This window comes from Paeniglutamicibacter sulfureus, from assembly GCF_039535115.1.
In the GTDB taxonomy this organism is placed as follows: Bacteria; Actinomycetota; Actinomycetes; order Actinomycetales; family Micrococcaceae; genus Paeniglutamicibacter; species Paeniglutamicibacter sulfureus.
Genome location: NZ_BAAAWO010000001.1, coordinates 4,401,239 through 4,458,909, shown reverse-complemented (window position 1 = coordinate 4,458,909; position 57,671 = coordinate 4,401,239). Strand labels below are relative to the sequence as shown.

Genomic DNA, 57,671 nt, shown 5'->3' with positions numbered 1-57,671 from the left:
AAACCAGCAGGCCGTCCTGGATGAGCCGCTGGGTGGACTCGCGCAGCGAGCCCCGGCTCACCCCGAGTTGCTTGGCCGCCTGGGCTTCCTGGATGGGGGTTCCGGGCATGAGCAGGCCCTCGTAAATGGCGTTGCGCAATTGGTTGGTTATCAAGTCGATCGTCGAGGATCGCTGCACCCGAACCATGCTTGTCGCCGAGGGCTGTTGACCCATGTCCACGGGTGCTCCGTTCTTCCTTCGCCGGTGTTGCCGCGTCGGCTCCCCCAGCCTCTTGGCCCAACCGGCAGACCCAATCGTAACTTAATCGTGATTTATGCCTGCAGGTGCCGGATTCACGGCGAAACAAGCCCTCCTGCCGCCTGGTTCCCTGACATCAGCCGGGATTCGAGCGCACCTCTTGCACGCTGCCAGCTTTTGTCAACAATCCAACGCCCCGAACATCGGATTGTCAATCGATTCTTTTCTGGCTAACGTGATCAACACCATACTGAGCGTCACCACCACCCACCACGATCGGGTCGGGTCTGCCTCACACGGGTGCCGCAACCCCTTCACAGGATCCGGCGCACGGGGCGGCTTGGCCATCGCACCCCGAAAGAGGTTTCTCATGAAGCGCAGCATCACTCGCAGGCCGTTGCTGGCCACAGGCGTTGTCCTAGCCTCCCTGTCACTGGCCCTCAGCGGCTGTGCCGGATCAACCACCACCGAACAACCCGGAGGCTCCGCCGCCGCCCCCGCGGGCGAAGGCAAATTGCAGGCACTGAAGGACAAGGGCTCCATCACCGTCGCCATCGCCGGCGAAGCCCCGTACTCATACGAGGAGAACGGCGAGCCCACCGGCGCCACGATCGCCCTGGCCAAGAAGATCTTCGGAGACATGGGAATCAAGGAAGTCAACACCGTCTTGGTCGACTGGAACGGCTTGATTCCCGGCCTGACTGCCAACCGCTCCGATGCCGTCAGCGCGGGGATGTCCATTCTCCCGGAGCGTTGCGCCAACGCCGACTTCTCCGACCCCGAGATCATGTACACCACTGCCCTGATGACCCAAAAGGGCAACCCGAAGGGCCTGAGCGACCTCGACTCCGTCAAGGAGAAGATGGATGCCGGGGAAGACATCAAGCTCGCGGTGCTGGCTGGCGGCATCGAGGCCGGCTACGCCGATTCCCTGGGCCTTGAAGTGCAGTCGGTTCCGGATGCGCAGACGGGCATGGACACCGTGGACAACGGCCGTGCCGATGCGTTCGCGATGACCGCGATCTCGCTGAACTTCATGGCCGATGAGAACCCGGACGCCAATGTCGAGGTCACGGAGGCCTTCGTGCAGGAGATCGACGGGGTTCCGCAGATCGGCGCGGGAGCCACCGTCTTCGCCCAAGGTGACGACGAGCTGCGCGAGGCCTACAACGAGGGCCTGGCCAAGATCACCGAGTCCGAGGAAACCTACCTTGCCGTCGTGGGCGAATACGGCTTCACGGCCGAGAACCTTCCGCCCAAGGACCTGACCACCGAAGAGCTCTGCGAAGGCACACCGGCCCCGTAGCCGCACCGTGAGCGGTGGCGCCGGCAGCGATGCCGGTGCCACCGACGGGATCCGCCCGCGCCATGCGGCGATGGCGGAACGACTGCCCGTCTCCGGCCGGAGACACCGACGAGATCGATGACCCAAAGGAGTCCATCACCTGTGGACGAAAAATTTGCGGCGCTAGGGGAGGCCATGCCGCGGCTGCTGGACGGCATTCTGGTCACTGTCCAGCTCACCGTCCTGGGCGGGTTGGCGGCCTTCGCCCTGTCCGTGGCGCTGGGCCTCGCTGCCACCCATCCATCGAAAGCCGCGCGCATCCCCGCGCGCATCGTCATTGAGTTCTTCCGCGGCACCTCGCTGGTGGTGCAGCTGTTCTGGCTGTTCTACGTGCTTCCCTTGCTCGGCATGGACCTGCACCCGCTGCTGGTCGGCGTGATCGGACTGGGCCTGAACTACGGCGCCTACGGGGCAGAAGTCGTTCGCGGTTCCATCAATTCGGTCTCCACGGGCCAGTGGGAAGCCACCACGGCGCTGAGCATGGGCGCCGCGCAGCGGATGTACCGCGTGATCTTCCCCCAGGCCTGGGCCCTGATGATCCCGTCCCTGAACAACCTGCTCATCCACCTGATGAAGGGAACGGCAATCGTCAGCTTCATCACGATTGCCGACTTCACCTACCACCTCGACCAGCTCAAGCGCGTCACCGATACCGTGTTTGCCTACGGCGTGGTCGGGCTGCTGAGCTACTTCGTCATCGCACTGGTCCTGACCTTCCTGATGAACACCCTGGAACGCCGCGCGAAGCGCAAGCTCGGCCAGGGCATCACGGTCAAGTCCATACTGAGTCCGGCACCCACTGTCGGCAGTCCGGCGGGAGGAGCCATATGATTGCCGTCAACACCGCCCTGGAATGGCACTGGGACAGCACCTGGGAGGTGCTTCCGACGCTGCTCATGGCGTTCCTCAAGGTCACCTTGCTGGTCACGGTCCTCAGCACGCTGATTGCCGCAGTCCTTGGCCTGTTCATAGCAATGGCCATGCGGATGGCCCCGCGGCCGGTCGCCTCCACCATCAAGTGGATCGCCAACTTCATTCGGATGACGCCCATCGTGGTCCAGCTGCTGTTCGCCTACTACGCGTTCCTGTCGCTGGAGGGGGTGACGATCGGCATCATCGTCTTCGGCATCCACTATTCCACCTATATGTCGGAGGTCTACCGTGCCGGGATCGACTCGGTGCCCAAGGGCCAGTGGGAGGCCACCACCGCGCTGTCGATGTCCTCGCGACGCACCTGGACCGCCGTCGTCATTCCGCAGGCGCTGCGCGCCACCATCCCGGCCCTGGGCAACTACGCGGTTTCGATGTTCAAGGACACCCCGTTCCTGCTGGTCATCGGCGTGGTCGAACTCGTGAACGCCGGGTTGATCTTCGGCGGCAACGCCTTCCGCTACGTCGAACCGCTCACCCTGGTGGGAATCATCTTCCTCCTGGCCAGCTACCCGACCTCACTCCTGATTGGCAGATTGGAAAAGCGCCTTGCCTTCAACACCTGATTCCGCAACCAGCCCGGCGGCCGCCGGTTCCGCACCGTCGGCACCCGTGATCGAGTTCCGCGACGTCGAGAAGTCCTACGGCAGCAACGTGGTGCTGCACGAGCTGAACTTTTCCGTCGCCAAGGGCGACCGCGTCACCCTGATCGGCCCCTCCGGGTCCGGCAAGACCACCATCCTGCGCCTGGTCATGACGTTGGAGGAGGCCACCGACGGCTACATCTTCATCGACGGCGAACCGCTGACCCATGAGGAGCGCGGCGGCAAGCGGGTGGCCCGCAGCAAGAAGGACCAGAAGCGGATCCGCCAGCGGATCGGCATGGTCTTCCAGCAGTTCAACCTCTTCCCGAACATGTCGGTGCTGGAGAACATCATCGAGGCCCCGGTCCACGTGCTGGGCCAGTCCAAGGCCGAGGCCACGGCCCGGGCCAAGGAGCTGCTGGAGAAGGTCGGCCTGGCCGACAAGGCCGAGCAGCATCCGACCTCGCTTTCCGGCGGGCAGCAGCAGCGCGTGGCCATCGCCCGGGCCCTGGCCCTGGACCCGGAAATCCTGCTGCTGGACGAGGTCACCAGCGCGCTGGACCCAGAGATCGTCGGCGAGGTGCTGGGCATCCTGCGCAACATCGCCGAGACCACCAACATCACGATGCTGATCGTCACCCACGAGATGCAATTTGCCCGCGACGTCTCCAACCGCGTGCTGATGTTCGACGGCGGCAAGATCGTCGAGGAGGCCCCGCCGGCGGTCATGTTCAGCGACCCGAAGCACCAGCGCACCAAGGACTTCCTGCATGCCGTGCTCGGCGGCGAAGAGGGCACCATCGGCACCCACTAGGGGGGGGTGTGCCCACGGAAGTACCCCCGGGCAATGCGCCCCACAAGGCAAGGGATCGTTCGGCGGGCATTCGCCGGACGATCCCTTGCCTCTGATGGGACGGCCTCCCATCAGGCAGCCCTGCCGACCCCGCACCCCGAACCCCTTGTCAGTGGTCCGCGCCACCCCCTATCGTTGTCAACAATCTACCAACTGTGTTAAGGGGTCACGATGGAACATGTGGGCGTCGCACCTATGCTCTTCACCACCGAGGAGTATGCCGCGCGGCTGGCCGCGGCGAGGGTGCGCATGCAGGAGCAGGGCCTGAGCGCCCTGCTGGTCACCGATCCGGCAAACATCTACTATCTGACCGGCTACAACGCGTGGTCTTTCTACACCCCGCAACTGGTCTTCGTCCCCATGGAAGGGGACATGATCCTGTTCTCCCGGGAAATGGACGCCAACGGGGCCTTCCGGACCAGCTGGCTGCCGCCGGAAAACATCGTGGGCTATCCCGAGCGCTACGTTCACCGCCCGCACCTGCACCCCTTCGACTGGGTGGCCTATGCCCTGCGCGCCCGCTACCTGATCGCCCCCGCAGCCAAGGGCTGCGTTGGCCTGGAAATGGACGCACACTTCTTCTCCCCCAAGGGCTATCGCTCGCTGGTCAACGCCCTGCCGGAATGGACACTGGTGGACTGCTTTGAGTTGGTGAACTGGGTCCGGGCCGTCAAGTCCCCGGCGGAGATCCAGCTGATGCGCCAGGCCGCGGTGTTCACCAACCTGGCAATGCAAGCCGCCCATGACGCCATCGACGTCGGCGCCCGCCAGTGCGACATCGCCGCCGCCATCAGCCAGGCACAGCTGACGGGCACCGCGGAGGCCGGCGGCGACTACCCGGCGATCGTTCCGATGCTCCCCACCGGTCAATCCGCCGACACCCCGCACCTGACCTGGAGCGACGAACCGCTGAAGCCGAATGAGGCGATGATCGTGGAGCTGGCCGGCGCCTACCACCGCTACCACGTGCCGATGGCCCGCACCTTCATGCCCGGCAAGCCCTCCCCCCAGCTGGCGCACCTGGCCCGGGCCACCGACCACGCGCTGGCTGCGGTGCTGGAGGCCGTGGCACCGGGCACCCCCGTGCAGGAACTCTCTCAGGTCTTCAACCGGACCCTGTTTGAATACGGCTATGAGAAGGCCTCGCGCATCGGCTACTCGATCGGCGTGGGCTACCCGCCGGACTGGGGCGAGCGCACCATCTCCCTGCGCAGCGAGGAGTTGACGGTACTGCAGGAGAACATGACGTTCCACCTGATGTGCGGCATGTGGATGGAGGGCTACGGCTACGAGGTCTCGGAGGCGATCCGGGTCACCGACACCGGAGTGGAGACCTTCACCGCCTTCCCGCGCGGGCTGGTGCCCGCCGGCGATGCCCGCCTAACAGCGGCCGAGTCCAGCACCCTGCTGGGCAACCCCGGCGAGCGGGCGGTTTCAAGCGGTCCCGGACTGGCGGGGCTCCCGCAGCCGCTCACCGAACCGCGCCGCCCGGCCACTCCGCGCTTTGGCTTCACCACCCCGACGGAGGAACCCATGACCGGGCCGATCGGCATCGTTGCGCGCAACGCCGAGCGGGCCGACAGGGACCCCGTCTGGCCGGTCGCCCCGGAGCCGGAGGCCGAGCCCGAAGCGGAGAACGGCGATGCTTCCCCGGGGCAGACGCCCTAAGCACCCCGGGTGCTTGCCGGCGACGAATCAGGAGGCCGCGTCGTCCCGGCGGCCTTTCGCGGCTGCGGGGCCCACGAGGTGGTCTACGGCGCTGTCCATGTGGTCGGCGAGCGCCCGGTGCAGTTCCGGCACGTCGGCGTCGAGGATCGCCTGGGCAATGCGCCGGTGCCCGGCGATGCGCTCCGCGACGGGGTATTCGGATTTTTCCAGGGCAGAGAGGCACATCCGGGTCTCCGTCACCAGCGTGCCGTGGATGCGGCTGAGCCGCGGGCTGTCGGCCAGCCGGACCATGGCCTCGTGGAAGGAGATGTCGCTTCGGCTCAGTGCGGCGGGGTCGGTCCCATGGGCCTCCATCTCTGCCACGATCCCGAGCAGTTCCTTACCGACCTGCCCGTTCGTGTGGTCGACCTCGATGATCTTCAGCGCGGCACCACGCTCGACCGCGGTTCGCGCCCGATAGATGTCGGTGATGTCGGCCTGCGTGAACTGCGCGACGAACAGGCCGCGGTTGCGGATGCTCACCAGCAGCCCCTCCTGGGTCAGGCGCTGCATGGCCTCCCGCAACGGGCCGCGGCTGACACCCAGGCGCCCGGCGAGGTCGGCTTCGGCCAACTGTGCGCCCGGTCCGAACTCGCCGTTCTCGATCGCCATGCGGATCTGGCGCGCAATGATGGCCGGCGTGGATTCCTGTTTCAGCGGTTCGATGCTCGATGCGGTCATGCCGGTGATTCCTCGCTTGGGCCGAATTGACTAGCCGAATTGTCTAGATGCAGACAATCCTACAACCGGTAGACGCCATCGCCGGGGCCACCACGATCGGCCCGGGGCTATGCCTCGCTGACTGCCTTCTTCAGCAATTCCACCAGTCGCTGCTGGTCCTCGGCGGTCAGCTTGGTCACCGCGTAGGAGCTCGGCCAGAAATTGCCCTCGTCGAGGTTCGCGTCTTCCTGGAAGCCGATCGTTGCGTACCGCACCTTGAACTTGGCGGCGCTCTGGAAGAACACCACGACCTTGCCCTCGGCATTGGTGTACGCCGGCATGCCGTACCAGGTCTTTGCCCCCAGGGACGTGTGCTCCTTGACCAACCCGTGCAGGGTTTCGGCCAACTCCTTGTCGGAGCCGGTCATCTCGCCGATGGCCGCGAGGCACGCCGCCTCCAGGTCGGCACTTTTCTTGGAAGCCTTTTCCTCGGCCACCGCTGCCTTCATGGCAGCCTTTTCCTCTTTGCTGAAGGTCGCGCTCATGGTGATTTCCTTTCATTGACCTGCTTTACCGGACCCACTCTAGGCGGAACCACGGATGGGCGCTTCTTGATTCCTGCTCGACTTGGTGGGCGTCGCGGGGATGCGCTCGGGGAATCTTGCAGCGGTTCGCAGGCAGCGTCGTGGTTGTTCCCGGCCCACCTCGGAGAAAAGTGCGCCCGGCAACGGGACGGCCCTGGACCCTTGGCGCTCGCGGTTCCCGGCTTCTCCCGGTCCGTCCATGCTCCCCGCACATTGTCTTCCCACCGCCAGGGTGGTGGGGTTGGCCGGTTCTGTGCGATCAATAATCCAAGGGGGAACTCTCCTCGAGTCTGCGACACCGCCCCGCGGCGGGCGGCACCCCCATCGCCTCCCCGCTGGCGGCCCCCATCGGGCCTGCCGGTTTCCGCGGGCCAAACAAGTGGCCAACGGCAGAGGGGGCCACCGGAGCACAAGGTTCCGGTAACCCCCTCGTTCATGTCCATCGTGCTAGCTGGCGTCGACGACGTTCCAGCTGCGGTCCTCGCGGTTCCAGGCCACCGAGGCGTCGCGCAACTTGCGCAGGGACTTCAGGACATCGCGGTTGATGGCCGGGTGCCCGTTTTCATTCGTGTAGACCCACTCCTCGCCGAAGGCCTCCGCAATGCGGGGCACCAGGGCTTCCTGGTGGACGGTCTTTTCTTTGTGGATCGCGTCAAGGATCCACTGGGCAATTTCTGGTGCATTGGTCATCTGTTCAGGGTACCGGCGCGCAGGACGGAGCACACAACGCGCGCCGGTTGGAACGCCTCGGGTTCAGGCACTGCCCACCCATTCAACCTCGCCGTCGGCGAAGAACTGTTCCTTCCAAACAGGCACGTGGGCCTTGACGGTCTCCACCAGGTCGCGGCAGGCGTCGAAGGCCGCCCCGCGGTGGGCAGCAGCTGCGGCCGCCACCAGGGCGGCGTCCCCGATGTGCAGCTCCCCAACCCGGTGGGCCGCCCACAGCCGGGTCCCGGGGTGCCGGGAGGCGACCTCGTCCACCAGCTCGACCATCCGCGCCGGGGCGCTGGGGTGGGCGCTGTAGGTCAGTTTCAGCACCTCGCGGCCTCCGTCGTGGTTGCGCACGATGCCGCCGAAGGTAACCACGGCGCCGGTGTGCTCTGACTCCACCGCGTCCCAGGCGGTGTCCGCGTCGATGGGGGTGTCGCTGATGCCCGCGAAGACCGCTTCGCCGGGTGATTGGGGCCCGTTAGTGGGCATGGCGTCCCTCCAGCTGGTCGCAGATGTGCGTGAGCAAGGGAGTGAGCACCGTGAGCCCGTCCATGACCCCGGAGGGGGAACCCGGCAGGTTCACGATGAAGGTCTCCCCCGACACCCCCGCATGCCCGCGGCTCAGCGCGGACATCGGGGTCTTTTCCCGCCCGGCTGCGCGCAGCGCCTCCATGATGCCGGGGACCATCCGGTCCAGCAGCGGTTCGGTTTCCTCCGGCGTCCTGTCATCGGCGCTGAGCCCGGTGCCGCCTGAAGTGATGATGACGCTCGGCTTGGACAGCAGCAGTCCCTGCAGCGCCGCACCGACGGACGGGCCGTCCGGCACGACGATGGCCGGGATGACATCGAAGTTCTGTTCCTGGAGCCAGTCGGCAATGACCGGGGCGCTGGCATCCTCGTAGATGCCCATGGCCGCACGGGTGGATGAAATGAGGATGGCCGCCTTGCGAGGGGCGCCCAGTGGTTCACAGGCACTCATGCGCGCAGTTCTCCTTCGGGGTTGGGAAGTTGTTGGGGAGCAATGTCCCAGGATCCGGACTTGCCGCCGGACTTGGCCAGCACGCGCATGTCGGTGATGCTCGCGTGCTTGTCGACGGCCTTGATCATGTCATACAGGGCCAGGGCCGCGGTGCTCACTGCGGTCAACGCCTCCATTTCGACACCGGTCACGCCGCGGGTCTTCACCGTGGCAACGATCCGCACGGAGTCTTCGGCGTCCAGGTCGAAGTCGATGACCACCTTGGAGATCGGCAGCGGGTGGCACAGCGGGATGAGCTCGGAGGTTTTCTTGGCCCCCATGATCCCGGCAATGCGGGCCACGGCGAGCGCGTCGCCCTTGGGCATCCCGGCACCGGAGATCAGTCCCAGGACCTCGCCGGTGGTGTGCACAAAGGCCTCGGCGGTGGCCTGGCGGCTGGTTTCTGCCTTGTCGCTGACATCGACCATGTGGGCGGTGCCGTCGGCGCGAACGTGAGAGAGCTTCCCGCCGGAAGGTTCGGCGTTCGGTTCGGGTGTGGTGTCGCTTCTCATGAGCCGTCTCCAATGATCATGATGTCCGCGCGGCTTCCCGCGGGCAGGGTGGTGGTCTCCTCGTCGAGGAGGATGAAGGCGTTGCTGGCAGCCAGGGCAGCCAGGAGGTGGGAGGAGGCCCCGCCAACGGGCGCGACTGTGCCGTGGGCATAGCTGCCGCGGCGCACCTGCAGCTTGCCGGGAACCGAGTCCAGGTCCTCGGTGAGCGTGGCGGTGGCCAAGACGCGCTCGGGCAGGCCCAAGGCCATGGCCAGGACCGGGCGGATGAACATCTCAAAACTGACATAGGCGCTGACCGGGTTTCCCGGCAGCGCAATGAAGGCCACCGGTGAGCACCCGGGCAGGGCGAGGGTTCCGGAGCCCTGGGGCCCTCCGGGCTGCATGGCCACGGAGCCGAAGTCGATGCCATGGGTGCTGAGCACCGCCTTGACCACGTCGAAGGCGCCCTTGGAGATCCCCCCGCTGCTGAGCACCAGGTGGTAGTTCCTGTCGCCGGCCATCAGCGCCGCCCGCAGGGACGTGGTGAACTGTTCGGGCGAGTCATCGAGTACGCCCGCGACGGCCACCTGGCAGCCGGCGCCCGTCAGCGCTGCGTGCAGCAAGGTGGTGTTGGCGTCGTGGATCTGCCCCGGGCCCAGCTCCCCGCCGGGGGCGACCAGTTCGTCCCCGGTGGACAGCAACAGCACCCTCGGCCGGGATTGGACCTGCACCTCGGCCAGGCCGAGCCCGGCCACGATGCCCAATGCCGTGGGGCCAAGCCGTGTCCCTGCCTCCAACACCAACGCACCTTCGGCGATGTCGCTGCCGCGGGCACGCACGTAGTTGCCCACCGGACTGGAATCCGGCAGCACCACGGTGAATCCGTCTGCAACTTCGGCGACCGTGGGAAAGCGATCGGGGTTTGCCGCCTCGACGGGGATGACGGTGTTGGCCCCTTCCGGCATCGGGGCACCTGTCATGATGGGCGCGGCGGTGCCGCGCACCAGGGCAGCGGCAGCCTGGCCGGCGGCGATCGGGGCGACCACCCGCAAGGCACCAGAGCCCAGGTCCCCGGTGTGCACCGCATAACCGTCCATCTGGGAGTTGTCCCAGGGCGGCAACGCACGCGGGGCCAGCAGGTCGTGGGCCAGCGTGCGGCCCAACGCCTGGACCAGCTCCGACGGTTCGCTGCCCGCATCCCGCAGCACGGGAGCCAACAAATCCTCTATGGCTTCCAGGTGCTCGCGGACGCTGCGGCGAAATGGTGGTCTCATGCCTTCCATCCTAGGTCGCAGTGGCGGTGCCGCATTCCTAGTCACCGAATTCCTTCATCAGTGCAGCCACGTTTTCCTACGCGCCTCACGTTCGGTGGGGCCGTCGCTGTCCCACCATTGTCGGCACTTCGACCGTTGCCAAACGTGTGCCCATCTGCGCCGTGGTTCAGCAATCCCTGTTCATTCGACGATCCGAAAATTCCTGCGCTCCGAGCGCCACCACGAAGGTCGCCCTCCCTGGAGCAGGCTGGTGGCCACGCGGACCACGCTGCCTTCGCAAAAGCATACCGAGGCAGCGGGCAGGGTGGAGCCGTGGCCACCCGTGCTGCCACGGCTGAATCGCTCGCCCGGGGAACCGCCGCCACGGCTTCGGCAGGGCCTGAACGTATCGGGGCCCGACTGGCAATCCAATCGTCACTGTGGGCAAGGCAGACCCCCGGGAAGGTTCTTCCCGGGGGTCTGTTGACTGGGGCCGGTGGAATGATGGGTTTTGGTTGGAGGCGCTGAAGCGGGTTGCCTATTACAACCGCGCCACCAACCGCTCCGCCGTCCGCAGGGCCAGCGCAGCCAGCGTCAATGTCGGGTTGGCCGTGCCGGCGGTGGGGAACACCGATGAACCGACCACCCACAGGTTCGGCACGTCATGGCTGCGGCCTTCCGCATCCACCACCGAGGTGGCCGGGTTTTCACCCATCGCCGTCGTTCCCATGATGTGCCCGGCACCGAATGGGACGTCGGAGTGGTTGCGCTCGGTGGCCTCCAGCTCTGCGAACAGGTTTTCATGTACGGCGGCCGCGTCGGCCATGCCGGCGCGGACAGACGCGCCGACGGCGAAGGTGATGCGGGGACGAGGCAATCCGATGTCGTCGAGGTTGTTGAAGTCCGGCACGATGCGGTTGCCCGGGTCGGGCAGCTGCTCGACCGAGCTGGCAAACCGGATCTCGCGCTGGACGTGCTCATTCCAGCGCCGCGCCAGTGCGTTGCCGCCTTCGCGCAGGCGTGGGAACGGAGCGGGGGCGGTGAACTCGAACGTCGGATCACCGATGGGGAACCGCCATCCGTCGTTGCCGATCTCGACGCGGAAGGCACTGCGCGCGTCCGCATCGGGACGCTCGCGGGTGCTGTCTATCCCGGCCGTCGAGCCCGGGCCGCGCTGGGGATACACCGGATCGCGAGACAAGGCCCACGACAGCTGGATCGGGTGGTCCATCAGGTTGCGACCCACTTGATCCGAGGAGTTCGCCACTCCCCGCCCATTGTCGCTGGACAGCAGCAGCTTCGGCGTCTCGATGCCGTGCGCGGCCAGCACCACGGCCTTGGCCAGCACCGTGTGATCGGTCCGGTCGGGTGTGCGGTATCGCACCCCGGTCGCGCGGCCACCGCTCACCAGCACGTCGAACACCACGGCGTTGGCCACCAACCGTGCACCGTTCTCCCGGGCACGCTCCAGGTGGATGAGCGCGTCATACTTGGCGCCGATGGGACAAATGGGGATGCAGTTGCTGTTCCCCTCGCAGCGCGGACGGTCATTGAAGGAGGATTCGGAGTTGCGTGCCTGAGGGGTGGACCGAACCTGCAGACCGATCCCGGCAGCGGCTTGGCCGATCACCCGGTCCAGAAAGCTGGTCGGTATCGCCTCCATGGGGTACCCCGCGCTGCGCGGTGACCCCAGGTCCTCGTTCGAGTCTCCTGAAACGCCCATTTCGCGCTCCGCCCTGACATACCACGGCTCGAGATCGTTGTAGGTGATCGGCCAGTCCGCGCCGACCCCGAACCGGGTCCGCATCTCGAAGTCCCTGGGCAACAGCCGCGGCGTGCTGCCCAGCCAGTGCCAGGTGGTGCCACCCACGATCCGCTCATAGGTGGAGCCGAAGGCATCGGGTCCGTCCTGGATGAAGTAGCCGGTGCCGGGAACCCCGATCTCCAGGCTGGTCGGATGTGGCGCCCACGGCACGTTCGGGTACGGGCTTTCGGGGACCTTGGCCGGGGCGGCCCGAAAGACCTCGACCGCTTGGTCGCGATCCACCGGTGGTCCGGCTTCGAGCATGATGACGCCGACACCCGCGCGAGTGAGCGCATCGGCGACCAGGGCTCCGGCCACGCCGGAACCCACGATGACCACATCGGTGGTGAGAGTATCGCTCATGGCACATCATCCCATTTCGAAAAGCCGATTTTCGTGCTCGCCGGCTCGGCGAACGGCAGCGTTTCCCAGGCCAGGGCCTCCAGGTAGTCAGCGGTCCGGCCATTGACCAGGCCCGAATACCAATGGACAAGGATCTGCCGGGCTGTCTCCGCCACGGCATCGTCATTCAGGACGCCGCTGCGACGTACTTCGTCGAAGGTCCTGGGTCGACGCTTCACGCGCACCGTGCCGTTGACCAGCACGCGGAGCGTCTGCGCGTGTGCCGGATCATTGTTCAGGGCCCGCAGGTACTGCTGACCCACCTCGTCGCGCAGACTGAATTCATTGTCGGTCAAGATGTCCGAGAGCTCCATGAACTCATCGAGCGTGACCGCCCGCGTCGTGGTTGCTGCCCTGACCGGTGGCGCCGTGAGGCCGCCTGCGGCAACTGCGCCCGCGACGGCGGCAAGCCCGACCAGCACCCCGCGCCGAGTCGGGAGGCTTGCCGGGTCTCGTTCACTCTGCGTGAGAGCTCCCGACTGAGGATCCTGTAGTGCCATGCTCTTCTGCCCCCCCGAAATCAAGTGATGTGGGTTCGATGCGGCTGGGCCCCTATGGGGATAGGACGGCATTGCCGTGGACTCTTCATGATTCTCCCGAAACCGACCCGACGGCAATCCCTAGATTTGGGGGGATGCACACCACTCAGTCGCACAGAATATAGGGACCCGGCCAGCCCGATGGAAAGCTTCACGTGGGTGGGTATGGCACGCCATTCCCTGGGGGCGATGGATCCTTGCGGCGTCAACCAACCACACCGGGTGAATGCCGGCGGCAGCACTGTCGCGCTGTCCGCCCAGAGCCAAGCCACAAATGGTCAAAAGGCCTCCCCCGTGGACTACCCTCGATATATGGCGACGAACCCAGAAACACCGCGCAGCACCGTCAGCCTGCCCATGCCCACCATCCTGACACCGGCACCCGCAGACTCCCCCGGGCTCAGCGACAAGTTCGGCCGACAGGCCACCGACCTGCGCATCTCCCTGATCGACAAGTGCAACCTCCGCTGCACCTACTGCATGCCCGCCGACGGGCTGGCCTGGCTGCCCAAGTCCAAGCTGCTGACGTTGGAGGAAATCTCCCGGATCGTGCGCATCGGCGTGCGTGACCTGGGAGTGCGCGAACTGCGCCTCACCGGCGGCGAACCCCTGGTGCGCGTGGACCTGCCCCAGATCATCGCCACGGTGCGCAGCGAGCACCCGGACCTTCCCATCTCCCTGACCACCAACGGGGTGGGACTGGCCAAGAAGGCAGCCGCGCTCAAAGAGGCCGGACTGACCCGCATCAACGTTTCCCTCGACACCCTGCATGCCGAGACCTTCGCCAAGCTCACCCGGCGCGACCACATCGACTCGGTGTTCGCCGGGATCGACGCGGCCCTGGCCGCCGACCTGGCGCCGGTGAAGATCAATGCGGTGTTGATGCGCGGGATCAACGACGAGCAGGCACCCGAGCTGCTGGCCTGGGCCCTGGAGCGCGGCCTGGAGCTGCGCTTCATCGAGCAGATGCCGCTGGACGCGGACCACGTGTGGCGCAAGGACAACATGGTTACCGCCGCGGATTTGCGCGCCTACCTGGAAACCCGCTTCCGCCTCTCCCCCGATACCAAGCCGCGCGACGGTGCCCCGGCCGAACGCTTCCTGGTCTCCACCCCGCAGGACCCCGACACCATCCTGGGTGCGGTGGGCATCATCGCCTCGGTGTCCGAGCCGTTCTGCTCCGACTGCAAACGCACCCGCATCACTGCCGAGGGCAAGGTCATGAGCTGCCTGTTCTCCCGGGAGGAAACCGACCTGTCCGCGCTGCTGCGTGACGGCTCGGACGATCGGGCCATTGCCGAACGCTGGCGGGCAGCGATGTGGGGCAAGCCGCGGGCCCACGGCATGGACCACACCGGACTGGGCTCCAAGGACTTTGTACAATCGGACCGCTCCATGAGCGCCATCGGAGGATAATTGCGCATTCGATACTTTGCCGCCGCGGCCCAGGCCGCCGGCACGACCGAGGAACGAATCGACCTGCTTCAGCTTCCCGGCGCCACGCTGGGCACGGTGCTCGAGCACCTGGCAACCAACGCCCCGGCAGCTGCCCCGGTCCCCGATGGGCCGCTGCTGCGCCGCACCACTTCGCTGGCCACGGTGCTGGGGCGCTGCAGCTTCCTGGTCAACGGCGTGAGCGAACAGGACAAGGACCGCGTGCTGCGCCCCGGCGACGAGCTGGACGTGCTGCCGCCCTTCGCCGGCGGATAAGGGGCCTTCGGCCTCCGATTGTCGGGTGCCTCTCTTACTGGCGGTGACAAGGGTGCCATCAGTTGCCGCCGTTCGCTGCGAAGGGAGCGGCGTGGCGGATCCCCGGGAATTCTTGCCCGAGCGTCCTGCCTGGCACCATACCTGGGTTGGTAGATGGTTTGGTGCACCTGGAGATCGGCTCGAGAGCTACCGCACACCCACCAAAGGGAATATGATGAGGCCCGGACGGGGTGTGTAGTCAGGGCGAGAGCCCTAACCCAAAATTAATTTTTTTGGGGGGATTCATTTGACGCACACCCCGTCCGTCCAACTGGTCTACTACATTGCCGCAACTGTCCCGCATCAGAGATAGGTGTACGCCGGCCGCGCTGCCGCGAGATCCCTCAACCGGTTGGCCGAGTAGAGATCCAGTGCCTCGCGCAGGCAGTCCAGATGATCTTCGCCGGGTTGCCCGACGTATGCTCCGTCGCCACCATCCAGGGCCCAATAACGTGTGTGCGCAAAGCCCATGAAGCCGGCTTTTCGCGTCCGGACAGGACGGTCCGAGATCCAGTCGCCAAAGTTCCCCTTCAGCGGCCCGCCCACCGGATCGCCGCCAATAATGCCGTGGAAGGGGAAGTACAAGTTCGTCCAGCGAGTCAGTGCGAAGAGGGCACCATGGTTCGGGACCAGAAACCCTCCCCTGAAGGACCCGTCCATCGAGCGGTCTGAAAGGGCATAGCTGATGCGGGGTTGCCCGATCGCTGTGAATTCTGCCTGCGGTGGGCAGCTGGGAAGTATCCGGTTTTTCTTCATGGACGAAAAAGCTTCATTGCTGCCCGCCATGAGGAGATGCGCGTGGGTCAGCGGCGAGCCCATCGTCACCAGATCGGTCACAAGCCATGGCTGGCTGTTCAGCCTGTGTTCCTGCCACGCCGCATACTGGAGGTCCCGAGCCGCAGGGGTTTCCGCCGCTTCGGGGTCCCTTGGCATCAAGGCCGACTCCACGGCACCCAGCGCGCCAAAGCTCGCGTGGTCTGGATTGGCGTGCTGTTGACGGAGGCGGTTCCAAGCGAAAGTGAGCATGTCGTAGGCGATGGCGCTGCCGAGGCTGTGCGCCGCCACGACGATCCGCTGGTATTCGCCCGATTCATGCATTCCTTCGAGCAGTCGAACACCGGCTTCGCGGATTTCCTGCCGGCGGGCGATATTGTCCGGCTTGGGCTCGAAGTATCTTGCGGCATCACCCAAATGCCCGGTGAGGAGCTTCGTGCCGCGTTGCTTCAGGAGCTTCCAGACCAGTCCAAGCAACGCGATGACCACTGCAATCAGTCCGCCACCAGCCAGCATCCCGCCGGAGCTCGCGGGCTTGAACGCGGCGTAGCCGGTGGCCCCAACGAAGGCCAGCAAGACTACGACCAGCAGTATTCGGACAATGCGTACGTGGGGCCTGAGGGACGCTGGCATGTCCGAGCTCTTGCGCAACAACAAGTTCTTCATCCACCCCATAACTTGCCCAGTGGTGCTGTCGCGGACAAGGTGTGCCCAGTAGAGCTCATAGACATCAGTCGTCGGCCGTCCCTCGCCGGGTGCACCGGGAGGTGAGGCTGCCGCCTTGATCGTGACCTTTCGCGTTTCGAAGGAATCCGACAGGTTATCGGGCTTCACCCAGCGCAGCGTCTGGCTCGAGTCGGTGCCGAATACCGCCTGCACAAATTCCATGAGTGTCTGTCCGGGTTGCTGCTCGCCAATGCCGTGAACGACGATCAGGGCCTGCTTGGGCGAGTTGCGCCGGCGCCGGATGGCCTGGACGATCACGCTGAGCCTGTTCAAGGCCGCCTGCCAGAAGGCCAGACTCGTCCGGACGCCCATGGACTCGAGGATGTTCCCCACCGTCACCCTCACGACGCTCCTTCCGTCATCCGTGGCGGGGCCGGGCGCGGGGCGTACGCGGATCGTCAGACTCGTTCCGCTGGTCTCGCACTCGGCAGTCAGCGTGAATACACCCTCGCCGACGGTCGCGTGGGTCACCATGTGCTGGGCCAAAGACCCTCCCGGAGCGGGAACCGTAGCCAATGCACCCTTCCTGAAGGGCAGTATCACCCCGGCTCCGATCCACTTCCCAAGCATCTCGGGACGAAAGAGCAGGGCGCCGAGCTCGGCGGAGTCCATGCGAACGTTGGTCGAAACGCGCATCCTCAGTCCAGATGATGGAACTGCAGCCAGGTGGTTCACGATGCCCCCAAATACCGACGGACCTGCCGAAACTCCAGCATAGAACCGACCAGGCTTCGGACCAAGGCTTTCAGTTTTGCTGGCGCTCCCGGCCGCACAAGTACCCGGCGGTGTTTTCTTAGTCATTGGGAGCCCAATACACCGCTTCCGGTCAATGGCGATTCTTCGCTCGGTCGGCAGCTCAGCGCCCGCGGCGCCCCGCCCACAGCCCGTGCAGCAGCGGCAGCGTCGAAAGCCACATCAGCACGGCGCCCAGCACCGCATCGTCCGCGTGCAGCACCGCGCCGGCGAGCAGCACGGCGGCGAAAACCACGGCCGAGGCGGTCCGTGTCCCGGTGGCCTCGACGCGCGCCAGGCGGCGTTCCAGTTTCGGGTTGGCCACCGCGAGCGAGCCGTCCTGCAGTCCGCTGAACAGCGCGTCGATCCGACGCGGCAGGCCCAGGCCCAGCGTTGCGGCCTCCAGCAGCTGCCCCGCCACGTCCTGCACGATGTTGCCGCGCTGCTCGCGCAGCAACTGCGCCGCGTAGGGTTCGACCGAGTCCCAGAGGTTGAAGGCCGGGTCCAGCGAGCTGCACACGCCCGAAGTCAGCGACATGGCACGGATGATGAGCAGGAAGTTCTCCGGCACCTGGAACGGCAGCGAGCGGACAACGTGCCCGAACTCCTCGGCGAACTCGCGGAACTCCCGCGGGTCCACCTCGCGCAGCTCGGCAAAGCCCATGCCGCCGAACCTGGCGAAGAGCTGCGTCAGCGCGCGCTCCAGCTCGGCAGTGTCGGCCGTTGACACCAGCACGCCCAGCTCCCCGATCGCGGCGACCAGTCCCTTGCCGTCGCGCCCGGCGGCAGAGATCAGCAGCTTGCGCAGGCCGCTGCGGGTGTTGGACGGGACCTCGCCCATCATGCCGAAGTCGATGAAGGTCAGCTTCCAGGGATGCGGGGCTTGTGGGTCGGTGGCCGGGGTGACGAAGATGTTGCCCGGGTGCGGATCGGCATGGAAGAAGCCGCTGGTGAACAGCTGGTCGAACATCACCGCGGCGAACACCGGAGCCACCTCGCCCGGATCGATGCCTGCGGCCCGCAGCCCGGACAGGTCGGTGATCTTGATGGCGGTGACATCTTCCAGCGTGAGTACGCGGCGGGTGCAGCGCTCCCATACGACCCCGGGCACCGCCACGCGGTGGTCGTGATCGAAGTCGGCGCCGAAGCGCTCGGCATTGGCCGCCTCGTTGAGGTAGTCGATTTCCTGCAGGCTGGTGGCGGCAAACTCCTCGACCAGGGCCGGGGCGTTGGCGCGCCTGGACACCACGCGCACGTGGCTGAGCCAGCCGGCCACCTTGCGCAGTGCGGCCAGGTCGGTGGCGACGATCCCGTCGATGCCCGGCCGCTGCACCTTCACCACCACGGTGTCGATACCGGCCGCTGCGGCATCCTCGGGCATCAGCCGCGCCCGGTGCACCTGCCCGAGCGAGGCGGCGGCGATCGGCACCTGCTCGACCGAGGCGAACACCGTCTCCAGCGTCGCGCCCAGCTCGGCCTCTGCCAGCGCGCGAATGGCGGAGAACGGAACGGGCGGCACCTCGTCCTGCAACCCCTCGAGCTCGGCGGTGATTTCCGGCGGCAGCACGTCAAGGCGTGAGGACATGAACTGGCCGACCTTGATCATCAGGCCGCCCAGGTCCACCGCGAGCACATGGAAGCGCTGCGCGAAGCGCCGCATGCGCCGGGCCCGGGAGCGCTCCGCGACCCTGGCAAGCCCGACGCGCGGCAGGAGCAATTCGAAGAACCACGTTACGGCGAGGTTCCAGGCGGCGAATCGCAGGATGCGCCGGTAGCGGGCGCGGGTGTTGCCCGCTACCGTCTTCACGTCCGCGCGGTCCCCGGGACCGGAGGCCACCTAATCAGCCCTGGGCGAGGATCGAGTACAGCTTGCGGCGTGCCTCCTCAAGCACAGCCACGGCCTCCTGGACCTGCTCCGGGGTACCGGTGCGCCCGACTTGGGCAGCCGCCTGGGCGAGCTCGACGCCGGCCTTGGGCAGCGAACCGCCGCCGGATCCCGCTGTTCCCCCGGTGGGTTCCCACGGCACCGAAAGCTTCGAATCGGCAACCTCCTCGCGGCCGGCCTCAGTCAGCGAGTAGATCTTGCGGCCGTTGGATTCCTCGGTGTTCACGGAACCCTCGTCAGCCAGCAATTGCAGGGTGGGGTAGACGGAGCCGGCACTGGGCTTCCAGGCCCCGCCGCTGCGCTCCTCGATTTCGCGGATGATCTGGTAACCGTGCATGGGCTTCTCGGCGAGCAGGGCCAGGATCGCCGAGCGAACCTCGCCGCGTCCGGCGCGGGTGCCCGCGCGCTTTTCGAAACGTGAACGTAGCTCCTCGACGGCCTGCCACACGCCGTCGAGGTTGTTGGCGGAGAAACCGCCCGTTGGATTTGAGTGGTGCATGATGCTCTCCTCTATCGCTAACGATGTACGAACGATACTTAAAGATACGTCGCCCGATGCTGGGAAATCCATGGGTTTGGGCCTTGAATTACCTAAAAGCCAAGGACCTTCCGCCCATGTCGCCCGTCGGGCGACAATCGGTCAGACTATATCTTTCGCTGAAACCCAAAAGGCGATCCCCGCCACCGCAGCCCGAGGGGCCTTGGTGGCGGGGATCGCCCATGGTGTCCGCGCCTGCGGAAAGGATAGCGCTAGGAGCGGTCACCCACGGCGTCGCGTTCCGAGCTGGACATGCGGCTGGAGCCCAGGACGTCCCCGGCCTTCCAGTCCGCCCATCCCGGACGTTCCTTCATGAAGGCCTCGATCTCGTCCTTGGTGGCCTCGAGCTTCGGGTCGTGCTTGAGGTACCAGCGGGTCTCGCGGGCAATCATGCCCGAGAGGATCAGTAGGCCGATCAGGTTCGGGATGGCCATCAGGCCGTTCATCATGTCGGAGAAGTTCCACACGGCGGTCAGCTGGGTGGTGCAGCCCACGTACACGACGAGCGAGAAGATCACGCGGAAGGGCATGACCGCCTTGCGCCCGAGGAGTCGCTCGATGTTGCGCTCACCGTAGTAGGACCAGCCCAGGATGGTGGAGAAGGCGAACATGACCAGGCCGATGGTCACGATCCAGTGCCCCCACTCCCCCGGCAGCCCGAAGGTGAAGGCGTGCCCGGTCATCAGCGATGCGGAGATCTGTTCGCCGGTTTCCGGGTCGACGTAGTTCCAGGCGCCGGTGGTGATGATGACCAGGCCGGTGCAGGTGACCACGATGATGGTGTCGATGAAGGTCTGGGTCATGGAGACCAGTCCCTGGCGGACCGGGTGGGTGGTCTGCGCCGCGGCGGCCGCGATGGCCGCCGAGCCCATGCCCGATTCGTTGGAGAAGATGCCGCGGGCCACGCCGAACTGCACGGCGATGATGATGGCCGAGCCGGCGAAGCCGCCGACGGCCGAGGTGCCGGTGAAGGCTTCGGTGAAGATCTGCCCCAGGGCCGCGGGGATCTGGCCCACGTTGGCGATCAGGATGTAGATGGCAGCGGCAACGTAGAAGACGATCATGATCGGCACGAAGCCGGCGGTGACCTTGCCGATGGACTTGATGCCGCCCACCAGAACGACCATCGCCATGATGGTCAGCACCAGGCCAGTGGTCCAGGTCGGGACGTTGAAGGAGTTCTCCAGGTTGGCCGAAATCGAGTTGCCCTGGGTCATGTTGCCGATGCCGAAGCAGGCAATGGTGGCGGCAATGGCGAAGAAGAGCGCAAGGAACTTGCCGAGGGGACCGCGGATGCCGCGCTCCAGGTAATACTGCGGACCGCCGGACTTCTCCCCCGCCGCGTCGGTGCCGCGGTAACGGACACCCAGGTAGGCCTCCGAGTACTTCGAGGCCATGCCGAGCAGACCGGTGACCCACATCCAGAACAGCGCGCCCGGGCCGCCGATGCCGATGGCGGTGGCCACGCCGACGATGTTACCGGTGCCGACGGTGGCGGCCAGTGCGGTGGTCAATGCCTGGAACTGGGAGATGTCTCCCTCTGATCCGGCGTCCTTGCGCTTGAGCAGACCCAGGCGCAGCGCTGCGCCCAGTTTGAGGAATTGGAGTCCGCCCAGGCGGAAGGTCAGGTAAAGCCCGGTGCCCAAAAGCAACGGGATCAGCAGGAAGGGTCCCCAGATGACGCTACTGATGTCACCGAGGAGAGTTGCGAGGTCGTCCATAGTTATGGGTCCCATATCTTCTCGTGCGAGTGGTGAAAGTGCGAGCGTGACAGCTGTCACAAAGCACTTATCCTACGGTACATCCCACGTCCGGTGACCAATTGCACGTGACATCACGATTAACCAAGACAAACGGTAACGATTCAGCGATGATCGGTCGGAATAATCTCCCAAAACACGAAAAAGGACCGCTCGCTTCCCGAAGCGGGAAAGAAGCGGTCCCTTGGACGAGGTGTAGAAACGTCTTAAATGCCGAAATCGGAAGGATTGTCGAAGGGGCCAACCACAGTGATGCTGCGCGGACGGGATGCCAGCAGCACCGCCAGCAATCAAAGACACCTGGCAAGGCGTTCTCGCAGCGAAACACCGGCGACTTCGGTCCGTGTTTTCTTACTTGATCCCGAAGTCGAAGCCACCTGGTTGGTGGTGCCCGAACCGCTCCCTGAGAAAGTTGCCCGTAGTGGTCAAATCCGCCGAAGTTTGGTTGTGCCGGGTGGAGTGCAACGTCTCGGCCTGTCCCAGAAGGAGGCGAAGTTGCTCAACCAATTCCTCATTGGGTGTTCGCCCGTTTGGTTGCCGGTTGTCCACCATGCTCGGCGGTACGGCCAGGAATCCCTGAAGAACATTGGGTAGGTACTCCCGCACCATGGCTTCGAGTTCATACTCAAAGCGCGCATCGCCAGAGGGCTGCCGGGTTTCCGCGTCGATGACCGAGTCAAGCATCTGGCACGTTTCCAGAATGGTTACGTACGTATCAGCGGGAAGACGGTGCTTGTTCTGTTTGGCCTGCACGCTCACCCATGTCAGAGCGGTCGACAGTTCGTCCGCCGCCCCGGCAACCGGAGTTGCCGCCGGGTACGGCTGGTTGAACTGGATCGGCGGCGCTGGTGCGGCCACTGGCGTCGGTATCTGGACCGCCTCGCCACTGCGCAGTTTCCGAACCCGCCTGGGGAGCCAGAGATCGCGAAGCATGTAGGACCGCACGGCCGACAAGACCATGGATCCGAGACCGAGCATAGCGCCGCTGCCATTAGGGAGAGAAAAAGCACCGATAAAGAGGACAGCGTAGAGCCCACCTTCAAGCATGACCTTTTTGTTCTTGGCGCCCATTCCGATGATGAGCACGTAAAAAGCGGCGAAAAGCCAAAATACGAAGGCAAGGACCACTTTGACGATGTTCCCTCGAGTGAAGCGCGACAGCATTATGCGCCCCGTGGATGAGTAGTGGCGGCGTCAGAGGCATGACTACGCTCCAGCTGAAGTCGAGCCTGACCAACTTGGCCTTCAAGAACCTGCACTGTCTGTTTCATCGACTGTGCTGCTTCGACCTTGAACCTGTCGATCTCGTCCATGGCCTGGAAAACATTATCGAATGCTTGCTGCAACTTGGTGGCGTCGATCGAGGCTTGGGCGGAAGTCTTATGAATGGCTGCGCCCTGGGAGCGAAGGAGTTCGGAGGTCGAAACGATCAAGTCCGAGGTAGTTGAGTTGAGGGCGTCAATTTGCGCCAGCACGATCTTTTGCTGGGCCAGGGCCTGCGCAACGATCACCGCTACCCGAAGCGCCGCGAGTGTAGTGTCCAGCGCCCGATCCACACCTTTGATCAGCTCGGAGTTGTTCTTCTTGACCACATCAAGAGCTAGGTACCCTTGGATGGATACCGCCATCTGGGTCATTAGATCTTGGTGGCGTTGGCGGACGTAGAAGAGGGCGTCTGCTTCAAGTGTTGTGGCGTCGTCCGCTTTGCCCGTATTGCGCAGCTCTACGATCCGCTGCTCCAAACCGTTTCCAAGGTGGCTCGCGAGCACGGCGTAGTTCGCCAACTGCCCCATTGCCGCCCAGAGGGCATCGCGTTCGGTCTGGATGGCGGCGTTGTCCTGACGGAGATCGTCCTGCCCACCCTTCAGAGCCTTAGTGATGGCGTCAAGTTGTTCTTGTGCCGATTCGTACCTCATGAAGTATCGCTGGATAGCGTTGCCTCCGGGAAGGAACCGCAGAATGCGCTTCGCGCCCGTCAAATCATGGCGCTTGGGGTCTAGCTCGGTGACGATCTGTCGCAGCTCCGCCAGGGTGTTGCCGGTACGCGATGCAGGGTCGGCGCCGGTGGCTGCGAGGGCGGCTGCCGGCCTCTTCAACATGCGGCTGGATGCGGAGCTTGCCTGCTGCATCGTTCCCTCGCCCAGCCGGGTCAGCTGCGCTAACTTGGTCTGGAACTCCGGGCTCTGGAGGGGTGTGGCCAGCAGGTCATCAAGAAAGATTTTGGCATTTTCGGCGTGCTTCTGCTGTGCGTCGGCATCCACCAGGATCATGCCGCCGATCTTCTCCGGAGCGTGAACTACCACCTCAACTATTGGTTTCGGCGGCTCCAGCTCAAGTGGATTTCCAACCTGCGGCGACGAGGTCGCGCCGAGGTCGAGTGGGTTCAGCATGATGTACTCCTTGGAAGGCTCTGGGACACTTGCAGTCTACTAGGGATTACTTGTAGGTAACAGTAAATGGCCTGTTTTAGCCGCGGCAATCACATTTAAATCTATCTCATCAGCCGGACCACAATCTTTGCGAAAAAGACAAACCTGTTCCTTTTTGCGTGCCCTTGGCGGAATTGAGAATCGAGAAAACGTTGGCGTCCCTGCCCTCAAGCATCCTCGCTGTCATCGCATGTCTTGTTCGAGAAGATCGGCGACAACAGCATCCATGACGCCCAGCGTGCCACTTCGTGAATCAGACTACGAAGCCATGGTCAGAATCTTTCATTCTAGAATTTTGGAAATACACCGAGAGTTCCTGGAAATTGAGAAAAGGACCGTTTTTTCTTCCAAAGAAGCAAAAACGGTCCTTTTGACCAAAGGCCGGAAGGCCTACATTCCGAAATCCGAAGGCTTATCAAACGGACCCACCACGGTGATGGTGCGCGGACGGGACGCCAGCAGCGCCGCCAATTCCTGCACCTGTGCCGGGGTGACTGCCTTGACGCGTTCGAGCGACTCGTCGATGTCGTGGAAGACGCCGGTGACAAGCTCGGCGCGGCCCAGACGCGACATGCGCGATCCCGGATCCTCCAGTGCCAGCACCATGCCGCCGGAGAGCTGGCCAACGGCCTTGCGCAGCTCCTCGTCGGTGATGCCATCTGCCGCCAGCTTTTCCAGCTCTTCGCCCAGCAATTTGATCACGCGTTCGGTCTTGGCCGGGGCGCACCCGGCGTACATGCCGAAGTAGCCGGCGTCGGAGTACGCGGCGGAGAACGAGTAGGTGGAGTACACCAGCCCGCGCTTCTCGCGGATCTCCTGGAAGAGGCGCGAGGACATGCCGCCGCCGAGGATCGCATTCAGCACGCTCATCACGTGGCGGCGCTCGTCGGTGGCCACAATGCCCGGGCAACCCATGATGATGTTGACCTGCTCGACCGGCCTGCGGATCACGTCGATGCGCTGCGAACCGGTGATCTCCACCGGGACGGTGGGACGGCGCGGAACCGGCGAAGCGCCTTCTTCCAGCTCCCAGCCCGCGGTGCGCAGGGCCTTGAGAACCAGGTCGCAGACCTCGTCGTGGTCCAGTGAGCCCGCGGCGGTGATGACCAGTTCCTCGGGGGTGTAGAAGCGCTGGTAATGCTCCCAGACGGCGTCGCGGCCGATGCCGGTGATGGCCTCGGGGGTTCCGCCGATGGGGCGACCCAGGGAGTGGTGGCCCATGACGGCCTCGACGAAGCGCTCGTGCGCCACGTCCCCGGGATCGTCAGCGTCCATCGCGATTTCCTCGAGGATGACGTCGCGTTCCTGCTCGAGTTCATTGGGATCGATCACCGCGGAGGTGATCATGTCGGCGATGACGTCGATGGCCATCGGCAGGTCGGAGTCCAGCACGCGGGCGAAGTAGCAGGTGCTTTCCTTCGCGGTGGCGGCGTTGGACTCGCCGCCTACCTCGTCAAAGGCGGAGGCGATTTCAAGCGCCGTGCGGCGCTTGGTGCCCTTGAACAGCAGGTGTTCCAGGAAGTGCGTGGAACCGTGTTGACCGTCCTGTTCATCGCGGGAACCGACTGCCACCCAGAAACCAATGGTGGCCGAACGCTGTCCGGGCATGGCCTCGGTCAGCACGCGAACGCCACCGGGCAGGACCGAACGGCGTACCAGCGCCCCACCGGCTTCGCCGTGGACGATGGTGGGGTCCCCCGCCTCGATCGGGGCCGTGGCGCCAGTGGCGCCGCGCTCCCCCGCGGGAGCGGGAGACATTCCAAAGCCGTTGAGCGGCAGGGGAATCATGACCACAGAAAACATCCTTACTGTCCGCCTGACTGACCGCGGAGCATTGGGTTATTCGCGCGCAGTGACACGCGAAAGGCATTACTCCATTCTTCCACAGGGCCTACCATTCATTGCCAGTTCATGAGCGGACTCTCACCGTCCCCTCCCCCATGGCACGGAACCACGCGACAGTCCCCGGGTAACGGCCGCCACGGATGTCAGGCCGGCCGCTGAACCGGGGTTCCGGGCGGAGATAGAAAAATCCCGGCCCACCAAGTGGTGGACCGGGATTTTCTAGCCTAGAAACCTAGGATTACTCGGCTTCGACGAGGTCTTCCTCGGCTACAACCGGGGCAAGCGAAAGCTTTCCGCGATCGTCGACCTTGGTGATTTCGACCTGCAGCTTCTGGCCCACGGAGACAACGTCCTCGACGTCGTCAACGCGCTTGCCACCGGCGAGCTTGCGCAGCTCGGAGATGTGCAGCAGGCCGTCCTTGCCCGGGGTCAGCGAAACGAACGCACCGAAGGTGGTCAGCTTCACGATGGTACCCATGTAGCGTTCGCCAACCTCGGGAACCATCGGGTTGGCAATGGCGTTGATCGCGGAGCGTGCTGCGTCTGCAGCTTCCCCGTTGGTGGCGCCGATGAGGACGGTTCCGTCGTCCTCGATGGAGATATCCGCTCCGGTATCCTCCTGGATCTGGTTGATCATCTTGCCCTTCGGGCCGATGACCTCGCCGATCTTGTCTACGGGGATCTTCACGGAGATGATCCGCGGAGCGTAGGTGGAGAGCTCGTCCGGGGTGTCAATGGCCTGGTTCAGGACATTGAGGATGTGCAGACGGGCTTCGCGGGCCTGCGTCAGTGCAGCTGCCAGGACCGATGCCGGGATGCCGTCAAGCTTGGTGTCAAGCTGGATGGCGGTGATGAACTCGGAGGTACCTGCAACCTTGAAGTCCATGTCGCCCATGGCGTCTTCGGCGCCGAGAATGTCGGTCAGGGCCGCGTAGCGGGTCTGGCCGTCAACTTCGTCGGACACCAGGCCCATGGCGATGCCGGCGACGGCTGCGCGCAGCGGCACACCGGCGTTCAGCAGCGACAGGGTCGATGCGCAGACCGAGCCCATCGAGGTCGAGCCGTTGGAGCTCAATGCCTCGGAGACCTGGCGGATGGCGTACGGGAATTCCTCACGCGACGGCAGAACCGGCATGATGGCGCGTTCTGCCAGGGCACCGTGGCCGATTTCGCGGCGCTTGGGCGAACCCACGCGGCCGGTCTCACCGGTGGAGTACGGCGGGAAGTTGTAGTTGTGCATGTAGCGCTTGCGCGTTACCGGCGACAACGAGTCGATCTGCTGTTCCATCTTGAGCATGTTCAAGGTGGTGACGCCCATGATCTGGGTTTCGCCACGCTCGAAGATCGCCGAACCGTGGACGCGGGGAAGAACCTCGACCTCGGCGGTGAGCTTGCGGATGTCGGACAGGCCGCGGCCGTCCATGCGGATCTGGTCGGTCAGGATGCGCTGGCGCACGACCTGCTTGGTGACAGCACCGAAGGCCTTGGAGACCTCGCCTGCGCGCTTATCGAAGGCGGTGCCCTCGGCGGCGAGCTCTGCAACGACCTCGTCCTTGAAGGCGGAGGAAGCGTTGTCGCGCTCCTGCTTGCCGGCGATCTGGTAGATCTCGGTGAGTTTGGCGGTGGCCTTGGCCTCGACGGCTGCGTAGACGTCGTCCTCGAAGTCGCGGAAGACCGGGAACTCGACGGTCGGCTTGGCGGCGCGTGCTGCCAGGTCTGCCTGTGCCTCGCACAGGGCCTTGATGAACGGCTTTGCAGCCTCAAGGCCCTGGGCAACAACCTCTTCGGTCGGGGCGGTGGCGCCCTGTTCCTTGATGAGGTTCCAGGAGTTGTCGGTGGCCTCGGCCTCGACCATCATGATGGCGACGTCGTCGCCGGCGATGCGGCCGGCAACAACCATGTTGAACACGGCGTTTTCCAGCTGGCTGTGCTTCGGGAAGGCAACCCACTGGGCACCGTTTCCGTCGTCAACCAGGGCAACGCGGACGCCGCCGATCGGGCCGGAGAACGGCAGGCCCGAGAGCTGGGTCGACATCGAGGAGGCGTTGATGGCCACCACGTCGTAGAGCTCGTCAGGGTTGATCGCCAAAACGGTGACCACGATCTGGACCTCGTTGCGCAGGCCCTTGACGAAGGCCGGGCGCAGCGGGCGGTCCATCAGGCGGCAAGCCAAGATGGCTTCGGTCGACGGGCGACCTTCGCGGCGGAAGAAGCTGCCCGGGATGCGGCCGGCAGCGTACATACGCTCCTCGACATCCACGGTCAGCGGGAAGAAGTCGAAGCCTTCACGCGGGTGCTTGCCGGCAGTGGTGGCCGAAAGCAGTGCGGTTTCTTCGTCGATGTAGACCATGGCCGCACCTGCGGCCTGCTGGGCCAGACGGCCGGTTTCGAAGCGGATGACTCGCTTGCCGTACCGACCATTGTCGATCACGGCCTCTGCGAATTGAATTTCGGGACCCTCCATGGGGCGTGTCCTTTCGATCAATATCAGCAGCACACTGCGAACAGGCCACACATCGGTGCAATCTGGTCTTCGATCGAGACTCGCGCTCTCCCATAGGGAAGAGCGAAAGCCACTACCGAGGACCGCGAATGTCTTCCGGTGGGTCAAGTGCGCGAAGTGCGCGGATATTTCGTCTTGTTTCTGTGCTGGTCATGCGAAATTGCAAACCATACATACACCAGCCTACCGGGTTAACGGATTCGGCGCAGTGATGGCGCGGACTTGTGGCTGGGGGGGATCCAGCGGGGTGTGCTGGCTAAGTAGCTGCGGCGATCTGACGCGCGATGAGAATCGGAGCATCGAGCCGGAACGGGACATGAGGCATCGAATTAGTTCATTCCAACGCGGCGGGCGTGGCAGGCCCAGTTGTGACGATAAGCCTGGCCAGCAACACTGAAAGATCCAAATTGAGAGCAACGGGAGGGGACCCTCGCCATCGCCAATAGGCGATGCACAATCAGTGTGGGTTAATCCTGATGATTCAGCTGCGCTCGTAAGTCATGACATTGCCGACCCGTTCCTGACACCCCGTTAGGGTCTTGTAATTTGGGCTTGCGGCGAAGGATTTGCCACCGTGAAAGCCGAGCACCAAAAATCCGACACTGCTGAATAGCATCTGCTGGTAATGCTGTTCTGGCGACCTGGCGACCTGGTAGTGAGTCCTCCGAGCAGGTGGTAATCGAATTCCGGGGAAGGGGTAGTGATTCGAGACTCGATCCGGCCGCGTTGTAACGTGGCGGACCTGTTGCTCGACGCATCCTCGATGGCCTGGGTGAGATGCCGGCCCGCGAGGTCTCGGAGGCCGGACTTGCGCCCTCAGGGCCATGGCTGCTGGATGTCGGCACCGTCAGCGTAGCTCTGCGGTTGGCAGCGTTGCCTACCGCCGCGATGGCCCTCTTCGCGGCCGATCCCCGCGTGGAAGCTATTCCTGATGCCTACAACAAAGACGAAATTGACAAGCATTACGCCCTCGACGCGCCAGTACATTCGCAAATAGCGCTCGGTCATTTCTGCAAACAACTTATTCATAGGTACATAATTCATGCACAGCTTCGAGGACCACATTGAACCGGTCGAGCAGGAAGACGGCACGATTTTGGACGGATTGCGCTACTTGTTCAACGGCGTGTTCATAGCATCCGAGCACGAGCGGTACAAGCACGTCTATTTCTTCTCCTTGGACGTACTTACCACCATATGCAGAAAGATTGCAACCGAAGATATCGTCGGTGTCGACATGCGCGGGGATAAGGATGGTCAGATGCAGATTACCAGCGTCATCTCTAGCACAGATTGGAATGGCCCCTGATTCAGGGCCACTGAGACTGCCTGATTCCGGACCACCTGCTATTCCGTTGCTCAAACTCTGATCGAACACTTACTTGTTCGGCAGCGGTTCTTTCTATCCGATGATCTCTACAATCTTCAGCTCAACGTGCAGTCACCACTCCAATCGTTGTCGAAGGCGCAATGTGGTACTAATTGGCAAATAGCGTCTGACACGAAGACTTGAGACCCGGTGCCCACGAAGCCATGGGATCTGGTGTCCACGATGTCATGAGGTTACGCTTCAGGTTCCCGGATTTGGGTGCGCGGAATGGGCGTACCACTGAGGCATATTTGGCAGCGAATTTCAATGACGGCGGTCGCCGCTACCATAGACCTCTTATCGATTTCATGAAATTAAGGCTTTGCGTAGGTGAAGATCTACGCAGACTCAACGTAAACTCCACTATTTCCAGCCGTGCTCACGAAACCACCAAGCTTAGAAAAGGGAATGTCTCCCAAAGACGACGACACGATTTCGGTATGAAGTGTGGGCGAGTACTCGAATAGGCACCGAAACCAGCTTATGACCTAGTCGGAACTGATTCGCTCGAAAAATTGCCAAACTTGTGAAATATTTCAAAAACACTATTAGATATTTCTTTTCCAAATTCTGGATCCGAATATTTTACGTAAATATAATGTCCCTCAAGGCTTTCAAGGATGGCATTTTTATCGATCTTAGAATGCTTTAGCGCCACAGATTCGGGACCGTATTTTTTGATCGAATAAATCAAGGCTCTTACTTTATCTTTATAAATTTTGTTGAGCGATATCCTATCCTCAAAGAGTGAGTATCCCAACAAATGCAAGGCATCAGCACTTCGTTGTATTTTGGTTTTAGAATCTCTAATTCGAAAACTGTAATCCCCAAGAAGTGTACGAACCCTTGAAATCAACGCGTCGACCTGTCCCGATTTAATGCGGAACGGGAAACTGAATTGCATATCATCAGAATATCTCGAATAGATACCACCGAGAGAATTAATATAGTCATTAACCTTAACATCAAACTGCGACAACAAGACATTTGCAAGCATTCCGCTGGTGGGTGCTCCCTGCGGCAGGTAGCCCTCCTTCACCGAATAGAGCATGTTCCCAGTTCGCTCGATATCGGGAGATAGAATCGCCGACAAACCCATCCCCCTAGTCGTCAGTGCGCACATTTGCAAACTAAGAAGACGAGGGTATCCCGCATTCCGAAACACCTCGAAAACCTCACGGCTACGACATGAACCAAAGAAGTCGTCGATGTCAAGCAGCACGAGACTTTGCGCACCAAAGTGAAGCTGGGCTACATCTTTTGTCCCACGTCCCCGTACATACGCGAAGGCGTGCTCCGATACAAAATTGCCAGGAATACTTCTATTCAAAATCACAGATTGTACGTGAGAAAGTAGATCGCTGGGAGCTGATATTTTACGTATACCCGGTGGTCTCTTTTTTTTGATCGCGAATTCGTGATAGTTCGAATCGACATTCAACAGTAGAGAATCTAGAAGTCGATAGGGAACACCTGCCACCTGCGCCAAATGACCGAGGGTATAGAGAGGTGTCACACCGTTGCCGGAACATTCGCTGTTGATGGAAAGTATTTTTCTGTACATCTTCAGGGAGCCTGAAGACACATTCATAGGGTCTGAACGTTTTTGCAGTTCCCTGTAGTAGCGATGAGGTGAGCTGGCCCCTGCCATAGATACCTTCCGGCGACCCGATCTTTTAGATTGTTATTGCCATCAAGCTAATTTAAGACAATTCGAATGTCACAGAAACGGGGAGCCGGACTAGCAAAATTCCCTCGGACACTAATGATAGGCCGATACTCGACGAACTCTATTGAACTCGCGGGTGCTGAACAAATTGTCAGCTTAACCAGAGAACCAGCTCACCCCATCAACACTAGTAGGATAGTATTCTTCAATGTTCTCGTCAAATGCAGGGGCTACATATTTACTAAATTTTGGCTGAACTTTATGCCGATTCCTTCGAGCATAAGTCCTTAGCGCAAGATTTCCTTCTGCCGTGGAACGCCCCTGTGCATCAATCCAGCCTTTTACACGGAGTTCGTTGCGAACTCCAATTTTTTCTTGTTGGCTGCATTGCAGTAGAGCCATCGCGACGCTGTTTGTTTCACCGATGGCAGCGTAACAAAGATATAGCCAAAGGCTCGCCCTCTCTCGTTTGGCTATTTTTGAGGCTAGTACGAGATTCGCTCGCTTCAATCTTGATTCATGAAGATTGACAAATCCTGGCCTGTCGTACCGTCTGAAATGTGCTGACATATCCCGGCACGCTTCACTCGTGACGTATTTCCTAGGAAAAAGTGGAGGTTTAACTGATTTATCATGAAAATAAACTTGCGGAAGTGTATTAGGGCAATTGTGGCCCTCAAAGACCGTCAACGAAGCAACGGACTCATGTCCCATGTAAGTTTTTTTACCTCCATATTTTTTCAATATTAATAATAATCTTTCACGTAATTCTACGTCTTCAAAATCGTGCACAGTGTCGATATAGTTCAAATATTGAAATTCGATCTTAACCCTTGATTCCACCGTTAGATTATCTATGAAAAATTGTCTAATACTGTCATTGACTGCTTCAATTGATCTGCGTGTTGCTCCCCAGGATATTATAGAAATTATTGTCATTTTCTTCTGATTGAGAAGATCGCCGATACTTCGAATGCATAGGTCTAAAAATTCTATTATCTGCATACCGCTGCCAGAATTGTCGGTAATAAATACAAAATGAATGTTCTCAACAGTATCATTATTTAACTCTTTATATCTGGTTTTAATTTCAGCATTCTGTAAATGGCTTGTGACGTCGCGCCTGACAACAGCTGAGAAATGCTCGGAACCAGACTTGTCGTGAAATATTTCGGAAGGCTGAAAGTCCTTATACAGAAAAAGCTCCTCCACTTTCTTCGTATCGTCACCAGTTTTTTCAGCTTCCCGTTTCATCCATGCAGCTATGTCCCCCTTGGCGGCCACTGCATCGATAACTACTGTCTGATTTTCACTTCGTTTTTCTTCAATAGTATCAACAATAGAACAATACATATCATTTTGAAGCCTACTTAGATCAACTACTGTTATTGCTGAAGTCAGATCTTCAATATCTTTTTGTTCTGCATTCGGAAACCTTGAAATAAATTCTTGAACTTTCACCCGTTTTCATCCTTAATGTAATTAATTAAAAATCAGGCCGTCGTATACCGATCGACCTTACGATTACCGTTCTCAGAACCAGCGGCCACCAGACAGGCCGATCGCCCCGGCTCCGCCATCACAACCACCTTGGTCGTCTTTCCCGACAGCCCAGGCACGGCAACCTGCTTCGTGCTGAATAGCATCTGATGGTAGTGCTGTCCTGGCGACCGGGTGTGTAGCCTCATCACTTCGTGGACACTGAATTTCAGCACGTAGTAGACAACCAGTCTCATAGCTTCGCACCAACAAGCCGGAACAGCACCACCTCCTGAGGCTATTTGGCACTTCGCGACACTCCGGGTCAATCACCGACCACACCTACGACAGCACTAGAGGACGAAAGGTCTCCACGAGTTCGACGAGCCCGCGATGCTCGATGAGGTCAATCGCCACGACGTCGCCGGCCGCGCCCTTGCGCTTGAACTGCGCATCCTGCCCCGTGAGCAAGGCAGCGGTCGGGTCGGTCTTTTGCCATTCCAGGCCTTCGGCTACCGATCGCGGGAACGTTGCCGCGTAGATCGGGGCGACGAAATCACTGGGCGTCGCGGCATTCAGGTCCTTGCGCAGAACGACGATCCGGAATTCGTCGACCGATGGCGCCACCGCGAAACCCTCCCGGACGGTGGCCAGAACCGTGGATCCCAGTGCCGCCACGTACAGCGCGTTCCTGTCCGACTTGTTGCGCTTCTTGGTGGTGGGCTTTCCCGCTGGCGTAACAGTCGGAGTGCGCTCGGGAATCGAATCGACGGCGCCAAAGACGACCACAACGGTGGCGTAACGAACTCCGCCCTCGATGCCTGCGTCCACGCACGTCGCTTCGGAGGCGTTGTCGGCGTAGGCCGCTTCCAGGGCCTCGATGACCGTTTCCGTATCGTGGTTGAGCAGTCGGTCCCAGCTTTGTCGCGCGTCCTCACAGTAACGGTGGTAAAGATCCATGTTCTCGGCGTCCAAGCGCTCCGCCTCCTCCACTGCCATTTCAGCAGCCCGTGCATTAGCGGCGCGTCGCTGCGAGAACTTGAACCATCCCACCGTGGAGAGCAAGGATTTCTTCAGATTATCCCGGATGGCAGTCTGGTCAACCGGCACCGGCACATGGACCTCGTGAAGCATCGCTGAAGGGAATGTCTCATGATGGAGGGTCACCAACGACTTTTCCAGCCGCCGCAGTTCGTCGATGGCGGCGTCCTGGGCAGCGGCCCGCTCGGCACGTTCAAGTTGAGCCAAGGTGGGACGCCGGGCCGCCTGGGTGCCTTCGTTGCTGCGTGGGGAATTGCTGCGCGACGAGCTACTTCCGCTGACCCGCACCCCGGCAATCTTCGCAGATGCATAGGTCCGCCCTCCCCCATAGGAGACGCGCCCCTTCGAATTGCCGATACTAGTGCGCACTCCACGGCTCGACGCACTGATCCGGACTCCCGGAGCGACCTTGAAACTGACACGTGCCATTGTTGAATTCCCCCTGATAGCGATCAAACTCCCAGCCTATCCAGCTCTCGAACTTTAAGCATGGCGTCATCAAATTAATAGGTCCCGCAGCCTACGGAATTTGGGTGTTGTCTAGACGGTGATGACGATTAAAGGCCGCGAGGCGTGTTTATCAATACGGGCGCAGTTGATGCTTTAGGACACTGTGCAACGTGCGCACCGCTGCGACCAACGATTACTTGATCTCTGACAGATAACCCCGCAAGTATTCACGAAGCGGTCTATCGCACACGTACACGTAGGTCCCGAGAATTCCTCTGGTCATGAGCACTGCATAGACGTTGGTGATATACCGCAGGAGATCACCATCAGAGTAGGTGATCCCCAGCTTCGGGTTGTTCTCTTTCCCTTTCTTGTCGAAGTAACTTGCCCGATGGATGTAGAGCCGCTGTTCCACTGGATCGAATCTGAGATCTGGCCCCACAATCACACCCGCATAGTTGAGGTCGTATCCTTGCACCGTGTGGATGGAACCAACTTCGTTGATTGAGCCAGCCGTATTGATCCAGTCCTTCTGGGTCTGGTTCCAGCGAAATTCCGATCCATCGATTTCGATGTCAAATGCTGTCGCGTTGTTCCGCGATTTCCATTCCCATGCATAGCCCGCAACGAGACGTGCAAGTTGCGTTTCCGATTCACGCAATGTGATCTGATCAGACATGATTCGGATGTCATCAAAGAAGCGAAGATCGTAATCCCCAAAACTAGTCGGCGTCGGGGGTGCCGGAGAAAGCACCGCACGAACATAGTCCACGTAGTCGGCCCCTCCCCTAACTCGCATTTGGGAAAACAACCGGTAATAACGCGCATCGAGCTTAGAGTTGTTAATGAGGGAATTCAGCACGGCTTCCGGCAGATCAGCAGGTCGAACGCTTTGAGCGGAATCAACAAGCAGAATCTGGTGCGTGCTCTTCTCTCGAATCCAATCAAGCTGCGTGTATGAAAGGTGATCGGAGCCGAAGAGTTTTTCATTGATTTCGCGAAACTTCTTATTTTGCGGTCCGGACGGTTGATTGGCTCTCTGGTTAAGCCGATGCGATTCGTCAACGATAAGAAGATCATATTTGCCCTCGATCGCTCCCAAATCAAAGGGGCTCAGCACCATTGCTGGAGCAAGTAGCGGCGTCTTCTTGAAAACCTTACGTATTGAATCACGTAGTGACTGTTGAGGGACAACAAGTCCGATGCGGAATCCTTGCAGGAGCTCGCGATGTCCCTCAAGGAAAAAATCCGAAAATAGTGAATCGCTGTCGTAGTCTTCAGCTGGGTCAGAATTTTGGATATCCCGCAGTAGCTTCATCATGTAGATTGCGACAATGGTCTTGCCCGTTCCAGGGTCACCTTGAACGACGATAGTTCCCGATGATCCGCTCTCGATGTCGCTGAATAGGCCCTCAAGAATATCTTCCACCGCTGTTGCTTGATCGTGGTTAAGCGCCTTGAAGGGTGAGAACTTGAATAGATCGCTATTTTCAATTTGCGGTATTGTCCGCTGGAACAGCCCTTCCGAACGAAGGTCTTCAAAAACTTCCTGAAACGTCTTCCGATATTCATCGCGATCATAGTAATCCCGATCAGTGACACCTTCGTTGCGATTCAGTACTTGGTAACGGCCTTCGCCGGCAAACAAGCGAATCAGGAACGACTCGAGATCAAGGCAGGCAGACTTGTTGAAAGTCTCGTTCACAACAACTCGCAAGGAAGTTAGATCGGCCTTTTCGGTTGAAGCCTGATGTTGGTTCATGCGGGCCGAGGCGTTGAGCGTCTCACCGACGTAAATCTTCGTCGCATTGTTGAGCGTGTAAACAACCGGCCAATTGGTGAATTTATCACCAAGGGTCTTCATCTCGCGGACCGCTGTCGATGAAAAGCGGAGGTGCTCGACTTTAAAGCCGGTCATATTTAGTGCTCCGGCCACGAGCCTTCTCGACGGGGTATTTGGTTCGAGTCTCTTGAAGCTTCTCCAAGACTATTTCGTTCGGGTCCACGCCAATTCGGTCGGCAAGCAAATATGCATAGGTTAAGACGTCCGCTAGTTCTGCCTTTACGCGTTCAACGCGGGCTTCGTCGTTCCATTGAAAACACTCGAGAAGTTCGCCCGATTCTATCGAGATAGATTTTGCCAGATTTGCGGCACTATGGAACTGGCCCCAATCGCGTTCGATAACGAATTCTCGAAGCGTGGGCATGACGGATTCATTGGACATAGTTTCACCGTAGCATGTTCCAAAGTCAGCTTCTGGTCTGGGTTTATACGGTCTCAAATGCCACTGTTGCCATCGGAATCTTACCGAATCAATCGGGCACAGTTTGCTGCGGTTCTTGGTCCGCATTAGTTTCTTCCGTGCTTGGAACCTCGTCGACAGGCACGTCGGTTCTGCTTCCGTTGCAGACGTGGATCCTCTCCCGCGGCACTCAGACCTTCGGGCGCTTCGAACCTGCTGGCGGCCGCGATCAAAGTCGTGCTGATCCTGTTCATCATCGGCCTGGGCGTCTTCTACATCAACACCGGGAACTACGACCCGTTCATGCCCAGCGGGTTCGGCCCCGTGGTGGCGGGAGCCGCAACAGTGTTCTTCGTGCCTTCGGCTACGACGCCATGAGCACCGCCGCCGAGGAATGCACCGACGGCAAGAAGCACATGCCCAAGGCCATCATCTTCTCCCTGGTTATTGCAATGCTCCTGTACGTCGCCGCCACGCTGGTGCTCACCGGCATGCAGAACTACCAAGACATCGACCCCACCGCCGGATTCGCCTCTGCCTTCAACGGCTTGGGGCTCCCGGACATTGGCACCATCATTTCGGTGTTCGCGGTCCTGCTGAGCTCCTGGTGGAACTCGCGTACCACCCAGGTGTTTCTCGTTCATCGGCAGGGAAGACCATACGGACCACCATCTCAGCCAACACATTCGAGGATAGTGCCATGTTAGCCACTCGCTCATTCGGTCCCCTCTGAAGTTTCTCTCACCCTCCAATCCGAGCGGGCTTCAGCTCGCTGAATAGCCGATCAGCGGCTTTCCGCGCGACATAAATATCTTGTGACTGTGATCACCGATAGCATGGGGGCATGTCACAGACTACGGCCCTCAACGGGGCATTCGAGGGCCGCGTCGTTGGCTCGATTTCGGGCGATTTCGTTGTTCCCGGCTATCAGCGGGGTTACCGATGGGGCCGACCGGAAGTTCAACGTCTACTCGAGGACATTCAGGAGAGCGAGGGTGCAACCTATTACCTCCAGCCGATCGTGGTCAAGCGACTGGACGAGAACCGTTGGGAACTGGTTGACGGCCAGCAGCGACTCACGACCCTCTTCCTCATACTCCAATTCATAAAGCAAACGGCCCTTCCGTCCGCCGAAGTACCGTACACGCTCGAATATGACACTCGCCCCCAAAGCGCCGAATTCCTCCGCGCACCAAGTGCCGAGGGCTCGGCAAACAACATCGACTTCTTCCACATCTTCCAAGCTTGGAACTGCATCGAGGAGTGGTTCGAGGGGCAGGGCATCGGTAAGACACTGGCTGCGATCAACCTCTACAAGGCACTCTCCGAACGGGTGAAAGTGATCTGGTACGAAGCGCCCGACTACGTAAGCTCGACAGCTCTTTTTACCCGTCTCAACGTGGGCAAGATCCCACTAACGGATGCCGAATTGGTCAAAGCACTCGTGCTGTCCCGTAGCCAGAATCTAGTGGCGCAAACTGATCGTGCCCAATCGATGGCCGCCGAGTGGGACGTCATCGAACGCGATCTGCGCACCCCGGAGCTGTGGGCCTTCCTCACTGGAAGCCCTCGGCCGGAGGCGACTCACATCAGCCTCCTCCTTGATACCCTCGCTGGCGGTCCGAGTGGACGCGAACGACCACCGTTCCACACGTTTGAAACGTTGCGCGAACAAATTATGGATAATGCAGACGAGTTCTGGAACAAAGTGGTGAATCTCCACTCCCTTGTTCTCGGCTGGTTTGAGGACCGAAACTTGTTCCATAAAATCGGTTATCTCGTGGCGACAAACAGCCGATTCGAGGACATCCTTGATCTTGCGCAGGGCTCTAAAAAGTCCGAATTCGACACCAAACTGAATGTCAAGATCCAAGACGGACTGTCGCTCTCCGAGGAGAACCTCCGCGAATTATCCTATGAATCATCGTATGGGCGGCAGCGGATATCAGCCGCGCTACTCCTGATGAACGTCGAGACCATCCGGAAGCAGACCAACTCCACCGAGCGATATTCCTTCCGCGCTCATGCGACCGGTCAATGGTCCCTTGAACACATTCACGCGCAAAATGCAGAAGAACTGCGCACCGGCCAACAGTGGCTCGAATGGTTGCGGCTACATCGTGACGCGTTATCGAGCCTGCCGAACATACAGGAGGCTGAACGGGTCTCGCTGGAAGCGCGCATCGACGAAGCGCTGCCAGACCTCAACGAGTCCAAGTTTCGCGAACTGGAGCTCGAGCTGTCTCCCTATTTTGTGCCAGACGAGGATGGTACGGCGGAAAGCAATGTCCACACGATCACTAATCTGGCCCTGCTCGATAGCCGCGACAACAGTGCACTCAGCAACTCGTGGTTCGAGGTCAAACGACTTGAAGTTCTCAAGCGTGACCGCGAGGGGTCCTATATTCCGGTATGCACGCGAAACGTCTTCCTGAAGTACTACACCGGTGAGCGTGCCCAGCAAGTGCACTACTGGAGCATGCAAGATCGCGAGTCATATTTAACAGCTATCGAGCGAGAAATCGGGCCCTATCTGCTGGGCGATTCCGCCGGCGGCGTTTCAAGCAGGAAGAGCAGCCAGTGAGTCGGATCGAATCGTTCATCAGCGCATTTAATACAGACGCCGCAGCCGGAGAACTCGTTCAGCGAATCGAGATCCCACTTATCCAACGTGACTACGCCCAAGGTCGTCATGGGGTGAAGGTGGATGAGATTCGCGAGTCATTCCTTTCTGTACTCCACGATGCCCTCGCTGAGCCGAATCCGCAGCGTGTCAGCCTCGATTTCATCTACGGTGAGATCGACCGAGGAACGCTCCAGCCCCTCGACGGACAACAGCGACTTACAACCCTTTTTCTACTCCATTGGTACCTCGCCGCTCGTGCCGGAGTACTTGATGACACTGAGCCTTGGACTCGCTTCTCTTATGCAACGCGGCAAAGCGCACGAAGATTTTGCGAACGGCTAGTCACAGCGGTACCGCCCTCCGACGTCGAGAATCTGTCCGGGTGGATCGTCGATCAGTCTTGGTATCTATTCGTTTGGCGTCACGATCCCACGATCCAAGCGATGCTAGTGATGCTCGATGCAATTCACCAACAGTTTGCCGCAGTGAATGCCGTCGTTGCTTGGGAGCGCCTGGCAGACACCGCAGAGCCAGCAGTATCCTTCCATCTTCTCCCCCTGCCCGACATGGGCTCGGCAGAGGACCTCTACATCAAGATGAACTCGCGTGGAAAACCCCTCTCTGACTTTGAAAACTTCAAGGCCCACTTTGAGAAGATCATCGAGTCATCATCGAGCGCGTCAGAATTCGCGCGCAAGGTGGACGTTGATTGGGTAGACGTTTTTTGGCATTATCGGGGCGATGACGATCTCGTCGATGACGAGTTTCTACGCTATTTCGAGTTCGTCACCGAAGTCTGCGAGTGGAGTGATCCCCTCCTCACTTCGGATTCAGAACCGTCGCTCGTCAAAAGGGCTGAACGCATATTCGGGAACGCTAATCCGAGCCGTGCAGAGCACCTCGAATTTTTATTCTCCGCGTTCGATGTCTGGGTGGATCGCGATATTCCGGCGACCTTCAATCAAGTGTTCGGTAAGAATTCCGAACTGAACGGGTCTGGGAGCAAAGTTCCTCTCTTTTTCCGCGATACCGACGTCAATCTCTTCGAATCCTGCTGTAGATCTTACGGATTGCGAAGTGGTGGTGGCCGACAATTCACCTTTGGTCAGACACTGATACTCCTGGCTGTGTTGCTTCACATCACCCACGCCACCGAGGACTTTCCTCATCGCATACGCGTGCTCCGCAATCTTGTCGAGGGCTCAACGTTTGAAATGCGTGCCGAGCGAATGCCTCGTCTGATCGCCGATACCACCCGCCTTATTCTCGCAGGCGAGTTGCCCCAACCGGGCAACAGTTTCAGTTTGCCTCAAATCGACGACGAAGAAGCAAAACAACTGTTTCGCGCAGCCAGCCCGGAGATCGAAAAAGTGCTAAATGGCTTGGAGGACCACCCACTCCTGCGCGGATCGCTGAACGGGTTTGAGCTCGACGTTACGAAACTTGAAACACGCGCCGGGGCATTCCGTGAGGTCATTCGATCTGACACTCTTTGGAGTGACGTAGCGGGTGCCTTATTGACCATCGGTGAGTATCAGCGGGCACGAGGCCGCGACCCGAAGAACACGCGGTCGTTCCAATTCGTGACGCCATACGGAGCTAACCGAGACGTGTGGCGTCTACTGCTAACCGGGGCGACACAGAAGGCACTTGCGCCAACGAATCGAGTGCTGGCTGATTTTCTGGACAACATCGCAGACCGACCCTCGCACCTCGCCGAGAAATTGCGCGATATGCAGAGCAAGTGGTTAGCTGAGCGTGAAGCGGCGCTGGAATTTGACTGGCGTTACTACATGGTGAAATATCCGGACATGCGCTCAGGAGGATCCGGGATCTATTTCGCTGAAGGTGGGGAACTCGGATACTCCCTCTGCAATCTGCGCGGTGGCACGACTCAGATGAACAGTCGCTACCGCGACCCCTACCTCCTCACCATTTGGCGTCAGCTAGGTGAGCCATCGGAACTCGATGATCCCTGGTTCATCGGGCATGAGCGGAACCCACGGTACTTGACGCTCACAGCGAGCGGTACTGGAATTCAATGCTTTGCCGATGGATACCGGCTCTCGGGGCCGGCAGAGGGCGAACCCCTACGCGTTTTTGACGACGCACTCTTGGAGCTTGGGATTGGTGATGATGGCATCCTTGCCGTCGCACAGACTGCATTTCGTGACCGCCAGGTTGACACGGTAGATCGAATCGAGGTGGGAACGGCCCTTGTGCGTGCTCTCATCAGTAAAGGGCTCTGAACCTCCGCAGTCATCTCTAATTTCAGAGGCGGCGGGCAAGCTGGCCTAGCTTTCTCCGGTGAGAGCAGCACTTCGTTCCCTAGCGTGAACGTAGTTCATGCACACTCAGCACTCTGGCGAGGTCTTCAAAAATCTCGGGCACGCTCGCATACTGATTTGACGAGACCGCTTGCTTCACGGGCGTCCTGAATGCTGGACACGTCAGAGCAGGAGTCCCTCAAGGATTCCAAAGACAGATCGCAGTCAATCACGCGGCGCAAGCCCATCGACGAGATCGAGGAAGAGAACAAACACAGCGGCCTGCACAAGTCCCTCGGACTGTGGCAGTTGACCGCAATCGGTGTCGGCGGCATCATCGGCGTCGGCATCTTCTCCCTGGCGGGCCTGGTGGCCCACGGCAGCGATACCGAGCCCGGCGTCGGCCCCGCCGTGCTGATCTCCTTCCTGATCGCCGGCCTGGCATCCGCGGCTGCGGCCCTGTCCTATGCGGAGTTCGCCGGCATGATCCCCCGCGCCGGCTCGGCCTACACCTACGGGTACGTGGCCCTTGGGGAAATCATCGGCTGGTTCATCGGCTGGGACCTGTTGCTCGAATACATCGCCATCGTGGCGGTGGTGGCCATTGGCATCTCCGGCTACTTCGATGCCTTCCTCGCCGGCATCGGCATCGACCTGCCCGACTGGGCGGCATCCACAGCCGACGAGGGCCGCGGCGGCATCGTGAACATCCCCGCCATAGTCGTCTGTGTCCTGGTGACCTGGATCCTCTCCCGCGGCACCCGGACTTTCGGGCGCTTCGAACTGGTCGCCGTCGCCATCAAGGTCGTGTTGATCCTGTTCATCATCGGGCTGGGCATCTTCTACATCAACACCCAGAACTGCGACCCGTTCATGCCCAGCGGATTCGGACCCGTCCAATCGCCCATAATCGCACTTGTGTCCTGGGCTATTTGACTGCCAAGTACTTGCTTGTGGCGTAGCCAGTCGTTGCGAAGCCCGGTTTCGACGCGCGGACCTTCACGGAGATCTTCGTGTAGCGGTCGGTTTTGCCCAACCTATACGTTGAGTTCGTGCTGCGGGCAATAGTCTTGCCGTTGCGCAACCACTGGAATTTCAGCTTTGACCCTGAGCTCCAGCCGCTTGTTTGTGCCGTGAGCTTGTTTCCGACCTTTCCTGCGCCAAGTATCGCGATTTTGCCGCGGGTCATGACCCCGGTGGCAACGGTTGCACTGGCCGAGGTCTTGCTAGCTGCCCGATAACCCGGTTTGGTTGCGGTGATCCTCACCGATACCCGCTTGGTGCGATCACCGGAGGAAGGGGTATAGGTGGGTTTGGTGGCACCCGTGATGGCCTTGCCCTCGCGCAGCCACTGGTATTTAAGCGTCGAGCCAGTGCTCCAGCCACTCGTTTTGGCGGTGACCTTGTTGCCTACCCGAGTTGTTCCGGTGATGGCGACCTTTCCGGGGGCCATGGTTCCGGTGGCAACGCTCGCACTGGCCGAGGTCCTGCTGGCTGGGTGGTACCCGGTTTTGGTCGCGGTGATCGCTACAGACACCTTCTTGCCGTGGTCGGTGGCGGAAAGGGCATAGCTGGGTTTTGTGGCGCCGGTGATGGCCTTGCCCTCGCGTAGCCAGCGGTAAGTGAGCTTGGAATCAGAGATCCAGCCGCTTGGTTTGGCTGTCACAGTCTTTCCGACGGCGAAGGTCCCTCCGACCGTGATCTGGCCGGCGGACTGGCTTCCAGGCACCGGCGTGATCTTGGCGGAAACCGCCGAGGGCATGGCAACCAAGTGATTCCAATATGAGAAAACCTGAACCGTGATTGATTTGCCAACATCGGCTGAAACCACCTGGTAGCGAGGTAGGACTTCCATGTCGATCGGCGTCCCGTTGCGCAGCCATTGATAGGTATGGCCATCAGGGTTTCCGGACCAGGTTCCCGGATTGGCCGAGAGTGTTTTCCCCACGGCGGCTGTTCCGCTGATCAGTGGAGGACTGCGGTGCATTGATCCGGGAGCCATGATCGAGGCTATTTCCGGTTCACTGGAGGCAAAATAGCCCACAGGTAGCCGGTAACTCAGTGAAGCCCGGACGGGTTTCCCTTCACTGCCTGGAAGGGCAACGTAGTAGCCGTCAGCCAAACGCAACTGCTCGCTGCTGTAAGCGATGCGAATCTCGCTCCATGGCATGGTGAAGGGAAGCTCTGGGTTTGGAATGAAAGTTGCCTTAAAGGGTGTGCCTACGGTCGGCTGTGAATCGAAAGCCAGGGTCCCCAGGTCGACTTCGATTCCCTGCAAGTATCCGCTGTAGTCGCGGCGAACAAGCGTATGGCCATCCGGCCAGGTCGCCGTTGCGGTTAGCTCCAAGTTCAGTCCATACCAGGCCGGAGGGGCGAATATCTCGGCACCTTGTCCGACATCGACGAAGTCATTGAACGTTTGACGGCGCCAAGCGAACATCACCTCGGCGCCAGGTGCCTCGATTGATCCTGCGAAGGACTGTCCAACGGTGCGTTCCCCGGAGATGGTGGGGACGTTGTCGATGGGATGTTCGGGGTCATCGACCGTGAAGGGCTCCAGTCCCACGGAAATGTGGTTTCCCTTGGCGTCTTCGAGGATCACGCTGGTATTGCGGTCGTACGCCCCATAGGGAGCATCGTCCAAGACGCGGAACTGGAGCTGGAAGCTCGTCACACCGTCATCCTTCGTCGACAAGCTACCCGGGACTACCTGGCCATCGTGCAGCTCCTCGGTGGTGATGTAAGGCCAATCGAAGCTCGGAAACGGAACCAACCACCTGACGTATCGCTGGTCCGGGATCGGGTTTTCGTCCCGGAACCTGATCGTGTAGGTTCCGATCTCGCCCGTCTTCAGAACGTCCTTATCAAGGGTGATGCCAACCAGTTCCGGCGGCGTGTCATCGCCCTCGAGATTCGAGGCGCTGGACGCACCGGCCGGAAGGAACAGGAGCCCGGTGGCCAAGACGCCAGCCAAGAGTCGTCGGAAAGCTGTGCGCATGTGGGATCCCAAGGTCGGAGTGCCGGTAGACGATGAACGAGTGTTTTTCGACATCATAGCCCGGAACTACAGGTACGTGTCTGGTGTCACGTCCTTCCAGTCGCCTCGGCAAGAATTCCGGCCAGGTGCGGGGTGCGGGCGGTGACTTCGCCTGGAAGGAGCAGCCGAAGTTTTGCGACGCGGACACCATTGACATTGAGGGGATCTTTCCGTTGAACGGTTGCTGTCACGGTTCCCCTGTTGAAACCGATCCGTTGTCCCGAGACCAGCTCTTTTTCACCTTGGCCGCATCAGCGTCCCGCTGCCGCGTGACTTGACGGCATCGAGGACCGCGCCCTTGACCGTTCAGCGAGTCATGGTCTTCCTTCGTCCTACGGGATCATTGGGCTTGCAGTCCGCACTGAGGAGACGACGTCGAGGATTCCGCCAGCGATCGCGGCCGCATCTTCCTGATCCGAGAGGAACGACGTATGGGTGGCCCCGTCGATGACACGGTGCAGGCTGTTGGTCGACAGCGTGGCAAGGGCTTCCTGCGAAGCGGTCCAGCCGGGCGCGCTCCCGGTGCCTGCTGTCAGGACGACCAGCGGCTTGTCGGCGAAGTCCGTCAGCGCGGCAGCCTGCTGTGCCGAGGAGCCCGCGTGGATGTACTCGTCTATCGTGCTCCGTACGTGATCGGGTGTCGCCCCGTCGGACAACCGGCCGATGCCGAGTCGGGCTGCGCCCGCCACCAGAGCGGAGAGACGGTTCATGGTGTCCTCCGAGTCAGCGCGGGCGGACTGCGTTGAATCTGGTTCCGAAGCTGGTGCGGTCGAGTCCACCAGCACCATTCCAGCTGTGTCGTGGGGGTAGCGAGCAGCGAAAGTAAGTGCGTAGAGGCCGCCGAACGAATGTCCGGCCAGCACATAAGGTCCCGGAATGTTCCCGCGCTGCAACAAGGTGTGGAGATCGGCCGCGACCTGCGCGCCGTCCTGCGGGGCGGTTGCCGAATCGCTCCACCCCTTTCCGGCCCGGTCGTAGACGCAGACCCGGGTATTATCGGCAACCAGCGGTGCGATCCAGGCGAGGTCGGATGACATGAGGCCACCGCCCGGTTCGAGCACGACCGTAGGACTGCCGGAGCCGGTGCAGTTCAGGTACAGGCGGTGTCCGCCGACATCGATCAACTGGCCCTGGGCCGGAGAAGCGGCAGAATCCACCACTTCGCGCACCGTTTCATAACCGCTACCCAGTGAAGCCAGCGCCAGCAGCGCAACCAGGGGGTAGAGCATCAAGCGCCCAATTCGGCTTCGAAGCTGTCGATTGACTTGGACGATCATCCAAACCGCAGAAACCAGCATGGCGGGTGGCCATACCCAGGCGAGCACTTCCCGCATCGGGGAGCCGAACGCCAGCAGAAGGAAACCGCCCAGGCCCATGAACAACGCCGGAACGACAGCCCATTTCTGTGGTTGATCAGTGAACTTCACCGAGAGCACAGCCAACATGGCCCAGCCCAGCGCAAGCCCCAAAAGGATGGCGCCGTTCACGCTGCTTTCGGTAGCCGGAATGAACGGGGCGGTGGCCAGCAGCAGGGCAACGAGGACCCCCGCAGCCAAGGCGCCGGCCACGATCCCACCGAGGTGTCCCTTGCGCGAAGGACCAGTGCCGGAAAGACGAGCCCGGTCCTTGGACAGGCGGCTCGCGGGAGTGGCAGCCAGTATGGGCTCGGTTCCATGTTGTTCGAAGACTCGAAGAGCGCTGTGCTGGCTGTTGCTTTCGCCGGTGGCGTTTTGAGCCGCCAGGTCCGTGCTTGGATTTGCCAGCGGTGAAGGCGTCTGCGGCGATGTAGCTGAAAGTCGTAAGTTGTTCATGGCCCAAGTCTCCCCAGCCGGCCCAGCTGGAGGGAGCAGTAAAAATGACCAGAATGAAAAGGATTCTGCAGCCATGGATCCCGTTGGTCTCGCCGGGCGTACAGTGGCCATATGCACCGTGTCGTTGCACTGGCCCTGCCGGATGTCGTCGCTTTTGACCTGGCCATTCTGGCGCAGGTATTCGGCCACGAGGACGAGCGCCAGCTGTACTCGTTCGCGGTTTGCGCTGCAGAACCCGGTCTGGTTCAAACCACGACAGGCTACGCCATCCACGCAGCGGAAGGGCTCGAAGCACTTCTGTCAGCCGACACCATCGTTGTGCCCGGCTTCAGTCCGCTGACAGATCCTCCGCCCGAGGTCTCCAAAGCACTTCGCGGCGCTGCGGCGAATGGAACCAGGTTGGTATCCGTCTGCACCGGGGCTTTCGCGCTGGCAGCTGCGGGGCTCTTGGACGGAAAGCGCGCTACAACGCATTGGAGAAACGCCGAACGTCTGCAAACCCTCCATCCGGAAGTCTCTGTTGACGCCGGTGTGCTGTACATAGACGAGGGCGGTGTCAGCACCAGCGCCGGCGTCGCGGCCGGAATCGACCTGTGCCTGCACCTGGTCAGAACAGACCACGGTACCGAGGCAGCAAACCGGATCGCCCGGCGAATGGTCGTCGCCCCTCACCGCGAGGGCGGACAGGCGCAGTTCATCGAACGCCCCGTCGCTCCACCTTTGACCCATTTCGCCGAAACGTGTGGCTGGGCCATACAGCATCTGGACGAGCCTCTGACCGTCATCGGGATGGCGAGCCACGCTGGCTGGGGGCCTAGCAGCTTCGCGCGAAAATTCCTGACGGTGGCCGGAACGACTCCCCTGCGCTGGCTGACAAGCCAGCGCATTACCGAGGCTTGCCGTCTGCTCGAAACAACCAATCTGACCGTGGAGGCAATTGCCGCCCGGACCGGCTTGGGAACGTCGGCCAACTTCCGGCTGCACTTCACTCGCGAGCTCAACACCACACCTTCCAATTACCGCCGCCTCTACCAGGGTCGGAATCGGCCCGCTCTGGCGCCTCGATGACCATGGAATCGGTGAATGAGGCGATTCGAGAATCCCTGGGCTTGTCGTTCCCCGAGATAGTGCGGCGTCCTGACGGCTTTCGGTGACCAACGGATGCGGGTGATGGAGTTACACGTAGGCATCCGCGACCTTCGTCGTTTCTTGAGCGGCATTTAGCGGGGCAGAATCGCCCGATCATCGATTTGGATTGTCCCTGACGGACACAGGTACTCGGCCTCCTTCACGGAATTCCAGGCGAGTGCCGGGCATCGGCTTTTCAGCGCTCCCCCAAATGAATGCCACTGTCTCCCAAAACACTTTGCCCCCCCCTGGCGCGGAGACGCAGTGAGGGCATCCGTGGCATTGGGCTTCGCCAGCGACTTGCACAACCGCCGTCTTCGTTTAGCGGCTAAGCCACGGCCTCGGCCAACGGCTTCCATGTCCAACGCGGTAAGCCGTTCCCCGATGTGTGCCGATCGGCGGGTTCCTGGTGCGTAAGGCCAATGGCCTGGGTGACGACGTCAGCCAGTAGCCCGCTTCTTTCGTAGGACTTTCTTTGCCGGTCGGCCCCTGTTCCGTTGCTAAGAATCCGTTCCAGGGATTCCTCGACGTAGGCCGCGTCCCCCGACTCGTTCAGGGCATCCCTCACATGGTCATGGAGTGTCGAAATGACGTGTCGTGCGTTCTCCGGCCTGTGCGTTACGGGGTGGAGGAGTTCGCCGCGGATGCCCCACCGGCTGGCCATCCAGACACCTTGGCGCAAGACGATCGCCGGAACCATGTCAGGTTCCATTCCGGCCTCCCACTCCCGGGCGGCGGTCTCCACCAAGGCCCGCACCAGGGCTGCAAGCAGGACGGTATCCCTGGGATCAAGGCAGACATCGGACACCCGAATCTCGACAGTGGGGTGGCGGGCGGAGAGACGGGCGTCAAAATCCGGATTAATGACCACTGTGGTGGCTGAGATGTCCGCCACCAGCGCGTGGTAAGCCCACGCCGATCCGAAGACGTCCATGGGACCGGCCGAGGACCACCGGTTCCAGGCCTGCGTGCGGTAACTGGCATAGCCGCTGTCCTGGCCGTTCCAGAACGGGGAATTCGAGCTCAACGCCATGAGCGATGGCAGCCAGGACCTGATGCGATCCAGGACAGCTACACCCTCCTCATCCGAGCCGACGGACACGTGGACGTGGAGTCCACAGGTCAGCTGCTCGCGCGCCGTCAGGGCATACTTCTCCACCAGGGCGTCATAGCGTTCGTTCCTGGTGGGATGGGGTGAGACCGCCAGCGGAGAGGTGGCCAGCGCGACGATCCTCGCACCCGCTTTTCGGGCGAGCGAGTCGGCGTACGCGCGCCCCTCCAGTATCTCCGTGGCGAGACCTGCCAGGCTGCTGTGCGGGTGCGTGATGACCTCGAGTTGTTCCTGGTGCAGCTCCGCGGACATCATCTGTCGGGCGGATGAGCCGGTCGCCCGCGAACTTGCGTCGTGGAGGCCCATCACCTCCGCGGACAGGGGCAAGGGGACCCCGTTGACGGGGTCCACGATCAGGAATTCTTCTTCAACACCAAAGGTACGCACCTCCTAAGTGTGGACTATGAAAGCGACAACTAAATCCACGCCTAACGACTGGCCGTCGCAGCACCGGTGCACCGGAAGGATCTTCGTCTAAACGGGCCTCGACATAAAAGTAAACGGGCTCCTCGCCACCTCCGCGGGCGAGCCCGAAACCGGGCGGTCCGTTCCGGCAATTGACGTCGAAAAGGTCAACAGCCACATCGGTGCGGGCAACAGATAAGGGCATCCCCTTTGCCAATCCCCCATCGCGACGCTCCTCAACCAAAAATTACGACGATCAAGTACGCACGAGAAATCAGGGCCGCAGAAATCCCCTAGACTTTGCCCGCGATGCTGGCGCGGAAACCTGACCCAAACGCTACGCCCAGATCATCCGGAATCGGATTGTTGGCATCGCCGTGCGCTCAGCGCTAGTAGTCGGCACCAGACCCGTAGATCTTAATGACCTTGTCAGCTGGGTCGGAATGACGATTTTCGGGAAGAAATGACTGGCCTAATTCTTGCCGCTCATTTGGCCTGAAATGATCCACCAACTTGGCATATATTCTTAGCTGAAACGTCCCACAACAGGTCGATCGCACACAGACCCGATGCTCCAACGTCTATCCTGGGTCACTTCGTCCAGGCGGCGAGGTTGCGGCGGGTTTTCAGGGTGGCCGGGTGATTCGGACCCAAGACCCGCAATCGATCCCCGAGCAGATTGTGAAACTGAGTGACAGCACCGGCTCTATCCCCGGATTTTCCGGTCCAAGAAGCCACATTACTACGCGCGCTCAGTGTCGCGGGATGGTCCTCCCCCAGCACACGGATCCGGGCTTCGAGCAGCGCAAGAAATTGCTCGAGAGCGCCGGCGATGTCCCCGGACTTACCGGCCCAAGAAGCCACGTTGCTACGGGTTTTAAGGGTGTCGGGATGATCTTCCCCCAGAACACGAATCCGGACTTCGAGAAGCGAGCGAAATTGCGCGAGAGCACCGGGCACATCCCCTGACTTACCGGTCCAAGTGGCCAAGTTACTACGAACTTTTAGGGTGTCGGGATGCTCCTCCCCCATGACCCGCAATCGGTCCTGGAACAGATCCCAGTTCTGCATGATAGCCGCAGCGATATCTCCGGTTCTGCCGGTCCAGGTGGCCACGTTACTTCGGGTTTTCAATGTGGCCGGGTGATCGGCGCCCAGCACACGCACCTGGTCTAGAAGCAGGTTACTGAATTGGACGAGGGCCTCGGAAGCGTCCCCTAATTGGCCGGTCCAAAAGGCCAAATGATGGCGGGCGGTCAGCGTGGCGGGGTCATCCGGCCCCAGCACGCGCAATCGATCCCGTAGGAGGTTCCCCGACTGGGTGAGGGCCGCGGAAATGTCTCCGGATTTGCCGGTCCATAGCGCAAGCCTGTCCATGAAATTCAGCCTAATCACTTCGTCGACTGGCAGCACACCCGAAGCGCGTTCTAACCATTCCTGTAGGAGCTCACGGTTGTCTGCGGCCCGGTGTCCGAGACTGGAGATCACGGCCGAGAGGGCTTCATGGTATCGTCCGAGCGCCCAAAGGTGATCGGCGGCCCGCTCCCTAGAGTAGTTCCGCGAAGCCTCTTCGCCGACGACTTCGATGGCTTCGAGGATGGCCTGGTGTGCGTGGCGGACCGTAATCGGCCAGTGTCCTTGATGTCGGACTTTTTGAACCAAGGTGTCGTGGAAAAACCCAATGATTTCGTTCGCGGTGCCCGGATTGGCACGGGCAACCAGGCCACCCAGCCTTGCCAATGTATTGCGGAACTCTAGTTCGTCGCCGGGACCACCCATTTGCAAGGATGCCTCCACGGCGATATGGAGGGGCAGGACTGGCCCGCTTCCGGCGGCCGCGAGTACCGTCAGACAGACCATGGCATCCGTCATCTCTTCGTCCACTAGGGATGAAAGCAATTTCTGATAAATATCATCCAGACTGGCAGCGTCCTTCAAAACATCGGGTCCCAAAGTCAAAATGGCCTCAGTAAGGAGTCCCGCCTCTAGCCATGTGGATGAGTTCGCGGCCAGATCGGCGGCAACCGATCCGGGCAACCCTTTGGCGGCAAGATACTCGGAGATTTCATCCTCGCCCGGCCGGGCGAGCCGGATCGATTGCCCTGGGAGGCCTTCTATTCCTTCACCTCGGGTGTTGACGAGAATACTCACCCGCTCGAGTCGCTCATCAACGCAAGCTTGAGCGATGACCGACATGAGCTCGCCACGCGCCACAGGTTCGAGCTGGTCGACACCGTCAATGGCTACGCGAATCCGTTTCCCTAACGGCACCTTCAACTGTCGCAGGGGCCCGAACACCAGACGCTGCAGTGCGGGCTGCCGATCCAAATCCTTTTTGTCGAATGCTCCGCTGTGGGCGACTGTTGCCGCGGCAAAACCAGAGATATCCCCTAGCTGTTTGGCGATGCTGGCGGCCAACATGGAAAGAGTGGGGGTCAGCGTGGTGAACGCCACGGCTGACAGGTACCGCCTGGGTAGGTCAGGAACGAGTTCCGGGCGGGCCAGAGCGGCAAGGAGGGCGGACTTGCCCGAGCCGGCTCTACCGTGGATGACCACGAGGCGTTGCTGGGACATGGCGAACGTGATGCGTTCAAGGTCATGGGTGACCTGAAAGGAGTTTGTCAGGGTCACTGCCAGAGCCCCTTCCGGTGTCCCGGACAAGGGCCAAAAATTAGGTGCAGCGATGTTCCGGGTCACCCACAGTCCTGGGTCACTGGCATTTGTTCCGGCACCAGATCCGATATAGACGGGGGGATCCTGTTCTTTCCTGCAGATGGCGTTTCCGAAGTTGGCGGCGTGGCGGATATCCAGATAATCCACCGAGGAATCCGGCTGACCAGATTCCATGAGTGTGATCAATGACTGGGAGAAACAGCCGTTCCGGGCTTCCCGATCGTAAGTGCCGGCGAGGAGCTCCAGCCGGACCTGCTCTCTCAAATCGAGTCCATTCTTGATCACGTCTGCCACCCCGAGTCCGGCGTGGCAGACATCAAGGATGAGTATTAGCCCATCTAGGCTTCCCAACGCCATATTGCCAAGACGACGGCCGATCTCGTAAGCGGTGTCGTCGTCGAGGTCCTTGTGATTGCCGTCCTTGGGCAGCAGAAATAGCGGAGCGGATACCTTATTCTTGTTGATTTCCGCGTGACCGATGAACGCGAAAACCAAAGTTGCCTTCGCTTCCGAAGCTCGAGTCACCGAAGCCATCACGGCCTCTTTCAGCTCCGCCATCGTCGGATCGAGCACCAGTGCGCTGTTGGCCGGATCACAATCACCCAGCCGGGGGTCAGTCAGCGCCCGGTGAAGATGCTGGGCGCGCTGCGGGAGGAAGGACAAACGCTGGTTCCGCAGCGCGGCGCACTGCGACCCCACGACGAGTGCATGACGGGAGCTCATGGCCATGGTCTATCACAATTCCGATTGCGGGGATAGGATCTTGAGCCACAGATCCGCTGGCTTTGACCAACTGCAGGGAGAAGTTCCGATGGCTGAAATTGTGCTGGTTCACGGTATGGCTCAGGAACAGGAGACCGCCGATTCCCTTGAACAGACGTGGCTTCCAGCCTTGGCTGGCGGCATCCGCACCGCAGGCTATGGCGATCTGGCCGACAGGATCTGGCGCAACCACCATTCGGAAGGCAGCATCGATGTCCGGATGGCCGCTTACGGAGACCTGTTTACCACGCCCGACGCGCAGGGGTCCGATGATGGCTTGGACGCTCTAGATCCCGAAGAACTGACCCTGGCCGAATCCCTCGCCGCAGAATGGCTGAACCGGGCTGCCGGGCGCGCGGACCACCCTGACCACGAGATCGCAGTTCGTGAACTCGGATTTCTGGACCCGGCCCACGAAGCCATGGGAATCAAGGAAGAAGCAGTTCGGTCCATGATCAACGCTGCCACCCAACTGCCGTGGTTCGGTCTTCGGGCCATGGCAGTGGCCGAGCTCCTGAAGAGGCCTTTGCGCCAAGTCACCGCCTATATGACCGACCGGGCCCTGCACGACGAGATCCAGAGCCGTGTCCTGGCACATGTCGGACCGGAGACCAAGGTCATTGTCGGGCATTCCCTGGGATCTGTCGTGGCCTACGAAGTGGCCGCCCAGCAGCTCACTAACAGGTTGCCTCTGCTGCTCACGATCGGCAGCCCATTGGGGCTGCGCAGCATCATCTACGACCGGCTCCAACCCCGCCCGCCCGAATACCCGTCCGGGACCCGCCGATGGGTCAACATCGCCGATCGAAACGACCTCGTCGCTGCCGAACCAAATCTCACAGGCCTCTTTGAACGAAACAGGCCTGCCGACGCCATCTTGGAATCTGGCTGGACAGTTAAAAACGGCGCCAAACCGCATCAGGGTGAGTACTATCTTGGAAAACGAGAAGTGGGTAAGCCCATTGCTGAAACCCTCAACAGTTAGGTACCACCCAGCCCTGCCACCAGATGAATAAGTCCTAATCTGTATCGAGGATAAAAAGATCCCAGTCCATTTGGACTGAGGTCTTTATAATTGTTGGCGGAGAGCGTCAATGGGCTTTGGCCGACATTTTGGTGGTTACAGTTTTCGGCCCGAAATGGACAAACACCGCGGAACGATACGGTTTCGAAGCAAGCCGGGCTCACCAAGGGCAGAGTATGGATCCGCCCATGCCACAAAGATCTTTCCCTGCTTGTGAATAGCCGGCGCCTGCTGCTCGACCGGGACAAACGTGAGGACATGACGCAGCCGGTGGCGAGACTGATCGGGGTGTTTCTGATAAGAGGTTCTGGGATCCGGATCATGGCAGCCAGCAGGAGGCCCTTGCAGCTCGTGAAAGAACCCCTGCCGCACCATGGAAGCGCACCATGAGTCGCCATGAAGGCCAAACAAATTGCCGCTCCCCAGGAGCAGCAGCGGGTAAGAGCTACGGCGCGGGATCGACGTTGTCTTTCCCCGGCCGGAACCCGGCGATTGCTGCACGGACGTCGCCCTCCTCGTGGTGCCCGCCCTTCTTCTTGCCGAACGGCAGCACCTTGAGCAGCGGGTGGAGGATGGCCATGACGACACTGCCCCAGATGATTCCGAGGACCGCCGAGCACAGGGTGTTCACGAGCCAGGCCAGGAAGCCGCCCACTACGGGGATCCCGGCGAAGGGTGTCTCGAGGGCATGGACCAAGTCATAGGGAGCGTGCCACCCCAGATCGTGGGCCCCCTGCAGCATGATGTGGCCGCCGACCCACAGCATGGCGATCGTCCCCACAAAGGTGATCGCGGCCAGCACGGCGGGCATGCCCTTGACCAGCATCTCGCCGAAGCGCTTTGTCCCTGCGGAGTCCTTGGTGGCCAGGTGCAGGCCGATGTCGTCCATCTTCACAATGAGTCCGACGGCGCCGTACACGAGCACCGTGATCGCGAGCGCCACGACGACAAGGATGATGGCCCGCGACAGCAGGGACTCGGTGGCCACCTCGTTCATGGAGATGACCATGATCTCGCAGGACAGGATGAAGTCGGTGGTGATGGCTCCCTTGATGACCTTGGCCTCCGCCGCCGGGCCGCGTTCGACCGCCGGGGACTTCTCGGCCTCGTGGTGGCCGCGGAGCTTGTGCCAGACCTTCTCGGCACCCTCGTAACAGAGGTAGGTGCCACCGAGCATGAGGATGAACGGAATGGCCCCGGGAAGGAACGCGCTGACCAGCAGCAGCGCGGGCAGGATGATCAGCAGCTTGTTGCGCAGCGAGCCCCAGAAGATCTTCTTGATCATCGGCAGTTCGCGGGAAGGATCGGCCCCGGAGACGTACTGCGGGGTGACGGCGGCGTCGTCGATGACCACGCCGGCGGCCTTGGCCCCCGCCTTCGCGGCTCCGGCGGCGACGTCGTCCACCGAGGCGGCCGCGATGCGGGCCAGGGCCGCGACATCGTCCAGCAGGGCGACGAGACCGCCGCTCACAGAGCGGCCCGCTGTTGCTCGAGGGCGGACGGCTGAGCATGGGAGCCTCTGTCAAGGCGCATCATTGGCATGCTCCGAGTATATGGCGGCAAGCAGACCTGCGACGAGTGAAACGGGGGTCGGCGGTACAGGAAAGGCTGACACGGCCGGACTTTCCCCCAGCGCACGGAGGCCGTTAGCGGTTGCCGGTACGGCGGATCCTGGCCATGTCGACGTGGCCGTTGAGGAACGGAACGCCTTCGGCCTCAAGCAACGCCCGGGCTTCCCCGCCGTGGCATGTCGCCGGCGTGCCGTCGGCATAGACGATCCGCCACCACGGTACGTCGTCGTCCAGGGCCGACACCGCACGACCCGCCTGCCGGGGGCCGATTCCCACCGCCAGCCCGATTTCGCCATAGGTCGCGACGGAACCGGCAAGGATCGCCACCACCACTTCCCTGACTTCCTCGCCCACGTCCATGCTCATCCTTCCCCGGATGCGGGATAGGTGATTTCCCCGCCGTGCACCTTGGCGAACGCGGTCATGCTCGCCGGCCGGGTCGAGGAGGGTGACATGATGTCGGAGACCTCCACCCCGGCGACAAGGAGCGCGTCGGTGACCAACCTCCGGTGGCATCTCCACGGCACCGCCTCGCTGCACATAATGGCCGGCACGGATTCATCCGCGAGCTTCAACAGCTCGGCGAGCCCGGACCCAAACTCTGCACTCGACATGTAATCGGCATAGTCACGGAAGGCCTTGACCCTCCACCCCGTATTCGGACTGGCCACGCCGGCCGGCGTGTGCCTGCGACCGCCCAGATTCCGGATCCACCGGTACCCGATATCCACGGGCAACGCTTCCTTGATCGCATCCTGGTTCCACTGCGGAAATTTCCGTGACGCCGGAAACGAACGGACGTCCACCAATTCGCTCACCCCGTTGCTTCGCAACATCTCCAGCACCTCGTCAAAGCCACGCGTGGAATGGCCAATCGTGAAGACGCGCGGCTTGCCGTGGCCGGCTGCCCGATTCTCCATCGTCGAACCTCCCTCACGTGGGCCTGTGGAATCCGTACCGCGTGGGCATCCTTCCGCCCTGTACCAACGTTCCCCTTCAGTCTGGCATGGCACTGCGGCAACGGCTCAGGTTCCGCAGAAGGTTCGGTAGGGGCCGAAGTCTTCCGGTGCCGCGGCGGCGTAGCGATCGAAGCCGGGACGTTCCTCGAAGGGTGCGGTCACCGCAGCCAGGAGCTTCGAGAATGGCTCCAGGTCGCCCTCGACCGCGGCAGCGAGCGCCTCCTCGACGAGGTGGTTCCGCGGGATGTAGACGGGGTTGGTCCGGTCCATCAGCTCCGCATCCGGATCCAGTGCCCGCCAGCGCTGCGCCCAGGCAGCGAATGCGGCCGGGTTCGAGAACATCGAGCGCGCGGGTTCGGCATCCCCGCGCGCGGCCGTGCCCAGGCTCCGGAAGAAGGACGTGTAATCGACGCGGTCCTCCTGCAGGAGGTCGAACAGTTCCCCGGTGAGCGAGGTGGCTGCTTCATCGTCGAGCCTCTCGGCCAGGCCGAGCTTGGTTTTCATGCCGGCCAACCACTCGGCGCTGTACTTGCCGTGGAAGGCGCCGAGCGATTCCTGTGCCAGGGCAACGGCCTGTTCCTGGTCCTCGTGGAAGAGGGGCAGGAGGGACTCCGCGAGACGGGCGAGGTTCCACTGCGCCACGATGGGCTGGTTGGCGTAGGCATAGCGGCCGCCTTCGTCGATCGAGCTGTAGACCGTGGCCGGATTGAACACGTCCATGAAGGCGCACGGCCCGAAGTCGATGCTCTCCCCCGAAATGGTCATGTTGTCCGTATTCATGACGCCGTGGATGAAACCCACCAGCATCCACCGGGCCAGCAACGATGCCTGGGCCTCGACCACGGCTTCGAAGAGCGCGAGATACGGGTTCTGCGCCTGGGCCGCTCCGGGATGGTGGCGCGCGATGGCATGGTCTGCGAGACGACGCAGCAGGTCCTCGTTGTCCATGGCCCTGGCATACTGGAAGCTGCCTACCCTCAGATGGCTGCTTGCCACCCGGGTCAGCACGGCCCCGGGAAGCATGGTCTCGCGGCGAACCTGCTGTCCTGTCGCGACCACGGCCAGGGAGCGTGTGGTGGGAATACCCAAGGCGTGCATCGCCTCGCTGATCACGTATTCGCGCAGCATCGGACCGACTGCGGCAAGCCCGTCACCGCCGCGGGCAAACGGGGTGCGTCCGGAACCCTTGAGGTGGATGTCCCGAAGTCGGCCGTCGGCATCCAGAATCTCGCCGAGCAGCAGCGCCCGGCCGTCGCCCAGACGCGGCGAGTAGGAGCCGAACTGGTGGCCGGCATATCCCTGCGCAACCGGAGTGGCACCATGGGGTAGCGCGTTGCCGATCAGCAGCCCCAGGCCCCCTGCGTTGCGCAGGGACGCGGGGTCGAAGCCCAGCTGGGCGGCCAGCGGCTCGTTGAGCACCAGCAGCCGCGGATCCGGGGCCTGCTCCGCCTGCCAGGGAATGGCCAGTTCGGGAAGTTCACGGGCAAATTGGCCGTCAAAGGTGACGGCGGCTTGTGCTTCGACGCTCATCTTCCAAGGATACCGTCGAGGTGGTGCTGTCGGTGGGGGACGACGTCACCGGGCAACGCCCACGGCATCGAACTTTCACATGGCCGTCGGTTCGCTCACGCCCGGGTGCCGGTGTCAGGTCGGTGAACCCAATTCGCGGAACCGCATTGCAAAAGAGTTCCCTCATCGGGTCCGATGATGCAACATGTGAGAACGCAGCAGGTCGCTGCAGCCACGATCCTCGGAAAGGGCCACACCATGACCAGCCACACTGCACGTACAGGCACAGAGCGCACCAATGTCCAGAAGGCGGCATTGGCCGTCGGCGCAGTCTTTCTACTCGTCGGGATCCTGGGATTTGTTCCTGGGATCACCTCCAACTACGACCAACTTTCCTTCGCCGGCCACGACTCCGACGCAATGCTGATGGGCGTGTTCCAGGTTTCCATCCTGCACAACGTCGTTCACCTGCTCTTC

Annotated in this window: 45 protein-coding genes and 2 pseudogenes (2 of these 47 running past the window's edge); 15 read left to right on the top strand and 32 right to left on the bottom strand. The window is 61.3% G+C overall.

What is annotated here, in order from left to right; genetic code table 11:
- Positions 1–214, bottom strand: the 5' end (the start) of a protein-coding gene (locus ABD687_RS20135) for a GntR family transcriptional regulator (RefSeq protein ID WP_302262597.1). It extends 551 nt beyond the left edge of the window; only the first 214 of its 765 coding nucleotides appear in the window; it begins with the start codon at positions 212–214; its stop codon lies off the left edge, out of view.
- A gap of 394 nt (positions 215–608) precedes the next feature.
- Between ABD687_RS20135 and ehuB the strand changes: the two genes are divergently transcribed.
- The 5 genes from ehuB to ABD687_RS20110 all read left to right on the top strand — a co-directional run bounded on the left by ehuB (position 609) and on the right by ABD687_RS20110 (position 5,618).
- Positions 609–1,544, top strand: a complete 936-nt coding sequence (ehuB, locus tag ABD687_RS20130) for an ectoine/hydroxyectoine ABC transporter substrate-binding protein EhuB (protein WP_302262598.1) — start codon at positions 609–611, stop codon at positions 1,542–1,544.
- A 141-nt stretch (positions 1,545–1,685) separates the two neighbouring features.
- The gene (ehuC, locus tag ABD687_RS20125; protein ID WP_310288520.1) at positions 1,686–2,414 is read left to right on the top strand and encodes an ectoine/hydroxyectoine ABC transporter permease subunit EhuC; all 729 of its coding nucleotides are present in this window, start codon (positions 1,686–1,688) and stop codon (positions 2,412–2,414) included.
- Positions 2,411–3,079 (top strand): ectoine/hydroxyectoine ABC transporter permease subunit EhuD, encoded by a 669-nt coding sequence (gene ehuD / locus ABD687_RS20120; RefSeq protein WP_264270342.1) that lies wholly within the window; start codon positions 2,411–2,413, stop codon positions 3,077–3,079. Before ehuC ends, ehuD begins: the two co-directional genes overlap by 4 nt.
- Entirely contained in the window at positions 3,063–3,911 is an 849-nt protein-coding gene (gene ehuA / locus ABD687_RS20115; RefSeq protein WP_377700267.1) for an ectoine/hydroxyectoine ABC transporter ATP-binding protein EhuA, read from the top strand. The genes ehuD and ehuA overlap by 17 nt, the downstream gene beginning before the upstream one ends.
- Positions 3,912–4,121: 210 nt before the next feature.
- Positions 4,122–5,618, top strand: a complete 1,497-nt coding sequence (locus ABD687_RS20110) for a M24 family metallopeptidase (RefSeq protein ID WP_377700268.1) — start codon at positions 4,122–4,124, stop codon at positions 5,616–5,618.
- A gap of 27 nt (positions 5,619–5,645) precedes the next feature.
- Here the strand turns inward: ABD687_RS20110 and ABD687_RS20105 are convergent, their stop codons facing one another.
- From ABD687_RS20105 to ABD687_RS20065, 9 genes are all read right to left on the bottom strand, one after another.
- On the bottom strand, positions 5,646–6,338 hold the full coding sequence (locus ABD687_RS20105) for a GntR family transcriptional regulator (RefSeq protein WP_310288523.1): 693 nt from the start codon (positions 6,336–6,338) through the stop codon (positions 5,646–5,648).
- Between the two features lie 107 nt (positions 6,339–6,445).
- Positions 6,446–6,862, bottom strand: coding sequence for a hypothetical protein (locus tag ABD687_RS20100; protein WP_310288526.1), 417 nt, complete (start codon positions 6,860–6,862; stop codon positions 6,446–6,448).
- Positions 6,863–7,348: 486 nt separating this feature from the next.
- Positions 7,349–7,591, bottom strand: coding sequence for a DUF6953 family protein (locus ABD687_RS20095; RefSeq protein ID WP_310288528.1), 243 nt, complete (start codon positions 7,589–7,591; stop codon positions 7,349–7,351).
- A gap of 63 nt (positions 7,592–7,654) precedes the next feature.
- Entirely contained in the window at positions 7,655–8,101 is a 447-nt protein-coding gene (locus ABD687_RS20090) for a molybdenum cofactor biosynthesis protein MoaE (RefSeq protein WP_310288530.1), read from the bottom strand.
- Positions 8,091–8,591, bottom strand: coding sequence for a MogA/MoaB family molybdenum cofactor biosynthesis protein (locus ABD687_RS20085; RefSeq protein ID WP_302262604.1), 501 nt, complete (start codon positions 8,589–8,591; stop codon positions 8,091–8,093). The genes ABD687_RS20090 and ABD687_RS20085 overlap by 11 nt, the downstream gene beginning before the upstream one ends.
- The gene (gene moaC / locus ABD687_RS20080) at positions 8,588–9,142 is read right to left on the bottom strand and encodes a cyclic pyranopterin monophosphate synthase MoaC (protein ID WP_310288532.1); all 555 of its coding nucleotides are present in this window, start codon (positions 9,140–9,142) and stop codon (positions 8,588–8,590) included. The genes ABD687_RS20085 and moaC overlap by 4 nt, the downstream gene beginning before the upstream one ends.
- The gene (locus ABD687_RS20075; RefSeq protein WP_310288534.1) at positions 9,139–10,395 is read right to left on the bottom strand and encodes a molybdopterin molybdotransferase MoeA; all 1,257 of its coding nucleotides are present in this window, start codon (positions 10,393–10,395) and stop codon (positions 9,139–9,141) included. Before ABD687_RS20075 ends, moaC begins: the two co-directional genes overlap by 4 nt.
- A 520-nt stretch (positions 10,396–10,915) precedes the next feature.
- Positions 10,916–12,541 (bottom strand): GMC family oxidoreductase, encoded by a 1,626-nt coding sequence (locus tag ABD687_RS20070; protein ID WP_302262607.1) that lies wholly within the window; start codon positions 12,539–12,541, stop codon positions 10,916–10,918.
- Positions 12,538–13,002: a sugar dehydrogenase complex small subunit gene (locus ABD687_RS20065; protein WP_344761013.1), complete on the bottom strand. Its 465-nt coding sequence runs from the start codon at positions 13,000–13,002 to the stop codon at positions 12,538–12,540. Before ABD687_RS20065 ends, ABD687_RS20070 begins: the two co-directional genes overlap by 4 nt.
- Positions 13,003–13,476: 474 nt before the next feature.
- Between ABD687_RS20065 and moaA the strand changes: the two genes are divergently transcribed.
- Both moaA and ABD687_RS20055 read left to right on the top strand, forming a co-directional pair.
- Positions 13,477–14,535 carry a GTP 3',8-cyclase MoaA gene (gene moaA, locus ABD687_RS20060; protein WP_310293359.1) on the top strand — a complete coding sequence of 353 codons (1,059 nt, stop codon included), beginning with the start codon at positions 13,477–13,479 and terminating at the stop codon, positions 14,533–14,535.
- Positions 14,536–14,829 carry a MoaD/ThiS family protein gene (locus ABD687_RS20055; protein ID WP_310288539.1) on the top strand — a complete coding sequence of 98 codons (294 nt, stop codon included), beginning with the start codon at positions 14,536–14,538 and terminating at the stop codon, positions 14,827–14,829. It abuts the gene before it with no gap.
- Between the two features lie 342 nt (positions 14,830–15,171).
- On the opposite strand, the gene ABD687_RS20050 is transcribed toward ABD687_RS20055, so the two are convergent.
- From ABD687_RS20050 to ABD687_RS20010, 9 genes are all read right to left on the bottom strand, one after another.
- Positions 15,172–16,980: a hypothetical protein gene (locus tag ABD687_RS20050; RefSeq protein WP_310288541.1), complete on the bottom strand. Its 1,809-nt coding sequence runs from the start codon at positions 16,978–16,980 to the stop codon at positions 15,172–15,174.
- 244 nt (positions 16,981–17,224) lie between these two features.
- Positions 17,225–18,937: an ABC1 kinase family protein gene (locus ABD687_RS20045; RefSeq protein WP_310288543.1), complete on the bottom strand. Its 1,713-nt coding sequence runs from the start codon at positions 18,935–18,937 to the stop codon at positions 17,225–17,227.
- A gap of 4 nt (positions 18,938–18,941) precedes the next feature.
- Complete coding sequence (locus tag ABD687_RS20040) at positions 18,942–19,484, bottom strand: PadR family transcriptional regulator (protein WP_310288545.1); 543 nt, start codon at positions 19,482–19,484, stop codon at positions 18,942–18,944.
- Positions 19,485–19,735: 251 nt separating this feature from the next.
- On the bottom strand, positions 19,736–21,244 hold the full coding sequence (locus tag ABD687_RS20035) for an alanine/glycine:cation symporter family protein (protein ID WP_264270369.1): 1,509 nt from the start codon (positions 21,242–21,244) through the stop codon (positions 19,736–19,738).
- Between the two features lie 390 nt (positions 21,245–21,634).
- On the bottom strand, positions 21,635–22,447 hold the full coding sequence (locus ABD687_RS20030) for a hypothetical protein (RefSeq protein WP_264270355.1): 813 nt from the start codon (positions 22,445–22,447) through the stop codon (positions 21,635–21,637).
- Entirely contained in the window at positions 22,447–23,673 is a 1,227-nt protein-coding gene (locus ABD687_RS20025) for a toxic anion resistance protein (protein ID WP_310288547.1), read from the bottom strand. The genes ABD687_RS20030 and ABD687_RS20025 overlap by 1 nt, the downstream gene beginning before the upstream one ends.
- 429 nt (positions 23,674–24,102) lie before the next feature.
- A complete protein-coding gene (locus tag ABD687_RS20020) occupies positions 24,103–25,506 on the bottom strand; it encodes a M16 family metallopeptidase (RefSeq protein ID WP_310288549.1) in 1,404 nt (467 codons plus the stop codon).
- A 289-nt stretch (positions 25,507–25,795) separates the two neighbouring features.
- Positions 25,796–28,021 carry a polyribonucleotide nucleotidyltransferase gene (locus ABD687_RS20015; protein ID WP_310288552.1) on the bottom strand — a complete coding sequence of 742 codons (2,226 nt, stop codon included), beginning with the start codon at positions 28,019–28,021 and terminating at the stop codon, positions 25,796–25,798.
- An 855-nt stretch (positions 28,022–28,876) separates the two neighbouring features.
- Positions 28,877–29,089, bottom strand: coding sequence for a hypothetical protein (locus ABD687_RS20010; protein WP_310288555.1), 213 nt, complete (start codon positions 29,087–29,089; stop codon positions 28,877–28,879).
- 13 nt (positions 29,090–29,102) lie between these two features.
- On the opposite strand from ABD687_RS20010, the gene ABD687_RS20005 reads away from it, so the two are divergent.
- Positions 29,103–29,369, top strand: coding sequence for a hypothetical protein (locus ABD687_RS20005; protein WP_310288557.1), 267 nt, complete (start codon positions 29,103–29,105; stop codon positions 29,367–29,369).
- Between the two features lie 541 nt (positions 29,370–29,910).
- Here the strand turns inward: ABD687_RS20005 and ABD687_RS20000 are convergent.
- From ABD687_RS20000 to ABD687_RS19980, 5 genes are all read right to left on the bottom strand, one after another.
- A complete protein-coding gene (locus tag ABD687_RS20000; protein ID WP_310288559.1) occupies positions 29,911–31,080 on the bottom strand; it encodes a reverse transcriptase domain-containing protein in 1,170 nt (389 codons plus the stop codon).
- A 174-nt stretch (positions 31,081–31,254) separates the two neighbouring features.
- Positions 31,255–32,559, bottom strand: a complete 1,305-nt coding sequence (locus tag ABD687_RS19995) for a phosphoribosyltransferase-like protein (RefSeq protein WP_310288561.1) — start codon at positions 32,557–32,559, stop codon at positions 31,255–31,257.
- Positions 32,560–32,919: 360 nt separating this feature from the next.
- On the bottom strand, positions 32,920–33,825 hold the full coding sequence (locus ABD687_RS19990) for a hypothetical protein (protein ID WP_344761012.1): 906 nt from the start codon (positions 33,823–33,825) through the stop codon (positions 32,920–32,922).
- 436 nt (positions 33,826–34,261) lie between these two features.
- Positions 34,262–36,004: a DNA/RNA helicase domain-containing protein gene (locus ABD687_RS19985; RefSeq protein WP_310288567.1), complete on the bottom strand. Its 1,743-nt coding sequence runs from the start codon at positions 36,002–36,004 to the stop codon at positions 34,262–34,264.
- On the bottom strand, positions 35,973–36,293 hold the full coding sequence (locus ABD687_RS19980; RefSeq protein ID WP_310288569.1) for a nucleotide pyrophosphohydrolase: 321 nt from the start codon (positions 36,291–36,293) through the stop codon (positions 35,973–35,975). Before ABD687_RS19980 ends, ABD687_RS19985 begins: the two co-directional genes overlap by 32 nt.
- Positions 36,294–36,472: 179 nt before the next feature.
- Here ABD687_RS19980 and ABD687_RS19975 point away from each other — a divergent pair.
- The 4 genes and pseudogenes from ABD687_RS19975 to ABD687_RS19960 all read left to right on the top strand — a co-directional run.
- Positions 36,473–36,907: pseudogene (locus ABD687_RS19975) on the top strand (APC family permease); the annotation flags it as partial.
- Positions 36,908–37,155: 248 nt separating this feature from the next.
- Entirely contained in the window at positions 37,156–38,895 is a 1,740-nt protein-coding gene (locus tag ABD687_RS19970; protein WP_310288572.1) for a DUF262 domain-containing protein, read from the top strand.
- Complete coding sequence (locus tag ABD687_RS19965) at positions 38,892–41,186, top strand: DUF262 domain-containing protein (RefSeq protein WP_310288575.1); 2,295 nt, start codon at positions 38,892–38,894, stop codon at positions 41,184–41,186. Before ABD687_RS19970 ends, ABD687_RS19965 begins: the two co-directional genes overlap by 4 nt.
- A gap of 189 nt (positions 41,187–41,375) precedes the next feature.
- A pseudogene (locus ABD687_RS19960) lies at positions 41,376–42,101 on the top strand (amino acid permease); the annotation flags it as partial.
- A gap of 31 nt (positions 42,102–42,132) precedes the next feature.
- Here the strand turns inward: ABD687_RS19960 and ABD687_RS19955 are convergent.
- Together ABD687_RS19955 and ABD687_RS19950 are read right to left on the bottom strand one after the other, a co-directional pair.
- Positions 42,133–44,166: a hypothetical protein gene (locus ABD687_RS19955; RefSeq protein ID WP_310288577.1), complete on the bottom strand. Its 2,034-nt coding sequence runs from the start codon at positions 44,164–44,166 to the stop codon at positions 42,133–42,135.
- A gap of 407 nt (positions 44,167–44,573) precedes the next feature.
- A complete protein-coding gene (locus tag ABD687_RS19950) occupies positions 44,574–46,052 on the bottom strand; it encodes an alpha/beta fold hydrolase (protein WP_310288579.1) in 1,479 nt (492 codons plus the stop codon).
- Positions 46,053–46,163: 111 nt separating this feature from the next.
- Here ABD687_RS19950 and ABD687_RS19945 point away from each other — a divergent pair, with 111 nt between their 5' ends.
- Entirely contained in the window at positions 46,164–47,120 is a 957-nt protein-coding gene (locus ABD687_RS19945; RefSeq protein ID WP_310288582.1) for a GlxA family transcriptional regulator, read from the top strand.
- 388 nt (positions 47,121–47,508) lie between these two features.
- Here the strand turns inward: ABD687_RS19945 and ABD687_RS19940 are convergent, their stop codons facing one another.
- Positions 47,509–48,678, bottom strand: coding sequence for a carboxylate-amine ligase (locus ABD687_RS19940; RefSeq protein ID WP_310288584.1), 1,170 nt, complete (start codon positions 48,676–48,678; stop codon positions 47,509–47,511).
- Positions 48,679–49,287: 609 nt separating this feature from the next.
- Positions 49,288–52,098: a tetratricopeptide repeat protein gene (locus tag ABD687_RS19935; RefSeq protein WP_310288587.1), complete on the bottom strand. Its 2,811-nt coding sequence runs from the start codon at positions 52,096–52,098 to the stop codon at positions 49,288–49,290.
- 82 nt (positions 52,099–52,180) lie between these two features.
- On the opposite strand from ABD687_RS19935, the gene ABD687_RS19930 reads away from it, so the two are divergent.
- On the top strand, positions 52,181–53,116 hold the full coding sequence (locus tag ABD687_RS19930) for an alpha/beta hydrolase family protein (protein WP_310288590.1): 936 nt from the start codon (positions 52,181–52,183) through the stop codon (positions 53,114–53,116).
- A 484-nt stretch (positions 53,117–53,600) separates the two neighbouring features.
- Here the strand turns inward: ABD687_RS19930 and ABD687_RS19925 are convergent, their stop codons facing one another.
- The 4 genes from ABD687_RS19925 to ABD687_RS19910 all read right to left on the bottom strand — a co-directional run bounded on the left by ABD687_RS19925 (position 53,601) and on the right by ABD687_RS19910 (position 57,215).
- Positions 53,601–54,626 carry a DUF808 domain-containing protein gene (locus tag ABD687_RS19925; protein ID WP_310288593.1) on the bottom strand — a complete coding sequence of 342 codons (1,026 nt, stop codon included), beginning with the start codon at positions 54,624–54,626 and terminating at the stop codon, positions 53,601–53,603.
- A 175-nt stretch (positions 54,627–54,801) separates the two neighbouring features.
- A complete protein-coding gene (locus ABD687_RS19920) occupies positions 54,802–55,086 on the bottom strand; it encodes an MGMT family protein (RefSeq protein WP_310288595.1) in 285 nt (94 codons plus the stop codon).
- 2 nt (positions 55,087–55,088) lie between these two features.
- Positions 55,089–55,646 (bottom strand): DUF488 domain-containing protein, encoded by a 558-nt coding sequence (locus ABD687_RS19915; RefSeq protein ID WP_310288598.1) that lies wholly within the window; start codon positions 55,644–55,646, stop codon positions 55,089–55,091.
- Positions 55,647–55,751: 105 nt separating this feature from the next.
- Entirely contained in the window at positions 55,752–57,215 is a 1,464-nt protein-coding gene (locus ABD687_RS19910) for a protein adenylyltransferase SelO (protein WP_310288599.1), read from the bottom strand.
- A gap of 237 nt (positions 57,216–57,452) precedes the next feature.
- Between ABD687_RS19910 and ABD687_RS19905 the strand changes: the two genes are divergently transcribed.
- Positions 57,453–57,671, top strand: the 5' portion of a protein-coding gene (locus ABD687_RS19905; protein ID WP_264268587.1) for a DUF4383 domain-containing protein. The gene runs 267 nt beyond the window's last position; 219 of the gene's 486 nt are visible here — the first part of the coding sequence; its start codon is at positions 57,453–57,455; the stop codon falls past the right edge of the window.

Bases quoted from the DNA above. Each gene is read 5' to 3' on its own strand.
- ABD687_RS20025 (WP_310288547.1), bottom strand. From the start codon at position 23,673: ATGCTGAACCCACTCGACCTCGGCGCGACCTCGTCGCCGCAGGTTGGA.
- ABD687_RS20100 (WP_310288526.1), bottom strand. From the start codon at position 6,862: ATGAGCGCGACCTTCAGCAAAGAGGAAAAGGCTGCCATGAAGGCAGCG.
- ABD687_RS20085 (WP_302262604.1), bottom strand. From the start codon at position 8,591: ATGAGTGCCTGTGAACCACTGGGCGCCCCTCGCAAGGCGGCCATCCTC.
- ABD687_RS19970 (WP_310288572.1), top strand. From the start codon at position 37,156: ATGTCACAGACTACGGCCCTCAACGGGGCATTCGAGGGCCGCGTCGTT.
- ABD687_RS20010 (WP_310288555.1), bottom strand. From the start codon at position 29,089: ATGAATAAGTTGTTTGCAGAAATGACCGAGCGCTATTTGCGAATGTAC.
- ABD687_RS19910 (WP_310288599.1), bottom strand. From the start codon at position 57,215: ATGAGCGTCGAAGCACAAGCCGCCGTCACCTTTGACGGCCAATTTGCC.
- ABD687_RS20075 (WP_310288534.1), bottom strand. From the start codon at position 10,395: ATGAGACCACCATTTCGCCGCAGCGTCCGCGAGCACCTGGAAGCCATA.
- ABD687_RS20070 (WP_302262607.1), bottom strand. From the start codon at position 12,541: ATGAGCGATACTCTCACCACCGATGTGGTCATCGTGGGTTCCGGCGTG.
- ABD687_RS19915 (WP_310288598.1), bottom strand. From the start codon at position 55,646: ATGGAGAATCGGGCAGCCGGCCACGGCAAGCCGCGCGTCTTCACGATT.
- ABD687_RS19950 (WP_310288579.1), bottom strand. From the start codon at position 46,052: ATGAACAACTTACGACTTTCAGCTACATCGCCGCAGACGCCTTCACCG.
- ABD687_RS20015 (WP_310288552.1), bottom strand. From the start codon at position 28,021: ATGGAGGGTCCCGAAATTCAATTCGCAGAGGCCGTGATCGACAATGGT.
- ABD687_RS19920 (WP_310288595.1), bottom strand. From the start codon at position 55,086: ATGGACGTGGGCGAGGAAGTCAGGGAAGTGGTGGTGGCGATCCTTGCC.
- ABD687_RS19935 (WP_310288587.1), bottom strand. From the start codon at position 52,098: ATGGCCATGAGCTCCCGTCATGCACTCGTCGTGGGGTCGCAGTGCGCC.
- ehuD (WP_264270342.1), top strand. From the start codon at position 2,411: ATGATTGCCGTCAACACCGCCCTGGAATGGCACTGGGACAGCACCTGG.
- ABD687_RS20095 (WP_310288528.1), bottom strand. From the start codon at position 7,591: ATGACCAATGCACCAGAAATTGCCCAGTGGATCCTTGACGCGATCCAC.
- ehuB (WP_302262598.1), top strand. From the start codon at position 609: ATGAAGCGCAGCATCACTCGCAGGCCGTTGCTGGCCACAGGCGTTGTC.
- ABD687_RS19980 (WP_310288569.1), bottom strand. From the start codon at position 36,293: ATGTCCAATGAATCCGTCATGCCCACGCTTCGAGAATTCGTTATCGAA.
- ABD687_RS20005 (WP_310288557.1), top strand. From the start codon at position 29,103: ATGCACAGCTTCGAGGACCACATTGAACCGGTCGAGCAGGAAGACGGC.
- moaC (WP_310288532.1), bottom strand. From the start codon at position 9,142: ATGAGAAGCGACACCACACCCGAACCGAACGCCGAACCTTCCGGCGGG.
- ABD687_RS20110 (WP_377700268.1), top strand. From the start codon at position 4,122: ATGGAACATGTGGGCGTCGCACCTATGCTCTTCACCACCGAGGAGTAT.
- ABD687_RS20090 (WP_310288530.1), bottom strand. From the start codon at position 8,101: ATGCCCACTAACGGGCCCCAATCACCCGGCGAAGCGGTCTTCGCGGGC.
- ABD687_RS20105 (WP_310288523.1), bottom strand. From the start codon at position 6,338: ATGACCGCATCGAGCATCGAACCGCTGAAACAGGAATCCACGCCGGCC.
- ABD687_RS19945 (WP_310288582.1), top strand. From the start codon at position 46,164: ATGCACCGTGTCGTTGCACTGGCCCTGCCGGATGTCGTCGCTTTTGAC.
- ABD687_RS19930 (WP_310288590.1), top strand. From the start codon at position 52,181: ATGGCTGAAATTGTGCTGGTTCACGGTATGGCTCAGGAACAGGAGACC.
- ABD687_RS20030 (WP_264270355.1), bottom strand. From the start codon at position 22,447: ATGCTGTCGCGCTTCACTCGAGGGAACATCGTCAAAGTGGTCCTTGCC.
- ABD687_RS20035 (WP_264270369.1), bottom strand. From the start codon at position 21,244: ATGGACGACCTCGCAACTCTCCTCGGTGACATCAGTAGCGTCATCTGG.
- ABD687_RS20040 (WP_310288545.1), bottom strand. From the start codon at position 19,484: ATGCACCACTCAAATCCAACGGGCGGTTTCTCCGCCAACAACCTCGAC.
- ABD687_RS20050 (WP_310288541.1), bottom strand. From the start codon at position 16,980: ATGGACTCCGCCGAGCTCGGCGCCCTGCTCTTTCGTCCCGAGATGCTT.
- ABD687_RS20000 (WP_310288559.1), bottom strand. From the start codon at position 31,080: ATGGCAGGGGCCAGCTCACCTCATCGCTACTACAGGGAACTGCAAAAA.
- moaA (WP_310293359.1), top strand. From the start codon at position 13,477: ATGCCCACCATCCTGACACCGGCACCCGCAGACTCCCCCGGGCTCAGC.